The sequence below is a fragment of the Pseudoalteromonas sp. SG41-5 genome (genome assembly GCF_014164495.1).
GTDB lineage: Bacteria > Pseudomonadota > Gammaproteobacteria > Enterobacterales > Alteromonadaceae > Pseudoalteromonas > Pseudoalteromonas rhizosphaerae.
Map to the genome: position 1 here is coordinate 1 of NZ_JACJFH010000040.1, position 41,991 is coordinate 41,991.

37 protein-coding genes, 9 tRNA genes and 1 pseudogene are annotated in these 41,991 nt (G+C 40.9%); 16 read left to right on the forward strand and 31 right to left on the reverse strand.

What is annotated here, in order from left to right; genetic code table 11:
* Positions 1 to 184 precede the first annotated feature (184 nt).
* Together H5232_RS12015 and H5232_RS12020 are read right to left on the reverse strand one after the other, a co-directional pair.
* Positions 185 to 260 (reverse strand) — tRNA-Glu (locus tag H5232_RS12015).
* A gap of 39 nt (positions 261 to 299) precedes the next feature.
* Positions 300 to 375 (reverse strand) — tRNA-Ala (locus H5232_RS12020).
* Positions 376 to 1,257: 882 nt separating this feature from the next.
* Between H5232_RS12020 and H5232_RS12025 the strand changes: the two genes are divergently transcribed.
* Both H5232_RS12025 and H5232_RS12030 read left to right on the forward strand, forming a co-directional pair.
* A tRNA-Val gene (locus H5232_RS12025) sits at positions 1,258 to 1,333 on the forward strand.
* Positions 1,334 to 1,921: 588 nt separating this feature from the next.
* Positions 1,922 to 3,583 (forward strand): annotated as a pseudogene (locus H5232_RS12030) (response regulator).
* Between the two features lie 156 nt (positions 3,584 to 3,739).
* On the opposite strand, the gene msrB reads toward H5232_RS12030, so the two are convergent.
* From msrB to H5232_RS12100, 14 genes are all read right to left on the reverse strand, one after another.
* Complete coding sequence (gene msrB, locus H5232_RS12035) at positions 3,740 to 4,180, reverse strand: peptide-methionine (R)-S-oxide reductase MsrB (RefSeq protein WP_145240697.1); 441 nt, start codon at positions 4,178 to 4,180, stop codon at positions 3,740 to 3,742.
* Positions 4,181 to 4,496: 316 nt separating this feature from the next.
* On the reverse strand, positions 4,497 to 4,937 hold the full coding sequence (locus tag H5232_RS12040) for a hypothetical protein (RefSeq protein WP_149980697.1): 441 nt from the start codon (positions 4,935 to 4,937) through the stop codon (positions 4,497 to 4,499).
* A gap of 28 nt (positions 4,938 to 4,965) precedes the next feature.
* On the reverse strand, positions 4,966 to 5,469 hold the full coding sequence (locus tag H5232_RS12045) for a DUF2919 domain-containing protein (RefSeq protein WP_149980698.1): 504 nt from the start codon (positions 5,467 to 5,469) through the stop codon (positions 4,966 to 4,968).
* Complete coding sequence (locus H5232_RS12050; protein ID WP_145240691.1) at positions 5,466 to 5,810, reverse strand: DUF3392 family protein; 345 nt, start codon at positions 5,808 to 5,810, stop codon at positions 5,466 to 5,468. Before H5232_RS12050 ends, H5232_RS12045 begins: the two co-directional genes overlap by 4 nt.
* A complete protein-coding gene (gene ligA, locus H5232_RS12055; RefSeq protein ID WP_182830937.1) occupies positions 5,803 to 7,824 on the reverse strand; it encodes an NAD-dependent DNA ligase LigA in 2,022 nt (673 codons plus the stop codon). Before ligA ends, H5232_RS12050 begins: the two co-directional genes overlap by 8 nt.
* Positions 7,825 to 7,917: 93 nt before the next feature.
* Positions 7,918 to 8,670 carry a cell division protein ZipA gene (gene zipA, locus H5232_RS12060; RefSeq protein ID WP_149980700.1) on the reverse strand — a complete coding sequence of 251 codons (753 nt, stop codon included), beginning with the start codon at positions 8,668 to 8,670 and terminating at the stop codon, positions 7,918 to 7,920.
* Positions 8,671 to 8,710: 40 nt separating this feature from the next.
* Positions 8,711 to 12,106: a chromosome segregation SMC family protein gene (locus H5232_RS12065; RefSeq protein WP_182740332.1), complete on the reverse strand. Its 3,396-nt coding sequence runs from the start codon at positions 12,104 to 12,106 to the stop codon at positions 8,711 to 8,713.
* A gap of 80 nt (positions 12,107 to 12,186) precedes the next feature.
* Positions 12,187 to 12,918 carry an RNA methyltransferase gene (locus H5232_RS12070; RefSeq protein ID WP_182768078.1) on the reverse strand — a complete coding sequence of 244 codons (732 nt, stop codon included), beginning with the start codon at positions 12,916 to 12,918 and terminating at the stop codon, positions 12,187 to 12,189.
* Between the two features lie 75 nt (positions 12,919 to 12,993).
* Positions 12,994 to 15,030, reverse strand: a complete 2,037-nt coding sequence (locus tag H5232_RS12075; protein ID WP_182784628.1) for an FUSC family protein — start codon at positions 15,028 to 15,030, stop codon at positions 12,994 to 12,996.
* Positions 15,031 to 15,039: 9 nt separating this feature from the next.
* Positions 15,040 to 15,900: an HlyD family secretion protein gene (locus H5232_RS12080; protein ID WP_182798019.1), complete on the reverse strand. Its 861-nt coding sequence runs from the start codon at positions 15,898 to 15,900 to the stop codon at positions 15,040 to 15,042.
* Between the two features lie 5 nt (positions 15,901 to 15,905).
* Complete coding sequence (locus H5232_RS12085; protein WP_149980705.1) at positions 15,906 to 16,109, reverse strand: DUF1656 domain-containing protein; 204 nt, start codon at positions 16,107 to 16,109, stop codon at positions 15,906 to 15,908.
* 277 nt (positions 16,110 to 16,386) lie between these two features.
* Positions 16,387 to 17,310, reverse strand: coding sequence for an agmatinase (gene speB, locus H5232_RS12090; RefSeq protein WP_182740335.1), 924 nt, complete (start codon positions 17,308 to 17,310; stop codon positions 16,387 to 16,389).
* A gap of 1 nt (position 17,311) precedes the next feature.
* On the reverse strand, positions 17,312 to 19,225 hold the full coding sequence (speA, locus tag H5232_RS12095) for a biosynthetic arginine decarboxylase (protein WP_145240667.1): 1,914 nt from the start codon (positions 19,223 to 19,225) through the stop codon (positions 17,312 to 17,314).
* A 357-nt stretch (positions 19,226 to 19,582) separates the two neighbouring features.
* Positions 19,583 to 20,044 carry an N-acetyltransferase gene (locus H5232_RS12100; protein WP_182719186.1) on the reverse strand — a complete coding sequence of 154 codons (462 nt, stop codon included), beginning with the start codon at positions 20,042 to 20,044 and terminating at the stop codon, positions 19,583 to 19,585.
* A gap of 297 nt (positions 20,045 to 20,341) precedes the next feature.
* On the opposite strand from H5232_RS12100, the gene H5232_RS12105 reads away from it, so the two are divergent.
* The gene (locus tag H5232_RS12105; protein ID WP_182719185.1) at positions 20,342 to 21,733 is read left to right on the forward strand and encodes a hypothetical protein; all 1,392 of its coding nucleotides are present in this window, start codon (positions 20,342 to 20,344) and stop codon (positions 21,731 to 21,733) included.
* Here H5232_RS12105 and H5232_RS12110 read toward each other — a convergent pair.
* Positions 21,724 to 22,344, reverse strand: a complete 621-nt coding sequence (locus H5232_RS12110) for a sulfotransferase (RefSeq protein WP_182761978.1) — start codon at positions 22,342 to 22,344, stop codon at positions 21,724 to 21,726. The two genes, H5232_RS12105 and H5232_RS12110, sit on opposite strands and share 10 nt — an antisense overlap.
* Positions 22,345 to 22,446: 102 nt before the next feature.
* Complete coding sequence (locus H5232_RS12115; RefSeq protein WP_259398179.1) at positions 22,447 to 22,920, reverse strand: nuclear transport factor 2 family protein; 474 nt, start codon at positions 22,918 to 22,920, stop codon at positions 22,447 to 22,449.
* Positions 22,921 to 23,195: 275 nt separating this feature from the next.
* Here H5232_RS12115 and cysZ point away from each other — a divergent pair, with 275 nt between their 5' ends.
* Complete coding sequence (cysZ, locus tag H5232_RS12120; protein ID WP_220493291.1) at positions 23,196 to 23,906, forward strand: sulfate transporter CysZ; 711 nt, start codon at positions 23,196 to 23,198, stop codon at positions 23,904 to 23,906.
* 46 nt (positions 23,907 to 23,952) lie between these two features.
* Here the strand turns inward: cysZ and H5232_RS12125 are convergent, their stop codons facing one another.
* The 13 genes from H5232_RS12125 to hemA form a co-directional block, all read right to left on the reverse strand.
* A complete protein-coding gene (locus H5232_RS12125; RefSeq protein ID WP_182830938.1) occupies positions 23,953 to 24,306 on the reverse strand; it encodes a YkgJ family cysteine cluster protein in 354 nt (117 codons plus the stop codon).
* Between the two features lie 47 nt (positions 24,307 to 24,353).
* Positions 24,354 to 25,439, reverse strand: a complete 1,086-nt coding sequence (rlmM, locus tag H5232_RS12130) for a 23S rRNA (cytidine(2498)-2'-O)-methyltransferase RlmM (RefSeq protein WP_182740340.1) — start codon at positions 25,437 to 25,439, stop codon at positions 24,354 to 24,356.
* 38 nt (positions 25,440 to 25,477) lie between these two features.
* Positions 25,478 to 25,846, reverse strand: a complete 369-nt coding sequence (locus H5232_RS12135) for a DUF423 domain-containing protein (protein ID WP_179959144.1) — start codon at positions 25,844 to 25,846, stop codon at positions 25,478 to 25,480.
* 24 nt (positions 25,847 to 25,870) lie between these two features.
* Complete coding sequence (locus H5232_RS12140; protein WP_182830939.1) at positions 25,871 to 26,509, reverse strand: alpha/beta family hydrolase; 639 nt, start codon at positions 26,507 to 26,509, stop codon at positions 25,871 to 25,873.
* A 1-nt stretch (position 26,510) separates the two neighbouring features.
* Positions 26,511 to 27,407 (reverse strand): transcriptional regulator GcvA, encoded by an 897-nt coding sequence (locus H5232_RS12145; protein WP_145240653.1) that lies wholly within the window; start codon positions 27,405 to 27,407, stop codon positions 26,511 to 26,513.
* 119 nt (positions 27,408 to 27,526) lie between these two features.
* Positions 27,527 to 28,381, reverse strand: coding sequence for a 3-deoxy-8-phosphooctulonate synthase (gene kdsA / locus H5232_RS12150; protein ID WP_182719180.1), 855 nt, complete (start codon positions 28,379 to 28,381; stop codon positions 27,527 to 27,529).
* Between the two features lie 9 nt (positions 28,382 to 28,390).
* Positions 28,391 to 29,644 carry a DUF819 domain-containing protein gene (locus H5232_RS12155; protein ID WP_145240649.1) on the reverse strand — a complete coding sequence of 418 codons (1,254 nt, stop codon included), beginning with the start codon at positions 29,642 to 29,644 and terminating at the stop codon, positions 28,391 to 28,393.
* 16 nt (positions 29,645 to 29,660) lie between these two features.
* Positions 29,661 to 30,488, reverse strand: a complete 828-nt coding sequence (locus H5232_RS12160) for a tetratricopeptide repeat protein (protein ID WP_145240647.1) — start codon at positions 30,486 to 30,488, stop codon at positions 29,661 to 29,663.
* A gap of 124 nt (positions 30,489 to 30,612) precedes the next feature.
* Positions 30,613 to 30,987: a SirB2 family protein gene (locus H5232_RS12165; protein ID WP_182740343.1), complete on the reverse strand. Its 375-nt coding sequence runs from the start codon at positions 30,985 to 30,987 to the stop codon at positions 30,613 to 30,615.
* A gap of 111 nt (positions 30,988 to 31,098) precedes the next feature.
* Entirely contained in the window at positions 31,099 to 32,640 is a 1,542-nt protein-coding gene (locus H5232_RS12170) for a response regulator (protein ID WP_182768073.1), read from the reverse strand.
* Between the two features lie 50 nt (positions 32,641 to 32,690).
* Positions 32,691 to 33,533 carry a peptide chain release factor N(5)-glutamine methyltransferase gene (gene prmC / locus H5232_RS12175; RefSeq protein ID WP_149980712.1) on the reverse strand — a complete coding sequence of 281 codons (843 nt, stop codon included), beginning with the start codon at positions 33,531 to 33,533 and terminating at the stop codon, positions 32,691 to 32,693.
* 2 nt (positions 33,534 to 33,535) lie between these two features.
* On the reverse strand, positions 33,536 to 34,621 hold the full coding sequence (gene prfA, locus H5232_RS12180; protein ID WP_145240641.1) for a peptide chain release factor 1: 1,086 nt from the start codon (positions 34,619 to 34,621) through the stop codon (positions 33,536 to 33,538).
* A 7-nt stretch (positions 34,622 to 34,628) separates the two neighbouring features.
* Positions 34,629 to 35,885, reverse strand: a complete 1,257-nt coding sequence (gene hemA / locus H5232_RS12185; protein WP_182719176.1) for a glutamyl-tRNA reductase — start codon at positions 35,883 to 35,885, stop codon at positions 34,629 to 34,631.
* 83 nt (positions 35,886 to 35,968) lie between these two features.
* On the opposite strand from hemA, the gene lolB reads away from it, so the two are divergent.
* The 12 genes from lolB to H5232_RS12245 all read left to right on the forward strand — a co-directional run bounded on the left by lolB (position 35,969) and on the right by H5232_RS12245 (position 41,949).
* On the forward strand, positions 35,969 to 36,556 hold the full coding sequence (gene lolB, locus H5232_RS12190) for a lipoprotein insertase outer membrane protein LolB (protein ID WP_149980714.1): 588 nt from the start codon (positions 35,969 to 35,971) through the stop codon (positions 36,554 to 36,556).
* Position 36,557: 1 nt separating this feature from the next.
* The gene (gene ispE, locus H5232_RS12195) at positions 36,558 to 37,415 is read left to right on the forward strand and encodes a 4-(cytidine 5'-diphospho)-2-C-methyl-D-erythritol kinase (RefSeq protein ID WP_257325560.1); all 858 of its coding nucleotides are present in this window, start codon (positions 36,558 to 36,560) and stop codon (positions 37,413 to 37,415) included.
* Between the two features lie 100 nt (positions 37,416 to 37,515).
* On the forward strand, positions 37,516 to 38,463 hold the full coding sequence (locus H5232_RS12200) for a ribose-phosphate pyrophosphokinase (RefSeq protein ID WP_145240635.1): 948 nt from the start codon (positions 37,516 to 37,518) through the stop codon (positions 38,461 to 38,463).
* Positions 38,464 to 38,623: 160 nt separating this feature from the next.
* Entirely contained in the window at positions 38,624 to 39,229 is a 606-nt protein-coding gene (locus H5232_RS12205; RefSeq protein WP_145240633.1) for a 50S ribosomal protein L25/general stress protein Ctc, read from the forward strand.
* Positions 39,230 to 39,246: 17 nt separating this feature from the next.
* Entirely contained in the window at positions 39,247 to 39,831 is a 585-nt protein-coding gene (pth, locus tag H5232_RS12210) for an aminoacyl-tRNA hydrolase (protein WP_145240631.1), read from the forward strand.
* A 34-nt stretch (positions 39,832 to 39,865) separates the two neighbouring features.
* Positions 39,866 to 40,957: a redox-regulated ATPase YchF gene (ychF, locus tag H5232_RS12215; RefSeq protein WP_145240629.1), complete on the forward strand. Its 1,092-nt coding sequence runs from the start codon at positions 39,866 to 39,868 to the stop codon at positions 40,955 to 40,957.
* A gap of 278 nt (positions 40,958 to 41,235) precedes the next feature.
* Positions 41,236 to 41,312, forward strand: a tRNA-Met gene (locus tag H5232_RS12220).
* Between the two features lie 62 nt (positions 41,313 to 41,374).
* A tRNA-Leu gene (locus tag H5232_RS12225) sits at positions 41,375 to 41,459 on the forward strand.
* 38 nt (positions 41,460 to 41,497) lie between these two features.
* Positions 41,498 to 41,572, forward strand: a tRNA-Gln gene (locus H5232_RS12230).
* A 5-nt stretch (positions 41,573 to 41,577) separates the two neighbouring features.
* Positions 41,578 to 41,654 (forward strand) — tRNA-Met (locus H5232_RS12235).
* A 95-nt stretch (positions 41,655 to 41,749) separates the two neighbouring features.
* Positions 41,750 to 41,834, forward strand: a tRNA-Leu gene (locus H5232_RS12240).
* 40 nt (positions 41,835 to 41,874) lie between these two features.
* Positions 41,875 to 41,949: transfer RNA gene (locus tag H5232_RS12245), tRNA-Gln, on the forward strand.
* Positions 41,950 to 41,991: the final 42 nt, after the last annotated feature.

Sequence of the window (41,991 nt, forward strand, 5' to 3'; positions counted from 1 at the left end):
TGAAAGGGCGGTGTCCTAGGCCTCTAGACGATGGGGACACATAAATGTATCACTAGGACAATTGATTAGTTATGCTCACATCCTGAGCTGATTAAGGTAATTGCGATTAAGTACAAATTAAGACTCGAGCTTAACTTGTTCGCTATTTTCTCGGTTTACCCGCCTTTAACTTATAAAAGTTAAGTGGCGTCCCCAAGGGGATTCGAACCCCTGTTACCGCCGTGAAAGGGCGGTGTCCTAGGCCTCTAGACGATGGGGACACAGAAAACTGCTACCCTAGGACAAACACTTTAATAAATTGGTGGAGCTATGCGGGATCGAACCGCAGACCTCTTCACTGCCAGCGAAGCGCTCTCCCAGCTGAGCTATAGCCCCAATTTATTTTGCTAAACACTTGCGCAGTTAAACCGTGCTGTGTATCGCTGAGTGCGGGGCGCATTCTATGCAGCCACCAAAATAATGTCAACATTTTTTTCAGTAACTTTCTTTAAACGGTTTAATTTTCAACAAACTGAATAATGAATAAACCGCGACGCTCAAAATACATGCAAGGGAGCTGTTTCAAAACAAAAATTAGGATTGAAAGGCGCACAATATAGATTAGCTAAGGTGAAATATACTCTAAAACATCAAAACAATAAGGTATACATTTATATGCAAAATAAAGTCGGAGTGTTTTCTTGTTTTTCATAACAACGTTTTCATCACCAAGTAAAACGAATTTAAGATGAACATACGAGCAATTAACTGTAACGCCCCCGCTCTATTGTCAGTTATTTATATGATCACAGAGGCTCCATTAGTTACAGTCGGTGTTTTATATCAATCGTATTTAACTAACGGTATTTGGATTTTGCAATGCGATTGACTGTAACCTCCTCCTTCATGATTAAAAAACAAATCCGCTTTTGACTAACAGGCACCACTAGCTATTGAAGTGTTGCATTAAATAATGAGTAAATTGATTGCACATATAGATTGAATGTAAGTAAATTGGCTATAAAACAATCTCAATCTTACTGCATTGATTATAAAACCTGCATCTAAAACATTTTTCCTCATTCAAGTGTTGACACATTTACAACTCTATCTATAATAGCGCCCCACAACAACGCAGCAATGAGTTGTTGTTTAGATGTGAGTGATTAGCTCAGTTCTAAGAAAAGAGAGCATCACCGCTATTTACAAGTAACGGCGAGGTTCACTGGTTAAAGTCCAGTACTATTTATTTTAATAGTAGCGTTTTAATTTATATGTGGGTGATTAGCTCAGTTGGGAGAGCATCGCCCTTACAAGGCGAGGGTCACTGGTTCAAGTCCAGTATCACCCACCACATATAAAACCTCACGTTTAATTAATAATTAGCTCAGTTGAAAAAAAGAGCATCGCCACCCTTCACAAATAATGGCGAGGATAACTGGTTCAAGTCCAGTATCACCCACCACATATACAACCTTTTAATATCATCAATCAAACCTTACGTTATATTCTTTAATCGATAATTAGCTCAGTTTAAAAAAAAAGCATCGCCACCCTTCACAAATAATGGCGAGGATCACTGGTACAAGTCCAGTATCACCCACCACATATAAAACCTCTTAGTAATTCTGTTAAAAATAAAATTCAAAAAGCCTCTAAATACGCTAATTCTTTTCCAAACCTGAAACTCTTTTAATGTGTTCCTTGATGGATAATTAAGTTTGAAAAGCATCAACCTAGGCGCTTTACAAAGCTAGGGTCTCCTATCTCTATAAAAATCCTCAAGCAATAACTAGCGCTACCTAAATTTGGATAATCAAGCTGCTTGAAAACTCATAACTGATCAAATAAACGAAGTCTGCGGTATTAAATTTTAAATTCCCTTGTCAGCGACTAGACTGTTTATTATAGTCTCTGATACGTTCATGTGGTCACAAGTCTAATGCCAGCAAAGATTTTTTCTAATGCAAAAATACTTATAGTTGAAGAGCAACCTCTTGCTCAAAGCTATATGAAACAGTCGCTCGAAAAACTTGGCTTTCGACAGCTGCGCTTTGCTGAACATGCAAATTCGGCTAAAGAGCAGTGCACCAGTGAACAGTTTGATCTGATTGTTTGCTCTTTTAATTTAAGTAAGCAGCAAGACGGCTATCAGCTATATGAAGAGTTACGCGTTAAGCGTTTAATAAAAAACTCTACTGGGTTCATTTTTATTTCAGCTGAAACCAGTGGTTCTTTGGTACACAGCGTGCTTGAACTGCAACCCGATGACTTTTTAGTCAAGCCATTCACCATATATGATCTTAAAACACGTATAGAACGAATTTTGCTGCGTAAAAATCATTTACAAGCAATATATAATTTCATTGACGATGGGAATGACTCTAAAGCGCTAAAAGCAATCAATACTGCGCTTGATGAAAAAGGCAATGCTTATAGTGCAATATTATTGCGTTTAAAAGGTGACGCCCTACTTCGCTTAAAACGAGCAGATACCGCAAAAGCTTTCTTTAAATCAGTTCTTGATATTCAAAAATTTACATGGGCAAAGGTAGGTTTAGTTGAAGCATTAATTGCGAATAACGAGCATATTCTTGCGCAAAGAATGCTAAAAACGATGCTGCTACGTCATGAAACACGATTAGTCGCACTCGATTTACTTGGTAAGCTGGAGATTAAATTAAACCAATTTGAATTAGCGCAAGATTTTTTAAGCCAAGCCGTTGATATAGCTCCACGCAATATCGAGCGCCAAAAATCACTTAGCCATGTATCGCTGGTAAATCATGATTATGAAAAAAATTACCTTACACAAAAAGACATCGCCAACTTTGCCAAACATTCGATTCACGATCACCCTGACGTATATTTAAATGCAGCACGGGCGGGTATTGATTTTGCATTAACAACAGATCAAAGCGATCAAATTCAACGTATTTCAAGACAAACCAATAAATACTTAGCTGATTTAAAAAGCCAATTTCCAAATAGTCACAATCAGGCGCAAATAGATGTTTAAAATGCCCGTTTACACTATTTGAAAGATGAGCATCAAAAAGCGAAAATGTTGATTGAGCAGCTCGACGATGACGATAGCCACATTCGCTCTGTAGACGGCGCACTTGATAAAGCAAAGGCATTTCATGAACTGGGGTTTCACCACAAAGCACAGTCATTATTTAACCAAATTATTAGTCATTGTGAACGTCATCCAACAGTGAGTGATGCTGTTTATTTACGTTATATTCAACAACAACAAAGTGAACGCCGTGATATAAAAATGGGCCCTAAAGAGCTGAATAACCATGCAGTTACACAGTTTAACCGTGGTCAATTAAATACCGCTCTTGAAGCATTCACACAAGCATTTAGAGTAATGCCTCGTAATCCAAGTATTGCTTTAAATTTATTGCAGTGTCTATTTGATAGTTCCAAGCAAAATGGCCAAACGTTAAACCTAATGATGGCAAAAAAATGCTATGCGTTACTCAATACGACAACATTAGACAACGAGCAGCAACAACGCTTTAATAAAATAGTACAACAAGCAACGAGTATGGGGCTAACACTTGCTAATCTAGAAGAGCCAGGCAAAACCAAATAGAATAATAAATAGTTTAGATAAGGTGTTGTTTATAAGAATGAGGAATTCAAAATATCGCTGACAAGCGGTGATATGACTTTTAAAATCCAGCCTTACTGGAATCGGATCATGTAAATTCAGTAAGGCATTGGTTATTGTCAATTACGAGCTAATAAATTACACCTTCTTCAATGAGACCGCGTTTATACAATAACGCAGACCACTTGGCATTGGTCCATCTGGGAATACATGACCTAAGTGCGCATCACATACATTACATACAGTTTCTATTCTTTGCATACCGTGGGTCTTGTCACCATTGTAAGCAATCGAGTTTAGTTGCGCGGGTTGAGTAAATGATGGCCAGCCAGTGCCGCTATCAAATTTTTCATCACCATCAAATAATAAGTTATCACAACATACACAGGCGTACTTACCAGGTTCAAACAAGGTGCAGCTATCTGAGCTGTGTGGGCGCTCTGTGCCTTTATTACGAGTCACATAAAAGGCTTCTTCGGTTAATTGTTCACGCCATTGCTGCTCGGTTTTTACTACTTTACGGCTCGGCTCTGGATTGCCTTTATTGGCAAAGTTTAGAATATCATTCCAATTCAACATAACTGACCTCATTGAGTAAGATGGGTTAATTTACTGCTATCCACATTATCATGGTATCGCGCTAATAACATTGTCAGCTTGGATTTATCCGCACTGCACAAAATGGTTTTGTAGGGGGTGAAAAATAATAATTTTGATACTGGCTACGGGAATGTTTAAACTCACTAGCTACGTTTATCTGCACTGTTAAACCAGCTATCTCAACAGACTCAACGCCTATTAGTGAGCTAAATAGCTTCAGTACACCAATGACAGCTTCTTACTAAGCCTATTTGCTGTTGCATACTATATATACCCTGTTGATCACTATTTAGTTTCATACAATGGTAATTAATTTTTTTTCATTTTCAGTCAATAGTGTATTAAAGTATTGTGTTAGCTCTGCTTTAGTTGCCGGTAAGCCTATTGAGCATTGACGCTGTTCGCTGGAGAGAATTAAGAATTGGTCATCATGGCACTGTATTTCCTTGATACTATCAATAAGCAGCCATTGTGGGCCGTGAGTACGGTCAAAAAAACCTGAAAGGGTAAAGACCAAAAGGTGCTGTTGTTCGCGTCGAATAAACTTATCTAGGCTATTACGTGCTTTAAATAGTGGTGTTAGCCGATAACAGCATGAGCTAAATACAAATAGCCATACAGCTATTAACAATACAAACCACGCTTGCTGAAATAACATGGTAAATACACTCAACAATAATAACACGATACCGAAACAGCCGACGATCAGCGCCAGTAATTGATTAATTTTACGCATCAAAGACTCCTTGCAACGTTAACCTAAATTACTTACTTGCACTTTTTTCATCGGTTTCAGGATCGGGCCAATCATTAAAAAACACCGTTAAATAACGACTTTTTGCTAAATATAATAATACCCACAATACCGTCACCATTTGCAGCGCTAAAAACATCGAAAACTGATAATAACTATGAGCGGCTTGAATAATCAGCCAGCTTAAATCTATCGCTGCACATGCTAACAATGGCCACCGCATAAAACGCCACACTCGCGCTAACCATGCTGCACTGTCTGCGCTTTTTTGTGGCCTGCGCAAACAAAAAATTACGGCAGGAATAATGGCTATTGCACCAATAGCCAATGCACTGAAAAAGTCAGCTTTAGATCTAAACACTAATGACATTAAATCAAGCTCAGGACGCCTGCTCAGTGCCGCAATGATCCAAATAAAGTAGGCACGAAGTAATACCAGTAAACTCAAATGAAACGCGATTGGAGTGCGATAGGTGCCATATTTGTCCCAATACTCTGGTCCATAACGCTTCATAACTGGTTTTTCCTCTCGGCTACTACGCCAAGTAATATGAATGCTGCCACGGCTGTAACACCTAACCAGCGCACACCAAAGAACATCAGTAACTGGCTTAGTAATGGAGTGACAAATACTACTAACAAGCCAAAACCAAACCCGGTTACCAGTACAAATGCACATACTCTGAGTATAAAGTGGCGCCTTGCTACAAAGCGTTTCGTGGTTTTGATAATCTCATTTGCATACAAAGACACCAAACACACCACCAGTAACAATGCGATATTATATAAGTAAGGCTTTAGCCACTGACCAAAGGTCAGTGCTAAATCCTGAAAAAGCGTAATAATGCTATCCATTATGTTGCGCCAGTAATGCAATTAAATCATCTTCGGTCAGTATTTCAATGCCTAAATCTTGTGCTTTCGTGAGCTTAGAACCGGCTTTTTCACCCGCTATTAACGCATCGGTTTTAGCTGATACACTACCTGAAACTTTCGCCCCTAACTGCTGCAAGCGTGCTTTTGCATCATTTCGATTAAGCTCGTTCAAAGTACCCGTTAACACATAGGTTAAGCCTGCTAACGGTTGTGAGTCTTCACTTGGCGGCGTGAGTTCTGGCCAATGAATACCCTGTTCCAGCAAGGCAGTTACGACATCTAAATTATGTTGCTCAGCAAAAAAACCACGCACATGCTTGGCTACAATTTCCCCAACATCACTAACTTCGACTAACGCTTCAGTTGTTGCCGCAGTTACTTTATCTAGCGTTAAAAAGTGATTAGCTAAATTTTGCGCCGTCGCTTCACCGACTTCACGAATACCTAATGAGTATAAAAACTTAGCCAACGTCGTTTGTTTTGCATCATCAAGTGCTGCTACTAGGTTTTTCGCCGATTTTGGCCCCATGCGCTCAAGCGATTCAAAATGTCCTTGTTTAAGTATGAATAAGTCTGCTGGCGTTTTAATGAGCTCTCTGTCCACCAGCTGTTCAACAATTTTATCGCCAAGGCCATCGATATCGAGTGCTTTGCGTGAAGCAAAGTGTTTGATCGCTTCTTTACGCTGTGCTTGGCACACCAGGCCTCCTGTACAGCGCGCTACGGCTTCACCTTCAATGCGTTCAATATGGGAGTCACAAATTGGACAAGCAGCCGGAAACTCAATCTCTTTGGCATCTGTTGGACGGCGCTCTAATACCACTTGAGTAATTTGTGGGATCACATCACCAGCACGGCGAATGATCACAGTATCGCCAATTTTTACCCCCAAACGCTCTATTTCATCACGATTGTGTAACGTTGCATTTGAAACCGTGACACCACCAACAAATACCGGCTCTAAACGAGCCACAGGGGTAATTGCGCCAGTGCGCCCTACCTGAAATTCAACATCCAGTAGCTGAGTGATTTCTTCTTGCGCAGGAAACTTATACGCAATCGCCCAACGCGGAGCTCGCGCTACAAAACCTAACCGCTCTTGTAGTGCTTTGTTATTTATTTTGATCACCACACCATCAATTTCATACTTTAAGCTGCTGCGGCGCTCAAGTATATCTTGATAGTAATCCAAAGCAGCTTGCTGGCCTTCGACTAATTTTGTTTCCGGGCAAAGTGGTAACCCCCAGTCAGTTAGCTTAGCCAATTGCTGGTAATGATCACTTGGTAATTCACCATTTGTTACTACGCCAATACTGTAGGCATAAAACATCAAAGGTCGCTTGGCGGTGATTTTTGAATCGAGTTGACGCAAGCTGCCTGCGGCTGCATTACGTGGATTAACAAATACTTTGTCGCCACGCTTTTCGGCTTCAGCATTAAGTTTGTCAAATCCGGCGCTATCCATGAACACTTCACCACGAATTTCAATTTCCTCGGGAAAGTCATCGCCACGTAATTTTAGCGGTACATTACGAATCGTTTTAACGTTAGTGGTAATATTTTCGCCGGTGTGCCCGTCGCCACGCGTTGCCGCCTGCACTAACACACCATTACGGTATAAAATCGATACCGCTAAACCGTCAAGTTTTGGTTCACAGCAAAAGGTCAGCTCATTGTTATCCATCAAACGTTCTTTAATGCGGCGATTAAAAGCGCTGAACTCTTCTTCACTAAAGGCGTTATCAAGTGACAACATCGGCACTTGATGAGTGACTTGCTCAAACTTAGCAAGCGCCGCACCGCCTACTTTCTGGGTCGGTGAATCAGTACTCAAGTACTCAGGATTTGCTACCTCAAGCGCACTTAATTGTTGTAATAAACGATCATACTCTGCATCAGGAATGCTTGGGTTATCAAGTACATAATAATTATGATTGTGATCTTCTAACTGCTGACGAAGTTGCGTTATTTGCGCTAACACTAAAGTGGACATACTGACCTCAAAAAACATAAAAAAGCCACTTAAACGAGTTATCGCCAAGTGGCTTATAAAATTCTTAATTAATTAACTGTATATTGCAGGTGATTAAGCTGAAAAGCGTCTCACTTTTTCAACATAATTGCGCACACTATCAACGGTCATTTCTTCTCGTTGTGAGTCTAAAATAACGGCGCCAAATTCATCTGCTAACTTTTTAGCCGCACTGTGCAACATATTAAATGCAGCAAGCCCGTCACCATCACACGGCAAGGTCATAAACAAGCTAATTCCAGCGGTGCTAAATTGTTCCATATTATCTATATCAAAAGTACCAGGGTTGTACATGTTCACTAACCGAAACAGCACTGGACCATGACCAGCAGGATCTAAATGGCGATTAAAAAAGCCTTCTTCAGAGTACTTAAAGCCAAGTGTGTTTACTGCTGGCAATAATTTGCTGCCTTCCATACTCAAGCCTTCAGGCATTTGAATATGCACAATGATAAAATCACTTGCAGCCGGTTGCTCAGCTTCATCCTCGACGCTTGCATCTGTTGCAGTAGTCACATCATCAACCTCAGCGGCAGGTTCGTCATCTGACGCTGCAAAAGAGTGTGGTTGCTTTTCATCAGCACTGAAGCTTAAATCCCCAAACTGCGGTTCATCACGCTCAGTATGAGATGCTGGCTCAGCTACGCTTTGACGCTCAGTAGGCGCTTGATCTGCAGGCTCAACCCGCTCATCATTAGTCGCAACGGGTGCATCTTTTTTACGAACTGACCATAGGCCATGTATTAATAATCCACCAATGACAATTACACTGATAATGATTAAAACCCATCTTAATTGTTCGGCCATCCCCTCACCTTTTATTATTTATCTACTCAAATATTAATATTTATGCATGTGCCATTTGCACCGCTTGTTCAATATCTACAGCGACCACACGCGAAACGCCCGGTTCAGCCATTGTTACACCCGTCAACCTGCCAGCCATTTCCATGGCAATTTTATTATGACTGATATAAATAAATTGCACCGATTGTGACATTTCTTCCACTAATCGGCAAAATCGTCCAACATTCGCATCATCCAATGGTGCATCAACTTCATCCAGCATACAGAACGGAGCTGGATTGAGCCTGAATATTGAAAATACCAATGATAATGCGGTCAGCGCTTTTTCTCCACCACTTAAAAGGTGAATTGTTGAATTTTTCTTGCCCGGTGGGCGTGCCATTATACTAACACCACTTTCCAGTAAGTCATCACTGGTTAATTCAAGATATGCACTGCCGCCGCCAAATACTTTAGGAAATAACTGACCAAAATCGTGATTTACTTGATCAAAAGTCATTTTAAAACGCGTTTTGGTTTCGCGATCAATTTTTCCAATTGCACCTTCAAGTGTCGTCAATGCTTTGCTTAAATCCTCGACTTGACGATCTAAATACTGGCTACGCTGCTGCGCTTGTTCAAACTCATCAATCGCCGCTAAGTTCACCGCGCCCAAGTCACTTAAACTTTGTCCTACTTTATTAAGCTGTCCTTGATAAGTGTTTATACTGGCGTTTTCAGGGAGCTGTGCCAATACTTCTTTCAAGTTTTGCTGTAACTCACCCAGAGGTTCAAGAGCTGCCTGTGCTTTAATTAATAAGCTCTGCTCTTCGAGGGCAAGTTGTTGTAATTGTTCTTGTAAAAGTACCAGCTCCCCCTGCGACGCTTTAAGCGTTGTTTGTTTATCTACAAGAGCTGTTTTAGCTTCCGTCAATGCACTTTGCAAATTTTTGAGTTCAATGTCACTTTGTTGATGTTGCTCCAACAATAATATTATTTGCTCTGCGACCTCTTCTAATGGGATCACCAACTCTTCAATTTGCGCGGTTAACTCACTGACAGCTTCACTGGCGGTTTCGCTGGCGGTCGTTGCATGCTGTAATTTAGTGTCACTGAGTTGGCATTCACTGCGCGCTTTTTGCTCACTTAGTGTCGCCTGATGGGCAAGCGTTTTATAGTGTTCAAGCTGAGCGTTTGCCTGTTTATATTGCTCATCAGTGTGTTGCTGCTGCACTTGAGCATCATTAAGCGCAACACTTATTTCATCACGCTGTTTTGCCACACTTGCTATATGTTGCTGTTGTTCAAAAACTTTATTCTCTATGCTCGTGTGTTCAACGTTTAACTGCTGTAGCTTCGCTTGTAATTTATGTTGTTGATTCTGAAACTGCTGTAATTGCTCTTTGAGCATATCGCGACGAGTGCTTCCTGAGGCCACTTGTTGAGCAAGCTGATGTACCGCTGCTTTTAACTCTTCGCTTTGTGCCTTCAATTGCTCACAGACTCGCTGTTGTTCTGTAAGCTTATTGCTTTGTATAGCTAGTTCGTCACTGAGTTGAGATGCTAACTGGGTTGCTTCGGCCAACTGTTTATGTTTGATCAGCAACGAATTTTCTGCACTTTTACTGGCTTGTTGATACCAATTGCGACCCTGAATATTACCTTGGCGATCTATCACTGCAAGCCAATACTCATCCGCTAAATCATTATATTCAAAATCATTTTTATACTTAATACGATGTAATAAATCAGGGTAAACCCCTTGCTCTATAAACACCGCTAATGAGCTTTGCGGTGCGGTGTCGGTAGTTGGCCATACTCCGTTAGGTGTTGCTATAGATGACACATTTAATTGTTCAAGCCCTTGTAATGCTTGTTCAACCACATGCTCAAATCCAGTACGTACAACTAACTGTGCCAAAACATCGCCACTACCTTGCGCTGGAGTATCTGCGAGTATTGTATTCAAGCCTGCTATTTTGGCTTTATTCTCGTTTTGTTGTTGTGCTAGTGTTTGATGTGCATCTTGGCAGGTGCGTAACACGGTTTGAGCTTGTTGATGATTACTATTTACTTTGTTTAAGGCAGTTTGTTTTGCTGCTAACTCTTGCGTTAGTGACTGCATTAACTGCTGCTGCTGCGCTACTTGTTCAGCAATTGGGTTTTCTGCCAGCTCTATTAATTCGCTTTCTAATGCCGTTTGCTGGTTTTTAATATAGTGCAAATTTTGCAGCTGTTGATCTGCTATATTTTGTTGCTTGCTATATTGCGTATTAATAGCCTGAAACTGTTCATTAACTCGTTGCCAATCAGTAGCACTGCGCTGCTTGGCACTGTGCAACTGTGCCACCGCGTCGGCCATCTCAGTGACTTGTTCTGTACATATTAAAGTATGTTCAATTGCCTCTTGTAACGCATTTTGTAGCTCATCAGTATGGTCTTTTTGTTGTTGTTGCAGCTGCTGATTTTGTAACTGCAACTGTTGCTGTTTGATCAGATTGTGACTAAACGCTTGTTGTTGTTGTTTTAAGTTTATTTGCTGTTGCTCAGCACGAGTCAATTCAGTGTGCGTTTGGTGCTGGGCTTGCTGCGCATCATTGAGTTTTTCAAGTTGCAATTGCACTTGGTTTTCAAGGCTTGCTAGTACATCGTCATGACCTGAATGAGCAGTTTTAAAAAAGCTAATTTGCTCATTCAGCTTGGCCATTGTGTCGGCTTTAGTCACTTGTTGCTGATGTAGCTTTTGCCATTTTAAGACCGCTAGTTGCCCTTTTAAAGTGCGCTCTTGGGTTTTTAACTCGCGGTATTTTTTTGCTTCAACTGACTGTACTGCCAGTTTATCAACTTGTGCTTGCAGCTCTTGGCGAACATCGAGTAAGCGTTCAAGGTTTTCGCGGGTACTTTTGATCCGGGTTTGCGTTTCACGACGGCGCTCTTTGTATTTTGAAACGCCTGCTGCTTCTTCTAAAAACACCCGTAAATCTGCCGGTTTACTCTCAATTAAACGCGAGATCATGCCCTGCTCGATAATCGCATAACTACGCGGACCAAGACCTGTGCCTAAAAATATATCGGTAATATCTCGTTTGCGGCATTTACTGCCATTGAGAAAATACAGCGATTGCCCGTCGCGTGTTACCAAACGTTTAATCGCCACTTGATTTCGATCAGCAAAAGTATTCGGTAAGTGCCCTTGGGTATTATCAAAAATCAACTCAACCGACGCTTGAGAAATAGGTTTGCGATTGGTTGAGCCATTAAAAATAACATCGGTCATGGCATCGCCACGCAGATTTTTAGCAGAGCTTTCGCCAAGCACCCAACGCACAGCATCGATGACATTAGACTTGCCGCAGCCGTTTGGGCCAACGACACAGGTCATTTGATCTGGGAATGGAATTTTAGTGGGCTCTACAAAAGATTTAAAACCCGCTAATTTTATGGTGCTCAAACGCATCTAATTGGTTTACCGATTGTTATTGTTATAGCTTGAGTATTTAATTTAACCGTTCTTGACGATAAAAGTAAGTACAGGGATTAAGCTTGGCGTTTAAAATTATCTAAAATAATACCCGTTGCCATGGCTACATTGAGAGATTCTGCACCACCAAAAGCGGGGATGGTTATTTTATCTGTTACCAATGCTGCGCAAGCTTGACGTATTCCATGAGACTCACTACCCATTAACAAAACACCTTGGCCTGTAAATTGAGTTTTATGCACGCTTTTTCCATCTAAAAAAGCGCCATAAATAGGTAAGTTTAAACCACTTAAGTACGCAGGCAACTCAACTTGACTCACTGAGACTCTAACAAACGAGCCCATAGTGGCGCTAATAGTTTTAGGGTTATAAGCATCGGCACTATCTGTGCTGGTGACAATATGCTTGATCCCATACCAATCAGCTACTCTGATAATGGTACCTAAATTGCCTGGATCAGATACGCCATCAAGGGCTAAGATTAAACCGCTTGCCTGCGGTGCACTCGCTGTTGGCATGTCAACTATCGCAATAGCTGCATTATTACTCACTAAAGTACTTGCTTTAGTTAACACATCTTCATCCGCTGCAATCATGTTTACGTGAGTAAACTGCTGCTGGAACTGCGCAATAAAGGCTGCTGTCGCAAATATATCAATAATTGTTAAACCACTTGCCAATAACTCAAGTACGTTTTTTTCACCTTGCACAAGGTATTGATTATGTTGCTTTCGGTACTTTTTTTGACCTAATGCACGAATTAACTTGAGTTGGTTTTTTGAAATCATAACAGCCCCATAAAATGATGGGCACAGTATAGCAGATTTAACATCGAGTTCTGAACTTGAAAAAACCTCACAGGATCAATTAATGCTGTTTGCGCTGCGTTCAAAAGTCATATTAATACGGATAAACATACCTTTAATGGCTTCAAGCTGATATGTATCACTCACATGTATCATCAGTTCGTTGTAAAGCTCATCACAAGCCATTGTAAACGTATCATCGCACTGGCCTTTTGTAGCCAGCAAAAAGGCTCTAGCCAGTGAGCTTTGCCACCGTTGTAAATATTTAAGCTGATTATCACCCACTGCCTGTTGGCAAATTGAGTGTAAACGCACCGACGCATGACCTAGATTAAGCCCAGTTAAAGCAAGATCGGTAATAGCACGTGATTCTGAGCCTTGATCATAATTGGTTAAACGCAGTAACCGATCAGCCATACGTCGGTTATACCAAAGAGCGGGTGAGCTATGTTGATGAATTTCTGATAAATCTTTATAGGTTGCTTTAAACACGCGATGCACTAACAACTGCACACTCGGACCTGTAAATAGTTGGAAAATCCAAAATAAAATACATACTCCAAGAAAAATAGCCAAAGCTGAGCTGAGCGTATAATTGATTGAAAACGCAAGGCTCATGTCAGTACTGGGCTTAACTAAAATCGTAAATGGAATACAGAACCCTAGCCCGTAAGGTAACGTTTGCTGATCGCCTAGTAGCAATAAGCCAATAAAATATGGCCCAGCTAACACCAACAATAATATTTCAAGTTGCCCACCACTTTGTGATAATAAGTTTAAAGCATAAAAAATAGCCACAAACGAGGCTACCACAACACCAACTAACAATCGCTTCATAACTATTTGTAAAATTGCCAGCGGGATACGGGCCAACATAATCGAAAAAATAACGGGTAAAATCATGATCAATAATGCAGCGGATGATCCAGTATTAACCCAAATAAATGCCCCGATTGAAAATACCAAGCTGGTTCGAAACCCAACAATAATACCTGCTAATGGATCTCGGTATGTCAACATGCTCGGAGCATTAAGCAGTGTTTTATCTCGTTGCTCTAATGCTTTATATGCCCGCAATAAAATTGTTAATTCATTCGCGATATCTAAACTGACATTTAAAATGTGTGATTCAAATGGCAGCTCACAGGTTTGTTGCGCCCGGTGATCAGTTAATGCGCGCCGCAACTGTTTGACTTCTTTAGCACAGTATTCAAAGCAGTCTGATTTTTCTATTAGCGTAAACATATCTTTTAATTGCTTGATTAACTCAGTAATCTTTGGTGTGATTTGTTCAGGATGATTACGCTGTAAGCGCCCCATTATTTGTACTAAGGCAAGAAGAGATAAAACTTTTTGTGCGATTTGATTGGCAGCCCGTGAACGCCCTGGACCTTTTGGCCCTTCGTAGCGAACTGCACTTGAGTCTTCACTAATACTGCCAAGCGTTGCCATTATGCGATCTATTTGCTGATGACGGTTTTCAGAAGAGCCCGCTTTATCAAGCTCAGTTACCAAATAATGTAACGTTTGATTAATGACAGACTTTGCCTGCGTTTGTAAGAGCTGCTTGACCTTAACAGGCCATAATAGATGGCTCACTAACCCTGCGCATACCGAACCGACTATAATTTCACTTACTCGTGATTGCGCCACCGCGAAGATACTTTCACTACTGACCGTTGCTGGGTTTACCATCACTAACAAAATAATGATAGCAGCCGTTACGCCGGCCATAGCAAATGCGTAAACAAAATTTGCTTGGCGCACCATAGCTGACAATGCAGAGTTTAAACCGAGCCAAAAAGCCAATCCACCCAGCGCTAAATAAGGGTAAGCACTGAGCTGAGTGAGTACTAAAATACCAAATAGGCCACCCACCAAAGTGCCTACAATCTGACAAAGCGCTTTTTCAATAACGAGACCACTTTCAGGGCGGATCTGTAAAAACACCGCAGAAACAAGTGCCCAATAAGGTCGATCTAGATTTAAATAAATGGCAATTGTCAACGACATTGCCATGGCAATCACCCCTTTTAATGCAAACTTGATAGCCTGTTCTTTGGGGCATAGAAGATTATTTAAAACAAGATGCAAAACTAATACCTATTCCGTAGCAAGGTGAATAGTCGCTGTCATACCTGCGCTTAGCTGGATCCCTTCTGGCAAAGCATCTAGCTTAATATCAACCGGAATACGCTGCGATAAACGTACCCAATTAAATGTCTGCTGCACTTGAGGTAAAAGTTGGTTATTACTTTGCGTATTGATATTCGCGATTGCTTTACCAATACTCACTACCTGACCGGTTAATGGCTTTGTATCGCTCAGTAATTCTATTGTCGCTTTTTGATTGGTGTGGATCAGTGGGATTTTGGTTTCCTCAAAATAGCCTGTTACATAAAATGAATCTGATTGAACAATAGCGAACACAGGCATGCCCTGTGCAACATAATTGCCTTGGCGTAGATTTAAATTAATAATTTGCCCGGCAACTGGAGCCGTAACTTGCGTGCGAGATAAATTTAATTGCGCCACCGTTTGATCCGCTTTCGCTAAGTCGTAATTTGCTTTGGCAATTTCAGTACTAATGCGGGTCGCTTCTAAGCTTTCCTCACTGATAGCTTGTTGAGTATTTAATGCTTTACGTCGTTCATACTTATGTTTAGCCAGTTCCCAGCTATATAAACTATTGTTAGTATTTGCTTTACTTTTATCATAAGCCGCCTGATAACGTTGTTGGTCAACACTAAAAAGCAGTTCACCTTTTGCAACTTGCTGCCCATCTTTGACATTTAATTTTGTTACCCAGCCTGATACATCTGGCACAATAGTAACAATATCAGCTCGAATGCGACCATCGCGTGTCCAAGGTGTGTGCATATAATCAGTCCATACCCAACGGCCTGCAAAAATAGCCGCGATAATAACGACGATAGTAAGCATAATACGTAAATATCTAACCATTCTATTTATCTTCCACTTAATAAAAAGACACTCAAGGCGAGAAAACACATAAATAAAGACACTTCAAACCAGGCCACTTTCCAGATGCGATCATGCCAATCCAAACGATGTAAAATAAAGCGAGTCAAAGCGGTTAAAATAAATGCCATTGGGAAATAAATCACTAACGGGCTAAATTCTAAGCCGCCAATAACTACAGCGTGGTGCATAATCAATCCCCTGTTATATGTACTTTGACAACAAACTAAAAAGCATCACAAGTAAAATTTTTGCGACAGTGTCTATCAATATAGTAGCAGCTAATTATCACATTATCTTACTTAACATGCTGTTAATAGCGGTAATCGTTACACCATACTCAGCAAATTAATCAGTCGCGTTATATTATAAATTAAGCTTTAAGCAAAATATTGAGGATAATAAGGATCTGGTAAATAAAAAACGTGCCTAGAGCACGTTTTGAGGGATTACTACTGGAGCTATTGCTCAGTATTTATTTTTATAGGTCCACAAATGCAGTAGCTCACTGGCAATGGTGGCTGCGGCAATCGCAGTAAGTTCACTTTGGTCGTACGAAGGTGATACTTCAACAACATCCATACCAATCATATTAATGCCTTTAAGGGCACGTAATATCTTAAGTACTTTATCTGATGTTAATCCACCACATACCGGTGTTCCAGTACCTGGGGCAAACGCCGGATCTAAGCAATCAATGTCAAAAGTGATATACACAGGTAAATCACCTACTCTCGCTTTAATCTGCTCAGCAATCGTTTGCGCCGATAAATCATTGGCCGCCATCGCATCAATCACTGCAAACTCGTGTTTGCTTTGATCAAAATCAGTACGAATACCAATTTGGATACTATGATCAACATCAATCAGCCCTTCCATCGGCGCATGGTAAAACATGGTGCCGTGGTCGTAGCGTGAGCCATTGCTATAAGTATCAGTATGGGCATCAAAATGCACCAACGCCATTTTACCAAAGCGCTTAGCGTGCGCACGTAACAACGGTAAAGTTACAAAGTGATCGCCCCCTAAACCTAAAATTGCTTTACCTTGGCTTAAAATACCCGCAGCAGCTTGTTCAAGCTTAGCGGTAAAGTATTCAGCGTCACCGACAGGGTAAGTAAAGTCTCCAGCATCAGCCAGTTTTAGGCGTTCGAACAATTTGAACGTCCATGGGTATTTTGTTTCTTCCCATGCTAAATGCACTGATGCACGACGAATCGCATCAGGGCCTAAACGAGCACCTGGACGTCCTGAGGTTGCCATATCAAATGGCAAACCTAACACCACAACATCAGCATTGATGTCAGTAATATTTTGTACCATTGGCTGACGTAAGAACGTCATGCCATTGGAATACAATGAGTGATCTGGATGATCAAACAAAGTGGTCATATTAAAGCTCTTCTAAATAAGTATAACCGTCTAAACCTGCTTGCAATTCATCAAGTACACTTTGCTGCTCGTCTGCTGGTAATTTTGCAGCCACCAGCTGTGCGTACGATGATTGAAAACCTTCTACATCAAGGTGAACATAGCGCATCATGTCAGCTACAGTGTCACCTTGGTTTATTTCTACAATACTTGCATCGCCTTGCTCATCCATGTGTACCATTGCACTGTGGGTGTCGCCAAATAGGTTATGCATGTCACCTAAAATTTCTTGGTATGCACCCACTAGGAAAAAGCCCATTAAATAGGGTTTTTCAGCACTAAATGCCGGCACTGGTAAGGTGCTCTCAATGCCTTGCCCATCTACATAGTGATCTAGTGCACCGTCAGAGTCACAGGTAATATCTAACAATACTGCGCGTCTTTGTGGTGCCTCAGTTAAGCCACTTAATGGCAATACAGGAAACACTTGGTCGATCCCCCACGCATCAGGCAATGACTGAAACAATGAGAAATTAACAAAAAACTTATCCGCCAAACGGGCATTAAGTTCATCTATTATCGGGCGATGAAAACGGTTTTTGTTATCCATGTGTTTATTAAGCTCATAACACACACGTAAATTTATTTGCTCAGCCCAGGCGCGTTGAGTTAAATCTAATAATCCCATCGCAAACTGGTTATGTGCTTCAGCTAAATCACCTTGGCTATCATGATATATCTCAATTAATGCACGGTCGTCTGTCAGCACATGAAGTTGCTGCCACGACAGCCACATGTTATTAAGCAATAATGGCGCGTCATCTGCTGGCGCTTGAATTTCTTCCGGCTCATAGCTTTCAGTGCCAATCACATTAGAGATAAGCACTGCATGATGCGCTGTTAATGCACGCCCAGACTCAGAAATAATAGTCGGGAATGGTTGCTCGTACTGCTTACAAATATCACCAATGGTGTAGACAATATTATTTGCATACTCAGCTAAGCTATAGTTCATCGAGTTGTGAGACTGGCTCCGTGTGCCGTCGTAATCAACCGCTAAACCGCCACCGACATCTAAACATTCAATTTGTGCACCGAGTTTGCGTAGTTCACAATAAAAACGCGCCGCTTCGCTAACACCTAAACGCACATCGCGAATATTCGCCATTTGCGAGCCTAAGTGAAAATGCACCAACTGAACTAAATCAAGTTGATCAGTCTCTTTTAAACGATTAACAACATGTAATACTTGTGAAGCGGATAAACCAAATTTTGATTTTTCACCGCCGCTAGCTTGCCATTTTCCTTTACCCTGCGACGCTAAGCGCACACGAATACCAATACGCGGTTTTACGTTCAGCTCTTTAGCTTGGCTTAGTACCATGTCCAGCTCAGACAGTTTCTCAAGTACGATGTACACTTTATGGCCTAACTTTTCGCCAATTAATGCTAAGCGCACATATTCTTTGTCTTTGTAGCCATTACACACAATCACTGCACTGGTTTTTTCAGCTAATGCCAATACTGTTAATAGCTCAGGCTTGCTGCCCGCCTCTAAACCAAGTTGTTTCTTTTCTACGTTCGCTTGGCTTGCCACAATTTCTTCGACCACTTCGCGCTGTTGGTTTACTTTAATTGGATAAACAAGCAAGTAATCTTTTGGATAACCATAGCTTTCAATCGCAGTATTAAATGCAGCACATAAGCTGTGCACGCGGTGATGCAAAATTTGTGGAAAACGAACCAACGCAGGTAAACTCAAGCCTTTATCTTCAAGTTGTTTTGCAATATCAATAAGTGCGATGGTTTGCTCTGGGGCATCAGCCTTGGGCGCAACATACACATCACCTTGATCATTAATACCAAAAAAACCTTGGCTCCAATGACGAACATTGTAACTCGTGCGAGCTTGTTCTAGTGATGTTGTCTCTTTCATTTATCTTTCTCTTTTATTTGATGAATGCCTTGCGGCTGTTGCGCGCATTAAAGGAAAAATAGCTTATCAAGTCCAACAAGTATTTTTGCTCGTAACGAGTGAGTTTTAGTGTCGATAACAACGGCCCTTTTATTTGTTGGGCACTGGCGTATTTAGTATAAAAAATAGAAGGCTTAAAAGGGAATATATATAAAAAAGTTAGCCGAAAACGTGACTCTCAATGATAAAATTGGCGCTGACCAAGGCCATTTACGACTTATATCCGTGTATAAGCCGTAGTTGTGTAGGAGATAAAATCGATGAAGTACTCAAAAACTAAAACACAAAGCGTAGGCAGTTTCTAGTCACTAATTAGCCTTATTGACTGAGCCCTAACTCCATAAACAAGCTATGTGGATTATCGGTATAATTACCAAAACTTGCACAGCGTTGAAAACCTAAATTTTCATACAGACTAATCGATTCAGCCTGTTTCGGGCCTGTTTCTAACCGGATCAAAGGGATCTCTTCTTCGCCAGCATGATGCAATAAAATTTGCATTATACGCCGAGACAAGCCTTTACCACGATGACTTGGTTTGACATACAGACGGCGAATTTCACCATAAGGTACTGTGTCAAACTGTCTGACAATCGCACCACATGCAACAATACCCTCCTCGCTTTTTAAGCCAATGGCGTAAACATTAGCTTGACCAAGCTCACTCACCGACAGCGATTGTGCCGTGGCTACTGGGTACAGAGAATTTATAAGCCTATCGATATCAGAAAAAACATTAATCACATCCGGATCATCAGGGGTTAAGTCGACTAACTGCATAAAAGCTCTAATTATATTTATTGTTTGATAACAAACTATACCGAATTGTTGCAAATGAACAACCCAGAACTTTGGATTTTTCATTTATTTGCTATCTTATTAGTCACAACTTTGTCGTATGTCAAAATAACAACACTTAGCTATTTTCTAAAAAGTAGCAAGCACGTCAAAATAATAGTTTGCTGTAGTGTTAAACGTTAGCACCTTTTATAAAGTACGGGTTAAAAAATAGATTAACGACTAAAGTTTTAACGCCCTGCGTCGATAAATAACTAAGTTAACGTTAAAGGAATAACAATGAAACTCCCCAATCTTGGTCAAGCGCAGCAAATAGCTTTGCAAACGGTGTCGGCTAATCGCGCCACGGAGTTTAAAGCCGCCGCATCTCTTGTCGAACCACACGATCACCTTTCAACACTCGAAGACGCAGCAAGTACACCCCTTGATAATCCATTTAAAGGCCGCCAACTTAATCAAGATTACACCCCCTCTTCTTACATTGGTATGAACCGTTATAGAGTCACCTCCAGCACCACCATTAACATAGGTGAACCGATTAAAGAGCCGACCTATCGCTATGGTGACTTTACAGATCCCGATGATATAAATGCTTTTTTAGATCAAGTAGACCGGCTTGAAGGCGAACATAAATTTATGTTCCAACACCTAAAACCAACACAAGAACTACTTGATTTGGTGCAAAAAATGAGTGATGAAGAGCTTGCTGTATTTAGTCAATTTGTTGTTACAACATCTAGTTATCACTTTGGCACAGAAAACAACAACAGCAGTGCACAGTTAATTTCATCTTTAAGCAAACTGTCAGATGATGCCTTGAGCAGTACTCTTGCAACAATGGATAAATTATTACAACAAGGGAATGATTATAAGAAGCCGATGTCACCATTAGGTGAAAATGAGCATGGTAATGAAAGAGTCGAAATGATCAGTATGCCTGAAGCCATAAACTGGTTTAAATCAAACTATAAGGCTAACAGTGCAAAATATGAATTGGCAAATGATTACACCAATTTATTAATAGAAAAAAACCTCAGCGAAGATCAACTTATGCAGTTAAATGACCACTTATCTGACAGTACGCTTACACAAAGCAGTGGTATCATCGACATGATGAGCTTAGTTAAAAACCACCAAACGGATGATGTATTGGCAATGCTCAATGAAGTTGATAAAGACCAAGAACCTAACTTATTTAGTTACCTTGCACAGCAAACTAATTATCAAGCCAATAAGCAGTATTACCAAATGGATAATGGTAAGTTTGTTGCACAGCAAGATAATATTAGCTCTGACTCTAATAGACGTGAGCTTTATAACAATATCTTAAACGCCTATAACGACATTGGCATGGGCTGGATAAACGATGCGCTAGAGCAATTCACAGGGAGTCCCGCACAGATCCAAAACGAATTATGGCAAACACTACTTGATGATAAAGAAAAAATGCCCGAGCAGTTTACTCGCTCAGATTCAGTTGAGGCATGGGCAATAAATAATATTGCTCGGATAGAAGGCGCATTCCACGTAACACAAATGAATAAAATTTATGATTATAATAGCGAGCGACTAGTTCCTGAATTAATCGGTGATCTTACCTTTTACAGCAGTGGCAACATTCGTAGTTCAGTAGATAGTGAAGAGCCACAATCAGCTGAAAATCAACCGTAATTAAAGAACTTACGGTGCTCTGCTCCGGCTAAGTTGGCATTCACCTTATTAGGGTGTTTATACTCACGCCAGTTTGCCACATTACGGCCAACATTTAATTTCGCAAAGTCAGTATCGCCATCTGGCGACATTCCCAAAAACTGTTTTAGCTTCAACAGGCCGCCAGGTTCGCTCACATCTAGCGATAAGAAATCATCACGATCTTTAAAATACTTAAATACCGCCTGCTGATGTTTAGTATAACAAGCAGCCAAATCGCGCTCACTCAACGGGTAAATAGAGGGAAACGTTTGATGAAAGCTGCGCTTTAGAACCGGGCTAAAGTGCCCAGTTTTAAGATCAAGATGTGGCGCCATTTTTTCAAGCAGCATCGTGATGGATGGCAACCATGCTTTTAGGTCTCGGTTTAAATAAATAAACTTAGCACCAGGAAATAACCCGTCTAAATGCATATAGTCACTAAAACACGGTGCGTCAGATATAGCATCAGCTATTTCAAACGCTTTTTTAGTAAACGCGGTATGCGCAACCAACAAGCCCATTTCTAACAACGCAACACTGATGCTCGTGGTGCCGGTTCGAGGCAGACCGATAATAAATATCTTAGACATCTAACGTCACTCATTTTTAAAAGGCTGCTAGTATATACCTAAATGACAGCATCACCCACAGAGCAACAACATAGTTAAGCGGTAGTTTAACCGCAAGCTCCCTTATTTATTATCCATATTACTACGGTGCCCATAACTCAATACTCGAGTAATTTCTAATTTGTCGCCTAAGTCATGCCAAAGCATCACAAAATCAGCTTTACCGTCACATTTATTGCCGCCATTTTGACAGAATATGTGAGTTCCTTTGGTCATCACACCAAAATCTTTAATGGTAAACACTTCAAACGTGCCGCTGACCAACTCCCGCGTATACTTGCCACATGCATATTGTTTAGTATTAGCTATCATGGAATTGCGATCCCAGGTAACTCCACCGTTATCATGATAAAACTCAACACCTTCTGCGAAGTAGCTAGCGTGCTTAGCAAGTTGTACTGGGTTATTACAATGATTAAAAGAATCAAAAAGTGCTGTATCTAAACGCATCATTTTACTTTGCAAATCAGTAACATCAGCCTGACTTACCAGCGGCATTAGTAACAATGCAAACAGATATAACTTTTTCATAGTCATTTAAAGCTTCCTGCGTAATAAACGAGCCGATAACATCTCTCGTTTAATTTATTATTGTTGATATATAAACCATATCCCAGTGTTTGTTGCGATTCAATCAGTAACTCCGATTTTTCTATCAATATAAAGATAATGCTTTTTAGACCATACACTCTATTGCTCATTAGATATTAAACACTTTGTTACGCAAAAATACTGTTCAAAATATCTGAGCAATTTATACTGAGGGCAATGTCGATATGATCAGAGGTTTTAGCGTGCAGTTTACACAAGGTATGGAATATTTTTTTTCGGGCTTCAAATTAATTACCCAAAAAGGCTTGAAGCGATTTGTATTTATTCCTTTATTAATCAATATCGTGCTTTTTGGTAGCTCATTATTCTTTTTATATGGCTGGCTTACCGATGGGTTTGCTTATTTAAATGATCTATTACCAACGTGGTTAAGTTGGCTGGAGTGGCTGATGTGGCCTATTGCAGTATTAGTGATTTTATTTAGCTACAGTATGCTGTTTTCGGTGATCACTAATTTCATCGCCGCGCCCTTTAACGGCTTACTCAGTGAAAAAGTAGAGCTGTATTTAACAGGTCAAAAAATTAATGATGATGGCTTAGCGGAGATAGTGAAAGATGTGCCACGAATGCTTGGCCGTGAGTGGACTAAGTTGTGCTATTACCTACCACGTGCCATTGGCTTTTTTATCTTACTGTGGATATTACCTGTTATCGGCCAAGTGTTATGGGTGATGTTTACCTGTTGGATGTATGCCGTGCAATACAAAGATTATCCGTTTGATAATCACAAAATTTGCTTTAAAGAAATGAAAGAAGACTTAAAACAAAAACAAACTCTCTCGTATGGATTCGGCTTAGCCGTATTGTTGCTTACAGCCATTCCTATCGTGAATTTAATTGTTATGCCAGTCGCTGTGTGCGGCGCAACTCGCTTGTGGGTTGATCAATACCGCCCTAAGTATCGCGAATAAAACGCTCAGAGGGGACGACAATATAAGCCATTATTAAGTCCCCTATTTACACTAAAACTTGCCGTGTATTAGCGATGAAATGATGCACTTCGCGCTCAATTTTAGGAGCAACAGGCTGCTCTGGAGCGCGATCATTTGGGCATGGCATCCTTGGAGTTGTGCCAAACAAACGACAAATTAATGGCCGTTCATCATATACAGTGCATCCCTTTGGACCTAAGTGTACACAATTAAATTCATTTAATGCCGCTTCGTGCTCTGCATCGCTTTTTACCGGTAATCGAGACATTTCTTCAGATGATGTTGTCACTGGACCGCAACAATCATGACAACCTTCAACACATTCAAACGATGGAATGTTAGCGCGTAATCGCAAGATTACTTTTTGGTTTTTATACATCAATTTTTACCTTTATTTAGCCAGTATTCATGCCGCACTAAAATTAATTAGCTATATAGGCTTTGCGGCACTTTTGTCACGTTCAGATGTACTGTGATCTCTTCTCTGTCATGATATAAATGCTTAGCTTGTAATTCATAGCTTATACCGTATTTATTAAGCTCTTCTTTGATCATCGTTAAGCACTCATACACACTGTCAAAGCGCTTTTTCATTGGCAGCTTTAAGTTAAAGATAAGTTCTTTCGCGTATGCGTTGACCGCCCAATCAATCATAAGACTGGTTACTTTGGTTGGTTTTTCTACCATATCGCATACTAACCAAGTAATATTTCTTTTCTCAGGGCGGTATTTAAAACCATCAACACGGAAGTGCTTAACTTGACCTGTTTGCATTAAATCATCATTCATTGGGCCGTTATCAATGGCGCTAACAAACATACCGCGACGCACTAGTTGATACGTCCAACCACCTGGGCAGGCACCTAAGTCAACACTGCGCATACCGGCTTGAACCCGCGCTTCACGATCTTTTTCCGCAATAAACACATTAAACGCTTCATCCAGTTTTAAGGTCGAGCGACTCGGTGCATCACTTGGCATTCTTAGTCGTAATATTCCCATAAAAAATGGGGAATTATTATAACTATATGAATGACCGACAAACGCGGTGTTATTAGTTAAAAACATGATGTGCATTACGGGGCGATTGGCTTTAGGTTCGCGTAACACGGTGTTTTGTTTCTCTAAAGCCTTTTTAAGTGGGGTAGAGATTTTTTTGCAGAAAGTTAACAACTCTTTGCCTTCATTGGTATCGGGTGTTTCTACCCGTAGCTCTGAGCAAAGTGGAAAATCGACCGCTGCTTTTACTATTTCGCCAACACGGTCTTCGACGGGCATGTTTTCAAGTAAAGTGCCGGCAAACCACTGACGGGCAAATACCATATTTTTGAAATCAACCTTTTTGATGATTTCATCACTATGCTGCGCTTCAAAACATTCGTAAATAACATAGCCGGTATTTGGCTTTGCTTTTACATACCCAGCAAAACCTTGCTCTGCGGCATGAAATGTTATTTCTGCAGCGGCATCATTTTCAAAACCACTACGGCAGTAAATCACTACACTTGACATAAAAACCCTTTAATTGCTCTTTTGAGCGATATTCTCTATTAAAATTTAAACCGTGCTACTTGCACTAATAAAATAGTCCAACCAATAATAAAACATAAACCACCAACGGGTGTGATGGGGCCAAGCCACTTATAACCGGTGATTGCTAATAAATATAAACTGCCACTAAACAACAAAATACCAGCAATAATAAACCAACCAGCCGATGTGAGGTTAATTCCCCATTTTATTAAAATGGCAATCGCAATTAACGCAAGGCCATGCACCATCTGATACTCTGCCGCAGTTTTAAATACGCCAATAGCATATTCAGAAACACGGCTTTTTAAACCATGAGCCGCAAAGGCGCCCAACACCACTGATAGCATGCAAAATAAACTGCCAGTCATTAAAAATAGTTTAATCATGATTTTTTCCTGCTAAAGATGCCTTTAAATATGCTGTTTAATAAAACTAGCCGCGTGCTCAGCGGCAGTTTGCACATTACCTAACTCTGTAAAGCCACTGCGTTTGCGTGGTTTTAAGGAATGATTGCCATCAGCTAGCCACACAAACTCTGGGCGTTTATCCAGTTGTAGCTGTGTTAATTCGTCACGGGTACCAAATGTATCGCGCTCGCCTTGGAGCACCATAAACGGGCATGGTATTTTACCAAAATGATCAATGCGTAATTTATCAGGCTTGCCTGGTGGATGAAATGGATAGCCAAATGCCAATACGCCTGAAATTGTTGGCATTGTTACTCGCTCTTCACTGACAAGCATTGATGCCATCCGCCCGCCCATTGACTTGCCACCAATAAATAACGGTAAGCTTGGCTGTACAAAGGTTAATATATGTGCAAAGTATTGCAGTAATTTAGGCGCACGATCTGGCGGGCGACGCTTATTGTTTTGCTTGGCTATTTGCATATATTCAAAGTCAAATAAGCCTACATCAATACCTTTTTCTGCCAGCAAGCTTGCCATTTTCTGCATAAATTCTGAATCACTAGCGGCTCCAGCACCATGGGCAAAAATAAATTGTGCCAAAGCGGGTTGTTGGTCACTTTTAATCCACTCGATAGTCATATTAATACTCTTGCTCTTGTTCAACTAAACTCAGCATCCACTGCTTAAACGATACTATTTTGCCTAATTCAGATTGCGTTTCACGACTTACTAAATAGTACGCATTTTTACTTTCTAAACTGTGGTTAAACGGAATAACTAAACGTCCTGCATCAATATCAGGTTTAGCAAGCACACTGTTACCAATAGCAACGCCTTGACCATGCACAGCTGCTTGCAGCACCATTGATGAGTGACTGAATATTGGTCCTTGGTTTACTTGCACATTACGTACACCGGCGGTTTTCATCCACGTTTTCCAGTTCTTACGGGTGGTATCATGTAATAAAGTATGGTTTGCCAAATCACTTGGCTGATCCAGCGGCTTTGGCCCTGTTAATAGCATAGGGCTACACAAAGGCACTAGGTATTCTGTATGCAGTTTATGCGTTTGCACGCCACTCCAATGACCACGGCCATAATAAATAGCCACATCAACATCATCGGTGAGTGAGTTTTCGTCTTGATCTTGGGCTTTTATTCGTACATCTATCTCAGGGTGCAGTTCGTTAAATAAGCTCAAGCGTGGCACTAACCATTGAATAGCAAAGCTGGGCGTTAAACTCACGGTTAATGAGCCTTTTGCACCACGGGCTAATAGCTTTTCGGTAGCATCAATTAGCTGAGTAAATATTTCTTTAATATCTAAAAAGTAACCTTGGCCTTCTTCGGTGAGTAATAAAGAACGGTTTTTTCGCAAAAATAGTTTTAAGCCAAGATGCTCTTCTAAAGTTTTTATTTGATGACTTACCGCCGCCTGTGTGACGTATAACTCTTCAGCCGCTTTAGTAAAACTCAAATGGCGAGCAGCAGCTTCAAATGCTTTTAATGCGTTTAGTGGCGGAACACGTCGAGACATAGTGATCAAACTTAGAATTAGTTTTTCTTATGGATAAGATTATATACACATGCCAAGGAAGTGTATATTCAAGACATAAAAAAAGCGACTTTCGTCGCTTTTCTTATCACGCTTTGCGATTACAAGTCGCTGGCGCTGGTATCCAATGGGCCAAAGCTTTTAACTAAATCATCCACGGCTTTCATTTGACTTAAATAGCCTTCCAACTTACTTAATGCAAGTGCACATGGGCCATCACATTTAGCTTCATTAGGATTAGGATGCGCTTCAATAAATAAACCCGCTAACCCTAATGCCATGCCGCTGCGAGCAAGTTCTGCCGCTTGTGCACGACGACCATCGGCAGAATCACTGCGCCCACCTGGACGTTGTAAAGCATGAGTGGCATCAAAAATAACCGGAGCCATTGGTTTCATGTCATCCATACCCAGCATATCAACGACTAAGTTGTTATAACCAAAGCTTGAGCCACGCTCGCACAATACAACATTGTTATTACCCGCTTCATTAAATTTAGTAATGATGTGGCGCATTTCGTGCGGGGCTAAAAATTGTGGCTTTTTAACATTAATAATTGCGTCCGTTTTCGCCATTGCGACCACTAAATCTGTTTGGCGCGCCAAAAATGCTGGTAATTGGATCACATCAACCACTTCTGCCACAGGCGCTGCTTGATGCGGCTCATGGACGTCAGTGATCAAAGGAACATTAAACGTTTTTTTGATTTCTTCAAAAATCCTTAAGCCTTCTTCCATGCCTGGACCACGGTATGAATTAATTGATGAACGGTTTGCTTTATCGAATGACGCTTTAAACACATAAGGAATATTAAGCTTAGTGGTCACTTCTACATAATGCTCAGCGATACGCATTGCTAAATCACGAGACTCAAGTACATTCATGCCACCGAACAATACAAACGGTTTTTCGTTTGCCAGTTCAATATCATTAATTTTAATTAAATGGTTGTTCATTTTTATTCCTTAAGGTGCAACTGCTTGCATCATTAAACCACAAATATATGCCATATACGTGCCTACGCCATAGCCCAGAACGGCTAATAATACCCCAACTGGCGCAAGCGATGGGTGAAATGCCGAAGCAACCACTGGTGCCGATGCCGCACCGCCCACATTCGCTTGTGAGCCAACGGCCATATAAAATAGCGGCGCTTTAATTATTTTTGCCACAATTAACATTAAACTGGCATGGGTAAGCATCCAAATTAAGCCAATAACGAAATACATAGGTGATTCAAATATAGCCGTAATATTCATATGAAGGCCAATTGATGCCACTAAAATATATAAAAAGCTGGAGGCTACTTTAGATGCGCCAAAGGCTTCAATATGACGTACTTTAGTAAACGACAATGCAATACCTATGGTCGTCGAAATAACAATTAACCAAAAGAACTTACTGTTTAAGCTATATTCTTGTGCCCATGGAAAGTTAGCGCCAAAGTAAGGTCCTAAAAAGTCTGCACAAAAATGCGCCAGACCGGTAATACCAAATGCAATTGCAATGATCAGCATATAATCATTGAGTGTTGGCAGACGTGCGTGCTCGGCTTGGTATTTTTCAACGCGATTTTTTAACTCTTCAATCGCGCTAGTATCCGCGCCTGTTTTCGCATCAATGGCTTTATGGTTGGCAGCCATTAACAGTAATACTGCCATCCATAAATTGGCGACAATCACATCTACCGTAACCATTGCTGAGAATATATCTCCGCCAACTTCAAACATTTCTTTCATCGATGCTTGGTTTGCACCACCACCAATCCAGCTTCCAGCAATCGTGGTCATGCCACGCCATACTGCATCAGGGCCATGACCACCGACTGCTTCTGGATACACTGCGCTCATGATCAAAATGGCCAACGGGCCGCCGATCACAATACCCGCAGTACCGGTTAAAAACATAATTAATGCTTTCGGACCAAGATTAATAATGGCACGTAAATCAATACTAATGGTCAGTAAAATTAAGCACGCCGGAAGCAAGTAACGTGATGCTACAAAGTACACATTAGATGAATGACCATCAACAATGCCAAAAGTATTCAATAGTGAAGGTAAAAAATAGCACAGTAATAATGCTGGGACATATTTGTAAAACTTTTTCAGTGCGCTATTTTGACTGTTCGATGTTTTAAAAATAAAGCCTAATATTACTGCTAATAAACCAAAGACAACCGCGTCATTGGTGATCAGGGCAGTATGGGCGTCAGCCATGTAAATTCCTTAAAAGTTAATGGTGAGTTTTGTGATTATCTTCAAGTTCTTCAAGTTGATGCTGAATAATATCAATTGCAGGATCATCTGGACACTCATCGATAAAAAATTGTAAGTCGTCACGTGCCATTTTCGGACAATCAAGCTGGTTAAGTAAATAGCCTCTGTCGCGTCTTTCGTACGGGTCATCGCCTATTAGCTCCATCAGCATCTCAACACAGCTCAAAGCATGACCAAATTTATTACTGCTAATAAAGGCCCACTTTTGTTGTGCTAGATAAAGCTTATACACTTCTTCGTCAAAAATGAGCTCAAGCGGCTCTTGCTCATCACCATTTTCTTCACTGGCGTTTTCAGGAATAATATACCAACTTTGTTGACCTGAACTCGGCTCAAGTAAATAACCTTCCTCATCGCTAATAGCAACATGGACATTTATTTCACTATTATTAATCGTTACATTTGCATCAAAACCTGCATGGTTCAGCAAATGGCATAATAAAATACCCAGTGTTGTTTCAGAACCACTGCGCATACTCAGCATATAGCTAAAGCTATTTAAGGTGTATTCTGGGACTTTTAAACTGGATACGCTAAATAACCACTGAGTAAAAAACATATCAACTAGCGCATCAAACCGTTCGTGAATATCAGGGTATTGTTGGCATAGTTCGGTGACTTGATTTTCAAAGTCGCTCAGTGTGGCAAAGCTATCACTTAAATCAGCTTGAGGATCCCACTTCGCTTCAGCGCTTATACAACGATACAACGCTTGGGGAACGAATGTGTCAAAAGCCTCATCTTGATAGGATTCATTTTGATCTTCAAACCAAGGGGTGGTCATTAATACGGCAACATCTTTAATAGAAAATGAATGACTAGTTTACCTATTTTTTTACACAGATACCAACGTAGCACGTTAGATTAACGTTCAAAGACTGTTTAGTGCAGCCTTTGAACACCTTTAGTTACAAAATAAACGCTGTTTTGGCAACCGCTAGCTTACCAATGAAGGCAATGACCACAGTCGTAACAACTAAAAACACAATTTTTATACTGGTTTTTTGCTGTTTACTGGCAATAATACCCAGTGCAATATACGCCACTACAAGAATAATCTTTTCAAGCAGCCAGGTTTGTTCTAGTGGATTAATTTTTGCAATAGCCATCAGCGCGAAGGCTGAAATAAGTAAAAACGTATCGGTTGCGTGACTACCAATAAATACCAATTTATTTTTAGCGATTGCACCACTGCCGAGGCGAGAAAATGAACGTAGATAAAATAGAACAATGCTTAAAACTGCAATTGCCATGTGTGTGTGTTTGACTGCTAAATAATCCATATGCCCCTAACTACTCATTAATGTTAAAAAAGAAATTGTACCAATGTTGTTAAACATGCCTATTCTAATGCGTTAAATAACTCACCAGTTCAATGCACTGGGTATTATTTTTTAATCTGGAAAACGCATTAAAATTTCTTCAAGCTCCGCTAGGTTGTCGTTAAATGCATCGACCAGTTTAGGCTCAAAGTGTTTGCCTTTTTGCTGATTGATTTCATTAACGACATCATCAAGCGTCCACGCTTCTTTGTAACAGCGTTTATGGCGCAGCGCATCATACACATCGGCAATCGCCACTATACGGCCAAAAATATGAATGTCTTCTCCTTGGATCCCTTGTGGGTAACCTGAACCATCCCATTTTTCATGGTGATCACGTGCAATTTGAGCACCTGCATTAACGATTTCACGACGAGAATCTTGTAAGATGAGGTAACCTTTTTGAGTGTGCGTTTTCATGATTTCCCACTCTTCGGAGGTCAATTTACCCGGCTTATTTAAAATAGCATCAGGAATACCCACTTTTCCAACATCATGAAGTGGCGACGCTAAACGAACTAAGTCAGCCTCACGTTTCGATAAACCATACGCCAGTGCTAAAGTATGACATATATGCGAAACCCGCTTAACATGATTGCCCGTTTCGGTTGAACGCTGCTCCAGAGCTTCGCTTAAACGAAGCACTAATTCTTGCTGAGTTGCTTCGACCTCGGATTGTAATTGCACATTCTCATACGCTAACTGTACATTTTGCGAAAATATTTCAATTAAATGGCGCTGTGTATCCGATAAGTCGTGTGGAATACCGGATATAAAAAGCATTGAATTATGATTGTGTTCGCTGCAACAGTATGCAAACAAATAATTGTCTTTATAAACAATGTTTTTATCTCTAAATGCTTGTTTACATGCTGATAGCTGCTCGGTATTCAATACCTCTTCAATTGCTTTACCTTCGCTGCGTTCAAAATCGCCTCGCCCAGAAAACACCACTAATTTATGCTGATTATCTTGTGGGTTACCTGCCACTAAACTGGTGGCGTACATTGCTTGATCAACAGTGCCGAGCAACGATGTTAATTGCTGCATCACCCCTTCAATAAAATGATCAAGTGAGTGCGCTGAAAAAATATCTCGAGATGCTTTAATGATTTTTTCAAGCCCTTGACGAGATTGTTCAATCGATAAAATATCGCGATAAGAACGTAAGCTCGACATCACTACAGTAAATAGTTTTTGTGCGGTAAGTTCAGTTTTTGATTTGTAGTCATTGATATCATAACTAACAATGACTTGGCGCTCTGGCGCTTGGCCGGGTTGACCAGTACGAAGGATAATACGGATATGATTATTTTTAGCGACTTCACGAATATATTGCGCGACTTTCAAACCTGCATCGTCGGTTTCCATCACCACATCAAGCAGTACAATTGCAGCATCGGGATTATTATCTATTTGTACTTTAGCCTCAGCCCCTGAGTATGCACTAATAAACTCTAAACGCTTGTCTTGAAACTCAAAATCACTCAATGCCAGTTTCGTGACAGCATGAACTTCAGGCTCATCATCAACAATGATGACTTTCCATGTCCCCTTAACTACTTCACTTTCTACATCTTGTGGTTCATCCGAAAACAAAAAATCATCCATCATACTGAGTCCTCAAAGGCGTTTATTTTGCTCTCGCACTGTAATTGTTATAATTATCCCGGCCACTGTGCGAGCGTTACACGATCGTTATTTGCTAAATCTTTAACTGTAAGTATATTTGTATACGCCATTTGTGCAAAAAAACTATGCACTTTAGTACTTTGTTGATATCCATGCTCAATAACAAGGTAACCATTTGACGTTAAAAAATTGCGTGCTTGAGTAATAATATACTTTATATCAGCCATACCGTCATCATCGGCAACTAACGCAGAAAGAGGTTCAAAACGAACGTCACCTTGATTTAAGTGAATATCATCATATTCAATATACGGCGGATTACTAACTATTAGATCAAACTGTTGTGCTGTAACTTGGCTAAACCAATCACTTTGCACAAAGTCTACATTAATAAAGCCTAACCGCTGCTTATTTGTATTCGCAAGCGCTACAGCATCAGCAACCCTATCAACCCCTGTGATTTGCCAAAGTGGCATTTCGCTGGCAAGTGCAAGCGCAATTGCACCAGTCCCAGTGCCTAAATCAAGCACTTTAGCGGCCACAGGTAAAGGCAAACTGAGCGTATATTCAACCAGTGTTTCGGTATCTGGGCGAGGGATCAGCGTAGTGGGATTAACCTGCAGTGGCAAACTCCAAAATTCACGCGTGCCCGTTATATGAGCCACTGGCTCACCTGTTAAGCGACGTTGACAATAACTTTCAAATAGCTGTTGTTGTTGCGGTGTTAACTTTTGTTCTGGCCAGCTAAATAAGTAGCTACGTGGTTTTTGTAATACGTCGAGCAATAATACTTGAGCGTCTAATTTGGCACTATCGCTGCTACTTTGCAGCAGCAAAGTAGCACGCGAAACAGCACTTTCAATCGTGTCGGTCACGATTACTCATCACCCATAGCGGCTAGTAAATCAGCCTGATGCTCTTGCATTAGCGGCTCAATCACACAACCTAAGTCGCCGGCAACTACCTCATTTAAACGGTATAAAGTGAGATTGATACGGTGATCTGTAATACGTCCTTGCGGATAGTTATAAGTACGAATACGTTCCGAACGGTCACCGCTACCGACTAAGTTACGACGCTCTGATGCTTCAGCCGCGTGGCGTTTTTCATCTTCCGCTTGTTGTAGACGTGCAGCAAGCACTGACATCGCTTTCGCGCGATTTTTATGCTGTGAACGTTCATCTTGACACTCAACCACGACACCTGTTGGTAAGTGGGTAATACGAATTGCCGAGTCAGTTTTATTAACGTGCTGACCACCGGCACCTGAGGCACGGAACGTATCAACTTTAATATCAGCGGTATTAATTTGAATCGCTTCAGCTTCTGGCACTTCAGCCATTACCGCAACAGTACACGCAGAGGTATGTACTCGTCCTTGCGATTCAGTTTCTGGCACACGTTGTACCCGGTGAGCACCAGATTCAAACTTCAATTGCCCGTACACGCCTTCACCACTAATGTTAGCAATGACTTCTTTGTAACCACCGTGCTCACCTTCATTGGTGCTCACAATCTCTACTTTCCACTTTTTAGTTTCAGCATAACGGGTATACATACGGAATAAATCACCAGCAAAAATGGCTGCTTCATCGCCTCCCGTGCCGGCACGTACTTCTAAAAACACATTATTATTGTCGCGCGGATCTTTTGGTAGCATCAACACTTGTATTTGATCTTCGATAGCAAGGATTTGCGCTTTGGCTTCTTTGTATTCTTCTTGCGCCATCTCACGCATATCAGGATCCGAATCCTTTAGCATTTCTTCTGCTGTAGCAACATCATCTTGTGTTTGCTGATAGCCTAAAAATGCTTTAACAATTTCTTCCAACTCAGAATATTCTTTTGAAAGCGCACGAAAACGATTTTGGTCGCTAATAACTGACGGATCACTTAGCAGCGCTTGTACTTCTTCATAACGCTCTACTAAGGTTTCTAACTTACGATAAACGGACTCTTTCATGTAACTGCTATTCCTGATCAATACCTAACATTTTCTTTAATTGGCTTAACTGAGCAACTTCACCTTTTTTAGCCGCATCTTGAATTGCACGGGTAGGCGCGTGCATTAGGCGGTTGGTTAACTTGTTGGCCAGCTCTAAAATAATTTTTTCTGCGTCTTTACCAGTGTTTAATTGGCTTATTGCCTTATCAACCAGCTCAGACTTAATATCGTGTACATCTTGGCGATAAGAGCGGATCAGATCGACAGAGTCGAGTGAACGCATCCACATCACAAATTCCGCACAGCGCTGGGTAATAATCACTTGCGCTTCATCGGCGGCTTGTTCTCTTGAAGCGATATTTTCGCTTACTATTGCCTGTAAGTCATCAACCGAATACAAATAGGCCGCATCTAATTCACCAACTTGGCTTTCAATATCGCGCGGTACTGCAATATCAATAAATAACATTGGCTTATTACGGCGTTGTTTTAGCGCTTGTTCAACTACCCCTTTACCAATAATTGGCAAAGTACTTGCTGTCGAACTGATCACTATATCCGCCTGATGTAAGCGTTCAGGTAACTGCGCTAACGCAATAACGTCGGCATTAACATCTTCTGCCAGAAGGCGTGCACGCTCTATGGTGCGATTCGCCACGGTGATCTGTTGTGGTTCATTTTGATATAAATGTTTCGCTACCAGCTCAATTGTTTCCCCGGCACCAATTAATAGCACTTTGGTTTTATCTAACTTGCCATATATATGTTTAGCTAAATTAACCGCAGCATAAGCAACAGACACCGCACTGGCGCCTATATCGGTTTCCGTTCTTACTTGTTTTGCTACCGAAAAGGTTTTTTGAAATAACCGGTCAAATACCACACTCACCGAATTGTGATTTTTGGCGCTATTATAAGCTTGCTTTATTTGACCAAGAATTTGCGGTTCACCTAGCACCAAAGAATCTAGGCCACATGACACACGCATTAAATGATTGATAGCATCATTATCTTGATGACAATATACATTACTGCTCAGTTCGTATTCATCCAAACCGTGGAAACTAGCTAACCATTGCAACAGTATTTGGGAATTTTGCTGAGCGAGGCTACAATAGATTTCTGTTCGGTTACATGTGGACACAATAACCGCTTCATTAAACTGATCGTGATCGCTCAGTTGCTGTAATGCTTCTGACAATTGCTCAGGCGAAAAGGCAACCTTTTCGCGTAATTCTACAGATGCGGTTTTATGATTAATACCAAGTGCTACTATGGTCATATGTGCCAAATATTGCTAAGCCGTGCTCGAAAGACGATAATTTTACCAAAAATCAGCGGAATATGGAAAGTAAGGAACGACATTTGATTCGACTATATTTGATTTTACTCATATTTTTTTTATTTTTAAGTGGTTGTGCGCAGCAAATTAGCCCTCAAACAGCTCTTTATGACGATTGGAAGTCGCAATTATCACAACAAACCAATTGGCAAGTTGAAGGAAAACTGGCTTTTATTAGTCCAGATGAACGCCAATCAGCAAACTTAAATTGGCAACAACAAGAACAGTTAAACCAACTTATTCTAACGAGTTTTATCGGTACCCGTGTTTTAGCATTAACACAAAATACTAACGGCGCTGAACTTGAATACGATGATCACATTTACCATGACATTAATGCATCGCGCCTGCTTGCTAGGCTCACTGGTTTTAATATACCGATGGACAGCGCCGATAATTGGTTAAAAGGCACTGTTGACGATCCAAGTTTGCAAGTTGATGAACTAGGCCGAGCAAAAAATGTAACTTGGCACGCACCCGATGGCGATCAATGGCAAATAAGCTACGCTGATTACCAACAATACGCCGGATTTTGGTTACCTAAAAAGCTCACGTTAAAACACCAAGATATTAAAATAAAAATTCAACTTTACGAGTGGCACTTTAACTAACATGACTACGCACACTATGACTTCATTTTCGTTATTGGCTCCTGCCAAGCTCAATTTATTTTTACACATTAATGGCCGTCGTGAAGATGGCTATCATGAACTGGAAACCTTATTTACTTTTTTAAATTATGGCGATCAACTCACATTTACTTTGACTGAAACAACTGAAATTGAAGTCACTGGTGACACCACCGATATCCCCCTAAAAGATAATTTGATCTATAAAGCGGCCGTTTTATTACAAAAACACACAAATTCCCTTTTTGGCGCAAAAATAAATTTAACTAAAATATTACCAATGGGAGGCGGCGTTGGTGGTGGTTCTTCAGATGCGGCCAGCACACTTTTAGCGCTTAATAAATTATGGCAATGCCAGTTATCACTATCTGAATTAGCAGCGCTTGGCGTGCAGTTAGGCGCAGATGTGCCGGTGTTCATTAACGGCAAAAGCGCCCTAGCTCAAGGCATTGGCGAGAAGTTAGTGAATGTAGAGCTGCCGTCAAAATGGTATTGTGTAGTGCATCCAAGTGAACATGTCAGCACCGCGAAAATTTTTACTCACCCAGATTTAAAACGCAATACACCGAAGCTAAAAGGCCACTGGCAACAACAAACATTAGCCAACGATTGCGAGCCTTTAGTTAAAAAGCTCTGCCCTGAGGTTGAAAAGACCCTCCAGTGGTTGCTAAAATACGCTCCGTCGAAGATGACTGGCACAGGTTCATGCTGTTTTGTTGAATTTGCCACGCAAAAAGAAGCGCAACATGTTCTTGAAAATCTCCCCCATAACTGGGACGGTTTTATTGCCAGCAGCGTTAATATCTCTCCTGCTCATACGCAGTTGGACGCTATACATTGAAGCAATGAAGTAATGTACAAGTAAATAAAGTTTAAGTTAATAAGCTATACTTTTTTTATCGCTTATTAGTCCAAAAATTCAGTGCCTGAGGAACCCTACCGTGCCTGACATGAAGCTCTTCGCTGGTAACGCAACACCTGAGTTAGCTCAAAAAGTTGCAAAACGTTTATATATTGAAGTTGGCGATGCTGTTGTTGGCCGTTTTAGCGACGGTGAGATCAGTGTTCAAATTAATGAAAATGTTCGTGGCTCGGATGTTTTTATTGTGCAATCAACCTGTGCCCCTACTAACGATAACTTGATGGAGCTTATTGTAATGGTTGATGCCTTACGTCGTGCATCTGCAGGTCGTATAACAGCCGTCATTCCTTATTTTGGTTATGCACGTCAAGATCGCCGCGTGCGCTCTGCTCGCGTACCAATCACAGCAAAAGTTGTTGCTGATTTCTTATCAAGTGTAGGTGTTGACCGAGTTCTAACGGTTGATTTACACGCTGAGCAAATCCAAGGCTTCTTTGATGTACCAGTTGATAATGTGTTCGGTAGCCCAGTGCTACTTGAAGATATGAAAGAGCGTCAATTTGATGATGTTGTTGTTGTATCACCTGATATCGGCGGTGTAGTTCGTGCCCGTGCTATTGCTAAGTTATTAAACGATACCGATCTTGCCATTATTGATAAGCGTCGCCCACAAGCGAATGTTTCTCAAGTAATGCACATTATTGGTGACGTTGAAGGCCGTGACTGTATCATCGTTGATGATATGATCGATACTGGCGGTACCTTATGTAAAGCAGCTGAAGCACTTAAAGAACACGGTGCTAAGCGAGTATTCGCTTACGCTACTCACCCTGTACTTTCTGGCCAAGCATTAGAAAACATTCGTAACTCAGTAATTGATGAAGTGATTGTAACTGACTCAATTCCACTGTCTGCTGAATTAAAAGCAATTGATAAAATTAAAGTGTTAACACTTGCAGACATGCTAGCTGAAACAATTCGCCGTATCAGCAATGAAGAATCTATTTCAGCGATGTTCGAACACTAAACTTGGTTTAGTTAAAATATCCTGATGTAATAAAGCGCCTCGTTGGCGCTTTTTTTATGTATCGTGTTTCTTTTAATTAGTCGCGGTGGTATGATAGCGCGCCTTTTGGCTAGGGACCTTGGTCGCAAAGGCCCTACACTATTTAATTATTGGAGACATCATGTCTAACGAAACATATACATTTAATGCAGAATTACGCACAGCTACGGGTACAGGTGCGAGCCGCCGCCTACGTCGTGAAGATAAAATCCCTGCGATCCTTTACGGTGCTGACAAAGAAGCTGCATCACTTACTTTTGAACACAAAGATATTATCAAAGCACAAGAAAGTGAAGGTTTTTACACTCACATCCTTACTCTTGATATCGCTGGTGAAAAAGTTGAAGCTATCCTTAAAGATATCCAACGTCACCCGTTCAAGCCTAAAATCACTCACCTTGATTTCCAACGTGTAGATGCTACTCACAAACTTAACACTAAAGTACCAGTTCACTTCATCGGTGAAGAAGCGGTAACTAAAGCGGGTAACACTGTAGTTCACCAATTAACAGAAATCGAAATCACGTGTCTTCCTAAGTCACTTCCTGAATTCGTAGAAGTTGACGTAGCTGGCCTAGTTGCTGGTGACTCAATACACATCTCTGACGTTAAACTTCCAGCAGGTGTTTCATCTGTTGATTTAGCGAAAGGTGCTGATCACGACCAGTCTATCGTAACTATCAAAGCTAACAAAGCTGCGCCAGTTGAAGACGAAGCTGCAGAATAAATTTTAAGGTTTGCACCTTGAATTCTATTCAAATGCTTGTGGGCCTGGCTAATCCAGGCCCCGAATACGCAAACACACGCCACAATGCAGGTGCTTGGTTCATCGAGCAACTCGCTGCACGCTACAACTGTACGCTAAAACACGATCCTAAGTATCACGGCCTTACCGGCAAAGTGATCATCCAAGGTCAAGAATTCAAATTACTGATCCCTACTACTTATATGAATTTAAGTGGTAAAGCTGTCGGTAGTTTAGCCAACTTTTTCAAAATTCCTGTTGAGAGCATCCTAGTTGCCCATGACGAAATGGATTTAGAACCCGGTGTTGCCAAATTAAAAAAAGGTGGCGGACACGGTGGCCATAATGGTTTAAAAGACATTATTGCAAAGATGGCAAATCAAAAAGATTTCATGCGTTTGCGCGTTGGCATAGGTCATCCAGGACACCGTGAAATGGTGACCGGATGGGTGCTTGGAAAAGCAGCCAAAGAAGACCAAGAGAAAATGGATGCCGCAGTAGATGAAGCAGTTCGTTGTATGGAAATACTTGCAAAAGACGGTGTGTTAAAAGCACAAAACAGACTACATTCGTTTAAGCCATAATTGGTTAAGCGGATCTAAACAAGGTATCTTAACTATGGGTTTCAAATGTGGCATCGTCGGTTTGCCTAATGTTGGTAAATCAACACTTTTCAATGCATTAACCAAAGCGGGTATTGAAGCCGCTAACTTTCCTTTTTGTACCATCGAGCCAAATACGGGCGTGGTACCGGTGCCAGATCCTCGTCTAGACGAACTTGCAAAGATTGTAAAACCACAACGTATTCTTACAACGAGTATGGAATTTGTGGATATTGCAGGTCTTGTAAAAGGCGCATCGAAAGGGGAAGGTCTTGGTAACCAGTTTTTAGCTAACATTCGTGAAACCGATGCAATTGGCCACGTAGTACGCTGCTTTGAAGATGACAACATCATTCACGTTGCAGGTACCATTGATCCTGCTGATGATATTGATGTGATCAACACCGAGTTAGTACTTGCTGATATGGATAGCGCTGAAAAAGCCCTTTTCCGTAACGCGAAAAAAGCCAAAGGTGGCGATAAAGACGCAAAAGAACAAAATGCCGTACTTGAAAAAGTAAAAGTACACCTTGATGAAGGCTTAACTTTACGTTCTTTAGCATTAACTAAAGAAGAAAAAGCGGCTATTAGCTCTGTTAACTTCTTAACAATCAAACCAACTATGTATATTGCTAACGTAGCTGAAGATGGTTTTGAAAATAACCCATATCTTGACCGTGTACGCGAAATTGCTGCTGCTGAAGATGCTGTTGTTGTGCCTGTATGCGCCGCGATTGAATCTGAGCTTTCGGAATTAGATGAAGAAGATAAACTTGAGTTTATGGCCGATCTTGGTCTGGATGAGCCAGGTTTGAATCTAGTGATCCGTGGTGGTTATGAGTTACTTCATTTACAAACCTACTTTACTGCAGGTGTAAAAGAAGTACGTGCATGGACAATCCCAGTAGGTGCAACTGCGCCACAAGCTGCAGGTAAAATCCACACTGACTTTGAGCGTGGCTTTATCCGTGCACAGACCATCGCTTTTGATGACTACATCGCCTATAAAGGTGAAAGTGGTGCAAAAGAAGCAGGTAAGATGCGCCAAGAAGGCAAAGAATACATAGTTAAAGATGGCGATGTAATGAACTTCTTGTTCAATGTTTAACACCATCCCAGTGTGACCTATCACCTTTAGTGATTTTTAAAGGCTCGTTTTTACGAGCCTTTTTTATTTTTGCACTATCATTAAATATCAGCTGTTGTGAATAAGTCACAATAAAGCAGTTAAAAAAACACCATTTTTATTAAAATTTAGCCTGTTAGCCTATTTTTCCCGCAAACAAACCAAGATACGTGTTTTTTTGCAAAAAAGGTGTTGACGGATTTGGGTCATATCAGCATAATACGCCCCGCACTCAGCGATGAAGTGCTAACAAAAAAGATGGCTAAGTAGCTCAGCTGGTTAGAGCACATCACTCATAATGATGGGGTCACAGGTTCAAATCCCGTCTTAGCCACCATTATTTTTTGTTGCTCAATGAAGAGTTTAAATAACTACCTAGTGTTTTATTACACAACGTATGCGGGAGTGGCGGAATTGGTAGACGCGCTGGATTTAGGTTCCAGTATCTTAGGATGTGAGAGTTCAAGTCTCTCCTTCCGCACCATGTTATTGATAAGAATTAAAATTATCAATTGTTATTGTTGGGATATCGCCAAGCGGTAAGGCACCAGGTTTTGATCCTGGCATTCCCAGGTTCAAATCCTGGTATCCCAGCCAACAATGGCTAAGTAGCTCAGCTGGTTAGAGCACATCACTCATAATGATGGGGTCACAGGTTCAAATCCCGTCTTAGCCACCATTTCTTTTTTAGAAGTGGCTCTGCAAGAGTTAAATTGCAACTCAATGAAGAGTTTAAAATAACTACCATTTCTTTGATTAATTCAAAGTGATAATGCGGGAGTGGCGGAATTGGTAGACGCGCTGGATTTAGGTTCCAGTATCTTAGGATGTGAGAGTTCAAGTCTCTCCTTCCGCACCATGTTCTTGATAAGAACTAAAACTATCAACTGATTCTTTGTTGGGATATCGCCAAGCGGTAAGGCACCAGGTTTTGATCCTGGCATTCCCAGGTTCAAATCCTGGTATCCCAGCCAACTTCTTCTACCAAAGAATGTTGTTAAAGAATAACTCTAGCT

What these genes read in the sequence shown, in the direction of transcription:
- msrB (WP_145240697.1), bottom strand. Translation starts at nt 4,180, where the DNA reads ATGTTGAATTGGAATGATATTCTAAACTTTGCCAATAAAGGCAATCCA.
- speB (WP_182740335.1), bottom strand. Translation starts at nt 17,310, where the DNA reads ATGACCACTTTGTTTGATCATCCAGATCACTCATTGTATTCCAATGGC.
- H5232_RS12140 (WP_182830939.1), bottom strand. Translation starts at nt 26,509, where the DNA reads ATGACTATCGAGTGGATTAAAAGTGACCAACAACCCGCTTTGGCACAA.
- H5232_RS12105 (WP_182719185.1), top strand. Translation starts at nt 20,342, where the DNA reads ATGAAACTCCCCAATCTTGGTCAAGCGCAGCAAATAGCTTTGCAAACG.
- H5232_RS12205 (WP_145240633.1), top strand. Translation starts at nt 38,624, where the DNA reads ATGTCTAACGAAACATATACATTTAATGCAGAATTACGCACAGCTACG.
- zipA (WP_149980700.1), bottom strand. Translation starts at nt 8,670, where the DNA reads ATGGCCGAACAATTAAGATGGGTTTTAATCATTATCAGTGTAATTGTC.
- H5232_RS12050 (WP_145240691.1), bottom strand. Translation starts at nt 5,810, where the DNA reads ATGGATAGCATTATTACGCTTTTTCAGGATTTAGCACTGACCTTTGGT.
- ispE (WP_257325560.1), top strand. Translation starts at nt 36,558, where the DNA reads ATGACTACGCACACTATGACTTCATTTTCGTTATTGGCTCCTGCCAAG.
- H5232_RS12045 (WP_149980698.1), bottom strand. Translation starts at nt 5,469, where the DNA reads ATGAAGCGTTATGGACCAGAGTATTGGGACAAATATGGCACCTATCGC.
- H5232_RS12100 (WP_182719186.1), bottom strand. Translation starts at nt 20,044, where the DNA reads ATGCAGTTAGTCGACTTAACCCCTGATGATCCGGATGTGATTAATGTT.
- H5232_RS12170 (WP_182768073.1), bottom strand. Translation starts at nt 32,640, where the DNA reads ATGATGGATGATTTTTTGTTTTCGGATGAACCACAAGATGTAGAAAGT.
- cysZ (WP_220493291.1), top strand. Translation starts at nt 23,196, where the DNA reads ATGGAATATTTTTTTTCGGGCTTCAAATTAATTACCCAAAAAGGCTTG.
- H5232_RS12110 (WP_182761978.1), bottom strand. Translation starts at nt 22,344, where the DNA reads ATGTCTAAGATATTTATTATCGGTCTGCCTCGAACCGGCACCACGAGC.
- H5232_RS12135 (WP_179959144.1), bottom strand. Translation starts at nt 25,846, where the DNA reads ATGATTAAACTATTTTTAATGACTGGCAGTTTATTTTGCATGCTATCA.
- H5232_RS12155 (WP_145240649.1), bottom strand. Translation starts at nt 29,644, where the DNA reads ATGGCTGACGCCCATACTGCCCTGATCACCAATGACGCGGTTGTCTTT.
- kdsA (WP_182719180.1), bottom strand. Translation starts at nt 28,381, where the DNA reads ATGAACAACCATTTAATTAAAATTAATGATATTGAACTGGCAAACGAA.
- H5232_RS12080 (WP_182798019.1), bottom strand. Translation starts at nt 15,900, where the DNA reads ATGGTTAGATATTTACGTATTATGCTTACTATCGTCGTTATTATCGCG.
- prfA (WP_145240641.1), bottom strand. Translation starts at nt 34,621, where the DNA reads ATGAAAGAGTCCGTTTATCGTAAGTTAGAAACCTTAGTAGAGCGTTAT.
- ligA (WP_182830937.1), bottom strand. Translation starts at nt 7,824, where the DNA reads ATGTCCACTTTAGTGTTAGCGCAAATAACGCAACTTCGTCAGCAGTTA.
- H5232_RS12115 (WP_259398179.1), bottom strand. Translation starts at nt 22,920, where the DNA reads ATGACTATGAAAAAGTTATATCTGTTTGCATTGTTACTAATGCCGCTG.
- rlmM (WP_182740340.1), bottom strand. Translation starts at nt 25,439, where the DNA reads ATGTCAAGTGTAGTGATTTACTGCCGTAGTGGTTTTGAAAATGATGCC.
- H5232_RS12085 (WP_149980705.1), bottom strand. Translation starts at nt 16,109, where the DNA reads ATGCACCACGCTGTAGTTATTGGCGGCTTAGAATTTAGCCCGTTAGTG.
- H5232_RS12165 (WP_182740343.1), bottom strand. Translation starts at nt 30,987, where the DNA reads ATGGATTATTTAGCAGTCAAACACACACACATGGCAATTGCAGTTTTA.
- H5232_RS12065 (WP_182740332.1), bottom strand. Translation starts at nt 12,106, where the DNA reads ATGCGTTTGAGCACCATAAAATTAGCGGGTTTTAAATCTTTTGTAGAG.
- ychF (WP_145240629.1), top strand. Translation starts at nt 39,866, where the DNA reads ATGGGTTTCAAATGTGGCATCGTCGGTTTGCCTAATGTTGGTAAATCA.
- hemA (WP_182719176.1), bottom strand. Translation starts at nt 35,885, where the DNA reads ATGACCATAGTAGCACTTGGTATTAATCATAAAACCGCATCTGTAGAA.
- H5232_RS12125 (WP_182830938.1), bottom strand. Translation starts at nt 24,306, where the DNA reads ATGTATAAAAACCAAAAAGTAATCTTGCGATTACGCGCTAACATTCCA.
- speA (WP_145240667.1), bottom strand. Translation starts at nt 19,225, where the DNA reads ATGAAAGAGACAACATCACTAGAACAAGCTCGCACGAGTTACAATGTT.
- H5232_RS12070 (WP_182768078.1), bottom strand. Translation starts at nt 12,918, where the DNA reads ATGATTTCAAAAAACCAACTCAAGTTAATTCGTGCATTAGGTCAAAAA.
- H5232_RS12040 (WP_149980697.1), bottom strand. Translation starts at nt 4,937, where the DNA reads ATGCGTAAAATTAATCAATTACTGGCGCTGATCGTCGGCTGTTTCGGT.
- H5232_RS12145 (WP_145240653.1), bottom strand. Translation starts at nt 27,407, where the DNA reads ATGTCTCGACGTGTTCCGCCACTAAACGCATTAAAAGCATTTGAAGCT.
- H5232_RS12160 (WP_145240647.1), bottom strand. Translation starts at nt 30,488, where the DNA reads ATGACCACCCCTTGGTTTGAAGATCAAAATGAATCCTATCAAGATGAG.